34 protein-coding genes and 1 CRISPR repeat array are annotated in these 57,144 nt (G+C 38.3%); of the genes, 31 read left to right on the forward strand and 3 right to left on the reverse strand.

The features are described 5' to 3' along the window. Positions 1-260: 260 nt before the first annotated feature. The 4 genes from EV203_RS07895 to rlmH all read left to right on the forward strand — a co-directional run bounded on the left by EV203_RS07895 (position 261) and on the right by rlmH (position 3,373). Positions 261-1,514 carry a UDP-N-acetylglucosamine 1-carboxyvinyltransferase gene (locus EV203_RS07895; RefSeq protein ID WP_011026676.1) on the forward strand — a complete coding sequence of 418 codons (1,254 nt, stop codon included), beginning with the start codon at positions 261-263 and terminating at the stop codon, positions 1,512-1,514. Between the two features lie 60 nt (positions 1,515-1,574). Beyond that, entirely contained in the window at positions 1,575-2,678 is a 1,104-nt protein-coding gene (locus EV203_RS07900; RefSeq protein WP_132039934.1) for a S1C family serine protease, read from the forward strand. A 66-nt stretch (positions 2,679-2,744) separates the two neighbouring features. Continuing rightward, positions 2,745-2,912: a CxxH/CxxC protein gene (locus EV203_RS07905; RefSeq protein WP_011026674.1), complete on the forward strand. Its 168-nt coding sequence runs from the start codon at positions 2,745-2,747 to the stop codon at positions 2,910-2,912. A gap of 14 nt (positions 2,913-2,926) precedes the next feature. After that, entirely contained in the window at positions 2,927-3,373 is a 447-nt protein-coding gene (rlmH, locus tag EV203_RS07910) for a 23S rRNA (pseudouridine(1915)-N(3))-methyltransferase RlmH (protein ID WP_132039936.1), read from the forward strand. A 1-nt stretch (position 3,374) separates the two neighbouring features. On the opposite strand, the gene EV203_RS07915 is transcribed toward rlmH, so the two are convergent. Continuing rightward, the gene (locus tag EV203_RS07915; RefSeq protein WP_132039938.1) at positions 3,375-3,776 is read right to left on the reverse strand and encodes a 23S rRNA (pseudouridine(1915)-N(3))-methyltransferase RlmH; all 402 of its coding nucleotides are present in this window, start codon (positions 3,774-3,776) and stop codon (positions 3,375-3,377) included. 107 nt (positions 3,777-3,883) lie between these two features. Here EV203_RS07915 and tyrS point away from each other — a divergent pair, with 107 nt between their 5' ends. Genes tyrS through EV203_RS07930 form a run of 3 tightly spaced genes read left to right on the forward strand, consistent with a single transcriptional unit; the run spans position 3,884 to position 6,903 of the window. Continuing rightward, positions 3,884-5,104 carry a tyrosine--tRNA ligase gene (gene tyrS / locus EV203_RS07920; RefSeq protein ID WP_132039940.1) on the forward strand — a complete coding sequence of 407 codons (1,221 nt, stop codon included), beginning with the start codon at positions 3,884-3,886 and terminating at the stop codon, positions 5,102-5,104. 7 nt (positions 5,105-5,111) lie between these two features. After that, positions 5,112-5,927, forward strand: coding sequence for a 5'-methylthioadenosine/S-adenosylhomocysteine nucleosidase family protein (locus EV203_RS07925; RefSeq protein ID WP_132039942.1), 816 nt, complete (start codon positions 5,112-5,114; stop codon positions 5,925-5,927). Then, positions 5,899-6,903 (forward strand): SPL family radical SAM protein, encoded by a 1,005-nt coding sequence (locus EV203_RS07930; protein ID WP_132039944.1) that lies wholly within the window; start codon positions 5,899-5,901, stop codon positions 6,901-6,903. Before EV203_RS07925 ends, EV203_RS07930 begins: the two co-directional genes overlap by 29 nt. Here the strand turns inward: EV203_RS07930 and EV203_RS14300 are convergent. Next, positions 6,872-6,997, reverse strand: coding sequence for an early set domain-containing protein (locus tag EV203_RS14300; RefSeq protein ID WP_353738702.1), 126 nt, complete (start codon positions 6,995-6,997; stop codon positions 6,872-6,874). The two genes, EV203_RS07930 and EV203_RS14300, sit on opposite strands and share 32 nt — an antisense overlap. Before the next feature lie 166 nt (positions 6,998-7,163). Here EV203_RS14300 and EV203_RS07940 point away from each other — a divergent pair, with 166 nt between their 5' ends. The 7 genes from EV203_RS07940 to sufU all read left to right on the forward strand — a co-directional run bounded on the left by EV203_RS07940 (position 7,164) and on the right by sufU (position 13,128). Continuing rightward, on the forward strand, positions 7,164-7,751 hold the full coding sequence (locus tag EV203_RS07940) for a glutaredoxin domain-containing protein (RefSeq protein ID WP_022587862.1): 588 nt from the start codon (positions 7,164-7,166) through the stop codon (positions 7,749-7,751). Positions 7,752-7,805: 54 nt separating this feature from the next. After that, positions 7,806-8,087: a co-chaperone GroES gene (locus EV203_RS07945; RefSeq protein WP_011026666.1), complete on the forward strand. Its 282-nt coding sequence runs from the start codon at positions 7,806-7,808 to the stop codon at positions 8,085-8,087. Positions 8,088-8,273: 186 nt separating this feature from the next. Then, positions 8,274-9,020, forward strand: a complete 747-nt coding sequence (sufC, locus tag EV203_RS07950) for a Fe-S cluster assembly ATPase SufC (protein ID WP_132039946.1) — start codon at positions 8,274-8,276, stop codon at positions 9,018-9,020. A 19-nt stretch (positions 9,021-9,039) separates the two neighbouring features. Continuing rightward, positions 9,040-10,443 carry a Fe-S cluster assembly protein SufB gene (gene sufB, locus EV203_RS07955; RefSeq protein WP_132039948.1) on the forward strand — a complete coding sequence of 468 codons (1,404 nt, stop codon included), beginning with the start codon at positions 9,040-9,042 and terminating at the stop codon, positions 10,441-10,443. Between the two features lie 11 nt (positions 10,444-10,454). Then, entirely contained in the window at positions 10,455-11,492 is a 1,038-nt protein-coding gene (sufD, locus tag EV203_RS07960) for a Fe-S cluster assembly protein SufD (RefSeq protein ID WP_009609697.1), read from the forward strand. Then, positions 11,492-12,715 (forward strand): cysteine desulfurase, encoded by a 1,224-nt coding sequence (locus EV203_RS07965; protein WP_009609706.1) that lies wholly within the window; start codon positions 11,492-11,494, stop codon positions 12,713-12,715. The genes sufD and EV203_RS07965 overlap by 1 nt, the downstream gene beginning before the upstream one ends. After that, entirely contained in the window at positions 12,712-13,128 is a 417-nt protein-coding gene (gene sufU, locus EV203_RS07970; protein ID WP_011026661.1) for a Fe-S cluster assembly sulfur transfer protein SufU, read from the forward strand. The genes EV203_RS07965 and sufU overlap by 4 nt, the downstream gene beginning before the upstream one ends. Before the next feature lie 72 nt (positions 13,129-13,200). Here sufU and EV203_RS07975 read toward each other — a convergent pair whose 3' ends face one another. Continuing rightward, positions 13,201-14,469 carry a stalk domain-containing protein gene (locus EV203_RS07975; protein WP_165911592.1) on the reverse strand — a complete coding sequence of 423 codons (1,269 nt, stop codon included), beginning with the start codon at positions 14,467-14,469 and terminating at the stop codon, positions 13,201-13,203. A 162-nt stretch (positions 14,470-14,631) separates the two neighbouring features. Here EV203_RS07975 and cas6 point away from each other — a divergent pair, with 162 nt between their 5' ends. From cas6 to cas2, 17 genes are all read left to right on the forward strand, one after another. Then, positions 14,632-15,387, forward strand: coding sequence for a CRISPR-associated endoribonuclease Cas6 (cas6, locus tag EV203_RS07980; RefSeq protein WP_031314064.1), 756 nt, complete (start codon positions 14,632-14,634; stop codon positions 15,385-15,387). Between the two features lie 42 nt (positions 15,388-15,429). Then, positions 15,430-16,377: a CRISPR-associated protein Csx14 gene (locus EV203_RS07985; RefSeq protein WP_243700625.1), complete on the forward strand. Its 948-nt coding sequence runs from the start codon at positions 15,430-15,432 to the stop codon at positions 16,375-16,377. Between the two features lie 22 nt (positions 16,378-16,399). After that, positions 16,400-16,786, forward strand: coding sequence for a CRISPR-associated protein Csx15 (gene csx15, locus EV203_RS07990; protein ID WP_132039952.1), 387 nt, complete (start codon positions 16,400-16,402; stop codon positions 16,784-16,786). Positions 16,787-16,817: 31 nt separating this feature from the next. Continuing rightward, on the forward strand, positions 16,818-18,095 hold the full coding sequence (gene csx2, locus EV203_RS07995; RefSeq protein WP_132039954.1) for a TIGR02221 family CRISPR-associated protein: 1,278 nt from the start codon (positions 16,818-16,820) through the stop codon (positions 18,093-18,095). 112 nt (positions 18,096-18,207) lie between these two features. Then, entirely contained in the window at positions 18,208-19,350 is a 1,143-nt protein-coding gene (gene cmr1 / locus EV203_RS08000) for a type III-B CRISPR module RAMP protein Cmr1 (protein WP_043883754.1), read from the forward strand. Beyond that, entirely contained in the window at positions 19,343-21,286 is a 1,944-nt protein-coding gene (gene cas10, locus EV203_RS08005) for a type III-B CRISPR-associated protein Cas10/Cmr2 (RefSeq protein ID WP_009609713.1), read from the forward strand. The genes cmr1 and cas10 overlap by 8 nt, the downstream gene beginning before the upstream one ends. Then, positions 21,283-22,395 (forward strand): type III-B CRISPR module-associated Cmr3 family protein, encoded by a 1,113-nt coding sequence (locus tag EV203_RS08010; RefSeq protein WP_009609710.1) that lies wholly within the window; start codon positions 21,283-21,285, stop codon positions 22,393-22,395. The genes cas10 and EV203_RS08010 overlap by 4 nt, the downstream gene beginning before the upstream one ends. Next, positions 22,392-23,222, forward strand: a complete 831-nt coding sequence (gene cmr4 / locus EV203_RS08015; RefSeq protein WP_043883753.1) for a type III-B CRISPR module RAMP protein Cmr4 — start codon at positions 22,392-22,394, stop codon at positions 23,220-23,222. The genes EV203_RS08010 and cmr4 overlap by 4 nt, the downstream gene beginning before the upstream one ends. Further along, positions 23,219-23,647, forward strand: a complete 429-nt coding sequence (gene cmr5, locus EV203_RS08020) for a type III-B CRISPR module-associated protein Cmr5 (RefSeq protein WP_043883752.1) — start codon at positions 23,219-23,221, stop codon at positions 23,645-23,647. The genes cmr4 and cmr5 overlap by 4 nt, the downstream gene beginning before the upstream one ends. Next, a complete protein-coding gene (cmr6, locus tag EV203_RS08025) occupies positions 23,644-24,468 on the forward strand; it encodes a type III-B CRISPR module RAMP protein Cmr6 (protein ID WP_009609695.1) in 825 nt (274 codons plus the stop codon). The genes cmr5 and cmr6 overlap by 4 nt, the downstream gene beginning before the upstream one ends. A gap of 2 nt (positions 24,469-24,470) precedes the next feature. After that, entirely contained in the window at positions 24,471-26,585 is a 2,115-nt protein-coding gene (locus EV203_RS08030; RefSeq protein ID WP_043883751.1) for a TIGR02556 family CRISPR-associated protein, read from the forward strand. A gap of 4 nt (positions 26,586-26,589) precedes the next feature. Continuing rightward, positions 26,590-27,582 (forward strand): type I-B CRISPR-associated protein Cas7/Csh2, encoded by a 993-nt coding sequence (gene cas7b / locus EV203_RS08035; protein ID WP_043883750.1) that lies wholly within the window; start codon positions 26,590-26,592, stop codon positions 27,580-27,582. A gap of 16 nt (positions 27,583-27,598) precedes the next feature. Then, positions 27,599-28,399, forward strand: coding sequence for a type I-B CRISPR-associated protein Cas5b (gene cas5b, locus EV203_RS08040; protein ID WP_009609715.1), 801 nt, complete (start codon positions 27,599-27,601; stop codon positions 28,397-28,399). Beyond that, on the forward strand, positions 28,354-30,822 hold the full coding sequence (locus tag EV203_RS08045) for a CRISPR-associated helicase/endonuclease Cas3 (RefSeq protein ID WP_009609694.1): 2,469 nt from the start codon (positions 28,354-28,356) through the stop codon (positions 30,820-30,822). The genes cas5b and EV203_RS08045 overlap by 46 nt, the downstream gene beginning before the upstream one ends. Then, positions 30,810-31,343, forward strand: a complete 534-nt coding sequence (gene cas4 / locus EV203_RS08050) for a CRISPR-associated protein Cas4 (protein WP_100525991.1) — start codon at positions 30,810-30,812, stop codon at positions 31,341-31,343. Before EV203_RS08045 ends, cas4 begins: the two co-directional genes overlap by 13 nt. A 42-nt stretch (positions 31,344-31,385) precedes the next feature. Continuing rightward, positions 31,386-32,378, forward strand: coding sequence for a type I-B CRISPR-associated endonuclease Cas1b (gene cas1b / locus EV203_RS08055; protein ID WP_009609690.1), 993 nt, complete (start codon positions 31,386-31,388; stop codon positions 32,376-32,378). Between the two features lie 35 nt (positions 32,379-32,413). Beyond that, positions 32,414-32,677 carry a CRISPR-associated endonuclease Cas2 gene (gene cas2, locus EV203_RS08060; protein WP_132039956.1) on the forward strand — a complete coding sequence of 88 codons (264 nt, stop codon included), beginning with the start codon at positions 32,414-32,416 and terminating at the stop codon, positions 32,675-32,677. 489 nt (positions 32,678-33,166) lie between these two features. Further along, positions 33,167-57,078: direct repeats of the CRISPR family, unit length 30 nt; unit sequence GTTTTTAGCCTACCTAAGAGGGATTGAAAC. The last annotated feature ends 66 nt before the right edge of the window (positions 57,079-57,144 follow it).

Consider the following 57,144-nt stretch of genomic DNA (forward strand, 5'->3'; position numbering starts at 1 on the left):
AGCATGAGAAAGTAATGTAGTGACAAATTTCACGCCCATTTTTTGTCAATACCTGTATTCCCAAGCCTTTTGGGTTTCAAACTGACAAAGTCAAGTACAGGCAATTTGGAAAGAGGGGAATAATCCCCTTTTTTATTTTGAAGATTTTTCTATGGGCTTTTATCACACAAACACTTGTAAAATATTATGAATTGTATTAAAGTATATAGTGTGGCAGTATCTGATTTTTAGATGATTTTTTGGTTGAAAGGAAGATGTGTATGGAAAAGTTTGTTATAAGAGGAGGGAAGCCTCTTCGTGGCACTGTCCAGATAAGCGGTGCTAAAAATTCTGCTGTTGCGGTTTTACCTGCGGCTCTACTGGCAGATAGTCCAAGTGTCATAGACAATCTGCCTGATATAAAGGACATAGAAACTTTGGCAGAAATAATAAAAAGATTAGGGGGCAAGGTAGAAAAAGGCAAACACGAAATAAAAATAGACCCCACAGGGCTTAATTCTTTCCATCCTCCCAGGGAATTGGCGAGCAGAATGAGGGCCTCATATTATCTCATAGGTGCGCTTTTGAGTAAATTTAACGAAGCGATAATACCGATGCCGGGAGGGTGTAACATAGGAGTAAGGCCAATTGACCAGCACATCAAAGGTTTTGAGGCATTAGGGGCTGAGACTACTATAGAGCACGGTTTTATAAGGATTAAGGCAGAGAAATTAAGAGGAGCTCACATATATTTTGACGTTGTAAGTGTGGGGGCAACAATAAATTTGATGCTGGCAGCTGTCAAAGCAGAAGGGGTTACTATTTTAGAAAACTGTGCGAAAGAGCCTCATGTAGTTGATGTAGCAAACTTTTTAAATGCAATGGGAGCAAATATAAAAGGTGCTGGGACTGACACTATAAAGATTACAGGAGTGGACAAACTAGAGGGCTGCCATTACACAATCATCCCTGACCAGATTGAGGCTGGAACCTATATGGTGGCAGCGGCGGCAACGGGAGGAGACGTATATGTAAAAGGCGTAATTCCGACCCACTTAGAGTCGATAATTGCAAAGCTTGTGGAAATGGGAGTAATTGTGGAAGAGTATGACGATGTCATAAGAGTTAGAAGAGAAGGGCCTTTAAAAAGGGTTGATATAAAGACTTTGCCGTATCCAGGCTTCCCGACGGACATGCAGCAGCCTTTTGCGGTGCTTTTAGCCTTAGCTGATGGGATAAGTGTCATTACAGAAAATATATATGAGAACAGGTTTAGATATTTAGAAGAATTAAAGAAAATGGGAATGAAAGTGAGAGTGGAGGGAAGAAGCGCTATCATAGAAGGAGTGGGCAAACTGACAGGTGCTCCAGTTTACGCGACAGATCTAAGAGGTGGAGCTGCAATGGTGATAGCAGGACTTGCAGCAGAGGGCATTACAGAAGTTTTGGACATTTACCACATTGACAGGGGATACGAAGCAATGGAAGTAAAGCTTCAGGCTTTAGGAGCTGACATAATAAGAATAAGAGAATGAGAGTAAAAATTCGTGTATAATGAACTGCATAACATCTAATCCTATTAATGGGGTGATGTTATGCAGTATAATTTTAATAAGTTAGTTGCTACTGCAATAATTTCGTCTTTTATCACTTCTTTAATTTTTATATACATTGCACCTAATTTTTTATGGGGAAAAATTATTCCTATACCATATCCCCCTGAGTCAAATTTGAAAAAAGAAATAATCATTCCAAAAAGAGAGCCTCCTACTGTAGCAGAAGCGGTGGCAAAAAAAGCGACACCGGCTGTAGTTGGCATAACAACGCTGGAATTTGAGAGAAAGTATTATTTTTTAGAAAGGGCTGTTGAAGGAGTCGGTTCGGGATTTATAGTGCACCCCGACGGTTACATAATAACAAATAATCATGTGGTTAACGAAAATTCCAGAAATATAAAGGTTTATTTGAGCAATGGAAATATATTGCCGGGGAAAGTAATGTGGACTGACCCGGTTTTAGACCTCACTATACTTAAGGTAGATGCGAAGAATCTGCCAGTGATTGAGCTGGGGGACTCTGATAGGCTTTCTGTAGGTCAAACGGCTATCGCTATAGGAAATCCTTTGGGGTTAAGATTTCAGAGAACGGTGACTTTAGGAATAATAAGTGCACTCAACAGAAGCCTTCCCATAACTGAAGACAGTAAGCCCAAAATCATGGAAGACCTCATACAGACAGACGCTTCTATAAATCCGGGTAATAGCGGCGGACCTCTGATGGACTCTCAAGGGTACGCCATTGGGATAAATACTGCTAAAGTCACTACTGCAGAGGGTTTAGGCTTTGCAATTCCTATAAACATTGTAAAGCCTATTCTTAAAAAGGTCATTGAAACAGGGACTTTCAAACCGCCTTACTTAGGAATAGTGGCGTATGACAGAGAGATTGCGAGTTACATAACTGCAGATGTGTATATTTACGAAGGGATATACGTGGCGGATATAGACCCTACAGGGCCCGCCTATAAAGCTGGAATAAGGAAAGGTTATATCATACTGGAGGTAGATGGGAAACCAGTAAATACGATGACAGGTCTAAAGTGCATCATATACGAAAAAAAGCCGGGAGAAAGCATAAAAGTTAAGTATAAGACGTTGACTGGGAAGGAAGGTTATGTTACTATTGTCCTTGGAAAGTAAAAAGCTTCTTGTAATCTTAAGGTCAAAGTTGGCGCTACCATGTTTTTTGGAACAGGAGAGAGTTTGATGTATGTAGTGTGTGAAAAGCATTTGGAGGACGCTATTGAGGAGTTTGTGGAAGTGTACGAGCAGCCTCCTGACATCTACAAACTAGATGAGGTTTCTTTTACCGATTGGCTTGCTCCCCACAAATGTGATTTTTGCGATGAACCTCCTAAATATCTGGTGGTCTAAAGTGGGGCAAGAGGATGAAAATACAAATAATAGCTGTTGGAACTATTAAAGAAAATTATATAAAAGAGGGGATAAAATTTTATCTGGACAAGCTGAAGAAAATATATGATATTGAAATTGTTGAAGTAAAAGAAGAAGAGGACCCTGGTACTCCAGCAAGTAGAGAAAAGGTGCTAAAGACAGAAGGAGAAAGGATTTTATACAAAATTGACAGGGAAAGCTTTGTGATAGCTCTTGCCATAGAAGGGAAAGAAGTTTCAACCGAAGAATTTGCAAGCCTTATAAAGAAGGCTTTTGGTATGGGATACAAAAAAGTAGTCTTTGTAATAGGCGGTTCACTGGGCATATGGGGAAAAGTCAAAGAAAGGGCTGATGTAAACATCTCTTTTTCTAAGATGACTTTTCCTCATCAGCTCACAAGGCTTTTGCTTTTAGAGCAAATTTATTATGCTCTTTTGTAGTTTATTTGTGGTATGGTTCATTCCTCAATATTTTATAAGCGCGGTAGAGCTGTTCTGCGAGGAGCGTAGCAGTTAATCCCTTTGACATTTTCATTTGCGAAATTGTAAGTATTTCATCAAAAATCTCGATTCCTTCTCCTATTAAAAAAGTTATATCTGTTATGGATTTCATTTCTAGGTCCTTTATCTTTAAAGCAAATTTTTCAGAAGAGATGGTTTTCCCTTGAGGTGTAATCAATATTTTATAAGATTTTTCCAAATCTTTTACAGGAAGTTTTTTTGAATTTTTACAGATTGAAAGAGAAATGCTGCAAAACCTCTGCAATCTCTTAAAATATTCCTCTATGGCTTCTTGGAAAAAGGGTTCTATTTTTTTGGCTATGATAAAAAACTTGTAGTTCATTTTTTCACCTGCTTTTTCATTATATCCTTATTATATCAAAAAAACATTTGAAAATATTTTTTCACTTTGATACAATAATACAAAAACCAACTGATGGGGGTATAAACGTGTCGGTGCTAGAGGTTTTAAAAGAAAGAGGATATATCGCTCAAATGACCCATGAAGAAGAGATAGAGAAGCTTTTAGAAAAAGAAAAGATAACTTTTTACATAGGTTTTGACCCCACTGCTGACAGCTTACACGTAGGGCATTTGATTCAGATAATGACAATGGCTCACATGCAGAGAGCCGGCCACAGGCCAATTGTGCTTTTGGGAGGCGGGACTGCCCTTATAGGAGACCCGAGCGGTAGAACTGACATGAGAAAAATGCTCACTAAAGAGGAAATAGATAGAAATGCTGAAGCCTTCAAAAAGCAGATGGAGAGATTCATCGATTTTTCTGAGGGCAAAGCTATAATGGAAAACAATGCTAAATGGCTCCTTGGCTTGAATTACATAGAATTTTTGAGAGATATAGGTGTTCACTTTACTGTAAATCGCATGCTTGAGGCGGAAGCTTTTAAGACTCGCATGGAAAGAGGCCTTACTTTCCTTGAGTTTAATTACATGCTAATGCAGGCTTATGACTTTTTAGAGCTTTACAGGCGCTACGGCTGTGTAATGCAGATGGGAGGAAATGACCAGTGGTCTAATATAATCGCTGGAGTAGAGCTTATACGCAAAAAAGAAGGCAAGCAGGCCTATGGAATGACTTTTGTGCTCCTTACAACAAGCGAAGGAAAGAAGATGGGCAAAACTGAAAAAGGCGCTATATGGCTGGATCCTAAAAAGACTTCTCCTTATGAATTTTATCAGTACTGGAGAAATATAGGAGATAATGATGTGGAAAAGGCTTTGGCCCTTTTGACTTTCCTTCCTATGGACGAAGTGAGAAGGCTTGGGAGACTAAGGGATAAGGAGATAAACGAAGCTAAAAAGGTGCTGGCTTTTGAGGTTACAAAGCTTGTACACGGTGAAGAAGAAGCCCTAAAGGCTCAGAAGGCGGCCGAAGCTCTGTTTGAAGGCGGCGGTGAAATAGAACACGTGCCCAGCATTGAAGTCTCTCAGGACATAATCGGAAGGAAAATAGTTGATGTGCTTTTTGAAGCTAAAGTCATACCTTCAAAGAGCGAGGGAAGAAGGCTTATTCAGCAGGGAGGCCTTTACATCAACGACAAGAGGGTAGAAAACGTGGATGAATGCATAAAAGAAGAGATGATAAAAGAAAATGCCATTCTTGTGAGAAAAGGGAAAAAGGAATATCACAGGTTATTGGTAAAGGAATGAATGCAATATGATTTTCCTTTTTACTGCTCTTTATGCTGAAGCTTACCCTTTTATAAACTATTTTAAACTAAAAAGAGACCTTCAAAACAATTATTTTCAAGTTTTTTCAAATGACGAGGCCCTGCTAACTGTGACAGGAGTTGGCAAGATAAATAGTGCTATAGCAGTAGCCTACACTTTAGGAAGATATGGGATTTACAGGGATAGCTTTGCATTAAATTTTGGAATTGCCGGATCGAAGTTTCCACAAATGAAAGGGCATCTTTATTTAATCAACAAAGTGATAGACAGTGAAACTAAAAAGGTTTTTGTACCTGATGTTTTAGTTGACCATTCCTTTGAGGAAAGCGACCTTGAGACTTTTAACCATCCTGTAAAGGATGCTTATAGAATGGAAGCAAATTTGTGTGATATGGAAGGAAGCGGTTTTTACCAAGCCGCTTCAAAGTTTTTTGATGCCCATCAGATTTACCTTTTGAAGCTGGTGTCTGATTCCTTGGATTTTGAAGGGATTTCTCGAGACTTTGTGATTCAGCTTGTTGAAGAGAAATTAAAAGAAATAGATGAATTCATCAAAATGATAAAAGAAAGTTTTAAAACCGAGGAAGTTTTTTCAGAAGAAGAAAAGAATATTATTAAGACTTTGTCAGACAAGTTGAAGTTGACAGCAAGTCAGAGGCAGATTTTATACAAAGCTTGCCTTCACTATAAAGTGCGGGAAAATAAAGGCGTTGATTTTTTAAAAGGTTTTTTTGGGATGGAGGTTACAAACAAAAAAGAGAGGGAGAAGGCCTTTGAAGAAGTTCTCTCACATTTACGTTGAAGAGGATGTAAAAAACCATCCTTTGACGATAAAAATATTGAGTAAGTTTCCTAAGAGCAAAATTGTATATATTAACAGATACAGTGAAGTTTTTAACAGGCCCAATCAAAATTATTTGGTTCAGAAAAAGGGGCAGAACCTGATAATTGCTAAGAAAAGGCATGATTTTCTGTATAAAGGGTCAGAACTTTGTGAAGATTTTGGAAATATACATTTTTTCCATACATCGAATATATACAATTGCGTCTATGAGTGTGAATACTGCTATCTGCAAGGGTTGTACCCTTCTGCTCACTTGGTGATATTTGTAAATATGGAAGATTATTTCAGAGAAATAGACAAGCTCATAGAAAGAAAAAAGATATATTTGAGCATTTCCTATGAGACGGATTTGCTGGCATTAGAATATTTAACGGGTTTTACCAGAGAGTGGATTGAATACGCTTCTTCTAGGGACCTCCTTTTGGAGATTAAGACGAAGAGCGCTAACTTTCCTGCTTTGGAAGATTTGGAGATTCCACCAAATGTCATTTTTGCTTGGACTTTGTTGCCGCAACCTGTAATTGATAGATATGAGAAATTTACTCCTTCTCTTGAGATGAGATTAAAAAGCATCAAAAAAGCCATTTCAAGAGGGCTTAGAATCAGAATATCTATTGAGCCTGTAATGTACTTGGAAAACTTTGAAGAAGTGTACAGCCAATTTGTTAAAGAAGTTTTCTCCTGCATTCCTGAAAAGAGCGTAAGAGATGTGAATATTGGCGCTTTTAGGCTGCCAAAAGAACAGGCAAAAAGGATAGAAAAGTTAAACGAGGCCTCCCTTATATTTTGCTATGACACTGTTGTGAAAGATGAGGTTTTTACGTACAGGAACGCTTCAGATTATGAGAATTTTGTTGCAGAAGAAGTAAAGAAATATGTCCCTTCAGAGAAAGTGTATGTATTCAATAAAAAAGAAAAAAGCTCCCTTTTTTGAGGTTTTCCTTTACATCAATAAACCAAGTGCCTCCTTCGCTTTTTTCCATCTTTATTTCCTGCTTTTTATTATCTTTTAAGAGGCACAAATACACTTTCTCTGCGGAGGGGGCCCAGAGACGGAATTTTGAAGAAGAAAAGGTTCTTGTATGGGCAATTGGGGAAGATTGTTAAAAAATATCTTGATTTCTGCCCTTCTTTTACTTATAATATAAATCGGACCCAATACTTATGGGGGGTAGGAGTAAGAGAGGTGATTCGATGCTGGAATATGTAAAAAGTTTGGAGCATTTCGAGGAAATAAGAAGTAAAGAAGATGACATTTTTATGCTTATGTTTTACTCAAATTCTTCTCAGAAAAGTTTGGAAGCTTTAGAAGTGATGAAGAAGTTTAGTGAGGACAATCCCAAAGTACCAGTGTACGTTGTCAATGCTTCAGAAGTAAAGGACATTCACCCGCAGTTTGGTATAAAAGTGGTGCCTTCTGTGATTTTGTTTAAAGAAAAAGAGCCGTGGCAGTTTGTGTTTGGACTTCAGAGCAAGGAATATTACGAAAAATTATTGGTAGTATCTCCAACAAAGTCATCAGATGGGAAAGAGCGAAAGCCCCTTAGAGTGACGGTTTATGTAAGTCCTTCTTGCCCGTGGTGCAATGCCACAAAGGCTTACTTGAGGCAGCACAATATACCTTTCAGAGAAATAGACGTGACCAAAAATCCGGCTGCAGCCGCTGAACTGGTAAGGCGAACAGGTCAGAGAGGTGTGCCCCAGACGGATATCAACGGTACCATAGTGGTAGGTTTTGACAAAGCAAAATTAAATCAATTGTTGGGAATTACAGAGCAATAAATTTTGGTATAATAAATATGGCGTTTCAAAAAATATATAGAAAGGGGAAGGTGTATGACAAAGATACAGCCGGTAAACGGGCATGCTCTCATCAAACTTGAAAAAGAGCCGGAGAAAAAAGTGGGCGGAGTTATAATACCCAAGTCTGCAGAAGAAAAATTGAATCAAGGGGTAATTGAAGCTATTGCAGCCGGCGCAACTGAAGAGCTGGCAGTGGGAGACAGAGTGATTTACAAGGAATTTTCTGGGACAAAGATAAAGCATGAGGGAGAGGAATATCTCATAATTCCTGTGGACGATATATTGGCAAAGTTTGTAGAGGTGGATGAGATATAAGAAGTCGGGGAAATTCGTTCCCGGCTTCTTATATTTTTACGTACAGTTTTTGACATATGTTTATTAAAAGAAAATAATTATCAACTTTATCCCTTCTTTTATTGATTTAAGAATTTTTGTGGTGTATAATAATATTGTTCAAGTATTCCTATAAAAATAGTCGGAATTAAAAAGGAGTTGTAAGAGATGAGAGAGGCTTTGCTTGAAATAAAGGATTTACATGTAGAAGTAGAGGATAAGCACATTTTAAAAGGGCTTAATTTGACCATAAAAAAGGGAGAGATACATGCAATCATGGGGCCTAATGGCAGTGGCAAGAGCACATTGTGCCATGCCATAATGGGCAACCCTAAATATAGAATCACTGGCGGAGAAATTTTGTTTGAAGGAGAAAATATTACAAATTTAAAAGTAAATGAAAGGGCAAAGAAAGGTATATTTTTATCTTTTCAGTCGCCAGAAGAGATTCCCGGTATTACGGTTGATAACTTTATAAGGACTTCTTCAACTATTGTCACAGGACAGAACATGACAATGCTTCAGTTTGCGAAGGAAATGCAAAAAATGCTGGAACTTTTGGATATGAGTGCTGAATACAGGACGAGATATCTCAATGTAGGATTTTCTGGCGGGGAAAAGAAAAAGACAGAAGTGCTTCAGATGGCTTTTTTAAAGCCAAAGCTTGTGATGCTGGATGAAATAGATTCAGGGCTTGATATAGATGCGCTGAAAGTTGTTGCTGAAACTATAAAAAAATTAAAAACCGAGGATATGGCGATTCTGGTAGTCACTCACTATAACAGAATATTAAATTATTTAGAACCTGATGTTATATCTGTCTTGATGGATGGAAAGATTGTCAAAGAGGGAGATAAAGAGCTTGCTAGAGTATTAGAAGAAAAGGGCTATGACTTTGTGAGAAATGGCGCATAGCCCTTGAGGAGGTATAAACATGAGAAAGGAAGAGATTAGGGAGATAGATTTTAGCATATACAATATAAAGGACGAGGTTGAATACGAGTTTCAGACAGGTAAAGGGCTTTCCAAAGAAGTAGTGCTGGAGATATCTGAACAAAAGGGCGAACCTTCATGGATGAGAGAATTTAGGCTTAAAGCCTTAGAAATATATGAAAAAATGCCAATGCCTACATGGGGTGTAGATTTGAGTCAATTGGATATAAATTCTATTGTAGCTTATATAAGGCCAAGTGCAAGGAAAAAGACCTCATGGGAGGAAGTACCGGAAGAGATAAGGCGAACTTTTGAAAGATTGGGTATTCCTGAGGCAGAAAAAAAAGCTCTGGCTGGAGTAGGGGCCCAATACGATTCTGAAGTGATATACCACAACATGAAGGAAAGCCTTGCAAGACAGGGCGTAATCTTTGAAGATATGGACACAGCCTTAAAAAAATACCCTGACATCATAAGGGAATATTTTATGACAAAAAATGTACTTCCGACAGACCACAAATTTGCCGCTCTTCATGCGGCAGTGTGGAGCGGCGGAACATTTGTGTATGTGCCTGAAGGTGTAAAAGTGGAAGTTCCTTTGCAGGCGTATTTCAGGATGAATGCACCTGGTAGCGGCCAGTTTGAACACACCCTAATAATTGCCGACAGAGGAAGCGAAGTTCACTTCATAGAAGGTTGTTCAGCACCTCTTTACTCTGTCTCTAATTTGCATGCCGGATGTGTAGAGCTTTTTATAAAAGAAGGTGCTAGGATTATATACTCCACCATAGAAAACTGGAGTAAAAACACTTATAATTTAAACACAAAAAGAGCAATAGTAGAAAAAGACGGAATGGTAGAGTGGATTTCCGGTTCTTTTGGCAGTAAAAAGACAATGTTATATCCTGCTTCTGTCCTTGTGGGGAAAGGAGCAAAAGCGGAGTATACCAGTATCACTTTTGCAGCAAAAGGCCAGCATTTGGATACAGGGGCAAAAATGATACATTTAGCTCCTTATACTTCCTCAAAAATTTTGGCCAAGAGCATTTCAAAGGATGGAGGAATATCAACCTATAGGGGACTTTTAAAGGTAGGACCTGAGGCAGAAGGGGTAAAAGCTGCTGTCACCTGTGAAGGATTGATGCTGGACGACATTTCTAAATCTGATACTATACCGGTCATTGATATAGAAAATGACAATGTAGACATCGGCCACGAGGCAAAAGTTGGGAGAATAAGCGAAGAGCAGATATACTATCTCATGTCAAGGGGCCTTAATGAGGAAGACGCAAGGGCTATGATTGTGAGAGGTTTTGTAGAGCCCATCGCTAAAGCTCTGCCTTTAGAGTACGCAGTGGAAATGAACAGGTTGATAAAACTTGAGCTGGAAGGTGCAATTGGATAGGAGTGAAGCAAATGTTAAAAAGAATACCATGGGAGGAAATACAAAAACCAGCATACAAAGAGTACAATGCTGTTGAGATAAAAGATGTAGAACAGGAAGGAATATCTGTAGAGAGAATAGATGCGAATATTTTAAAAAATTTTACGACGGATAAAGCTTATGGGATAGATCCAAAGCTTACAGAAGAGGTGGAAAAGCATTATAATGCTGGATTTTACATTAAAATTTCCTCTGGCAAAGAAATTAAAAAGCCAGTGGTCTTTGATTACATTGCAAATTTACAAAATGACCTTTTGCTTGATTACAATGTAATTGAAGTTGAGCCATACTCTAAAGTTACGGTTGTCTTTGATTACAATTCAGGGGAGAAAGGTTTTAAAAATGGCATAACCAGGTTGATTGCAAAAGAGGGTTCAACTGTAAATATTGTAAAGATACAGAGATTGGGAGATGACTTTAGCGATTTTGATAACTGCTTGGTAGAGGTTGGGGAAAAAGCTACAGTCAACTGGTCAAATGTGGTCATAGGAGCTCATATTAGCGCTTTTGACGTATCAGTTTACCTCAGTGAAGAAGGCGGAAGTTTCACGGCAAAGTCTGTTTTTTTGGGTGTGGACAGTCAGAAGTACGACATGTCTTATAAAGTGTATCACTATGCTCCTAAGACTACTAGCAGTGTGGATTTAAAAGGTGCTTTAAAGGGGAGTGCAAAAGCTACTTTTATAGGAAATATTGATATTAAAAAAGGCGCTAAGAAAGCAAAAGCTGAAGAAAATGAGACAGTGCTCTTGCTTGACAAAACTGTCAGGTCAATTGCTATTCCTGCTCTTTACTGTGCAGAAGAGGATGTACAGGCAAATCACTCTGCCAGTGCAGGTCAGCTGGATGAAAACAAGCTCTATTATGTGATGAGCAGAGGTTTTAGCCTTGAAGAAGCAAGACTTTTGATGGTACAGGCAGTGTTAAATCCTGTCATAGATTTGATTCCGTATGACCCCATAAGAGAGATAATATTAAGGGGTCATATAGGGAGGAGGATTATAAAATAATGATGGATGTGAAGAAAATAAGAGAAGATTTTCCGATATTTAATGTAAAGCCTCATGGAAAGAGGCTTGTATACCTTGATAATGCTGCTACCACCCAGAAGCCTGAGTCGGTTATAAAAGCCATGGAAGAATATTATGAGAAACTAAATGCAAATGTGTACAGAAGCCCTCATTATTTAAGCGTTCTATCTACAGAGGCTTATGAAAAGGCGAGAGACAAAGTGAAAAAGTTTGTAAATGCAAAGAGTGAGGAGTCCATTATTTTTACAAGAAATACTACAGAATCAATAAATTTTATCGCCTACACATGGGGAATGAAGCACATAAAAGAGGGGGACGAGATAGTTCTGACAATAGCGGAACATCACAGCAACATTCTTCCATGGCAGATGGTAGCAGAAGCAAAAGGAGCAAAATTAAAATATGTGTATCTTGATGAAAATTTCAGACTTTCAATGAAAGATTTTGAAGAAAAAATGTCTGATAGAGTAAAATTGGTGGCTGTACAGCACATGTCAAATGTCTTAGGGATAATAAATCCTGTGGAAGAAATTACACAAATTGCTCATAAGTATGGGGCAAAAGTGCTGGTGGATGGGGCTCAGAGCGTACCTCATATGAAAGTGGACCTTAAGAAAATAAATTGCGACTTTTTTGCTTTTTCTGGCCACAAGATGTTGGGCCCTATGGGAATTGGAGTTTTGTATATAAAAGAAGACTTATTAGATGAAGTGCCTCCTTTTTTGAGGGGAGGAGAAATGATAGACGAAGTTTATGAAGAATATTCCACCTTTGCACCTCCTCCTTTAAAATTTGAAGCAGGGACTCCCAATGTAGAGGGAGCTTATGTGCTAATTTCTGCGATAGATTATCTTGAAAGGATTGGACTTGAGAATATATATGAACATGAAGCTAAACTTTTGGAGTATGGACTTGAAAAAATTAATACCCTCGAATATGTAAAAACTTATGGGCCTATGGATTCAAAAGACAGAGGAGGGATAATTTCTTTCAATGTGGAAGGAGTTCACCCACACGATGTTGCGACAATACTGGATGAAGAAGGAATTGCAGTAAGAAGCGGTCACCACTGCTGTCAGCCTCTGATGAGATATTTAGGGGTTCCTGCTACCGTGAGAGCCAGCTTTTACCTTTACAATGACTTTGATGACATAGATGCCCTTGTGGAAGCACTTAAAAAAGTCAGGAAGTGGTTTAAATGAGCGATTTAAATCAACTTTATTCAGAGATAATAATGGAACATTATGAAAATTCTCCTCACAGAAGAGAGTTGAAGGAAGCAACCCTCAAGGAAAGGGGACACAATCCCCTTTGTGGAGATGATATTACAATATACCTTAAAATAAATGGGGATGTAATAGAAGATGCCTCTTTTACAGGTCACGGCTGTGCCATAAGTCAGGCTTCTACTTCCATGATGATTGACCTCATAAAAGGGAAGGATAAAAAGGAGGCTTTAAGGCTTGTACAGAAATTTATAGACATGATACACAAAAAAGACGTGGATTTAGAAGAATTGGGAGATGCTCAAGTACTGCAGGGTGTTTCAGACTTTCCTGCCCGTGTAAAATGCGCTTTACTGGCATGGAAAACTCTTCAAGACACACTTAAGTAAACATTCAGACAGAGGGGACGGTTCCTTTTGTCCGGATTTTCAGACACAGGGAACCGTCCCTTTTGTCTGGTTTTATGTTTTTGCTGGAATAATCGAAGTTTTCAGTACTTCCCACATCTCGTCATTTATCAAACCCAGTCTCCAGAGCGCTATTCCATTTAAGCCGTATCTTTTCGCAAGACCTACCTTTATTGCAAAACTTTCAGGAGTTTCGCTGGGTATAGAAATTCCTAAAATCACTTTTTCTTTTGGTACTTCCTTTAAAGTTTCTTCAATTGCCTGTATCACTAGTTTTTCAGGTTCGGGTTTTTGACCGTAATCATAAGCCATCACAATGATTTTATCAGCTACCTGCCCCAGCAGTTTATAGTCATACCCTTTGTAAGCGCTATTTGGAGCATGAAGAGTTAAAGTAATTGTCTTAGATGAGCCTATTTTTTCACGGAGTAGTTCCACAAACTCTGTAAATTTTTCTTTTATTTTAGCTATATCTTCTTCTTTTTCGGTAAGTCCCAGACCTTCAAAGTCTAGATTTATTCCATCGTATAGCTTTGCCTCTTCAGAAATGGCAGAAATAGCTTTCCTTACGGCTTCATCTGAAAAAAGTAAATTAGAAAGAGTGCCGTCCCCATCTGTTACATGTAGTACCATTTCTGATTTTAATTTGTACTTTGATAAAGCTTCTAAAACTTTTTCCCACCCCTCTGGCCTTTGCCATCCTGTAGAACTTTTTGTCAAGAGATTGCCCGAACTGTCTAAGCTGTACCATCCAAGAGCTATGGAGGTAAAATACTGCGTATTGCCAGTATCGTATTCGGGATATTTCTTCCCAAATAAATTTGTCCAGCTGCTGGTTTTTTCATCGCCTAAGGCGTAAAAGCCTATTACTGACATTTCTCTAGCTGGAGAATTTATTTTTACTGTATAAGTTTCCTGTTCCCACTTAACGTCAAAACCGAAAGCTTCACTGAAAAAGCGAAGAGGTATGAGAACTCTATTGTTCACAATTTTAGGTGCTACAAGGAGTTTAAAAGGAGTGTTGTTTTTATAGGCAATTTTATTCCCTACCTGAAGTTTGACGATGGAGTTTTTATAGGTAGCTGTTACTGTCTGTGAAGCCTCATTCCAGTCTACGTTTACATTTAAAGCTTCAGCAATAGCGCGGAAAGGAACTAATGTGGTTCCTTCTTCTAATACAGGCTTTGTGTCAAATTCTATTGGGTATCCATCTAGGATTACAGTTATTTCTTTTTCCTGACCATACCCTTCAATAGGGGGTGTAAGTAGAACAAAGAGGATAAAAGAAAAGAAAAATATGAAAAACCTTTTTACATTTTCCATCATTTTCCCTCCCTTAATACTGATTATACGACAAAAAGGATTTAGAGACAAATAAAAAATTTTTAAAAATTAAGAAGGAAAATGGAAATTGGTGTAGAATATTATACATACAAAACCAATACAACCATATCTTCACTGGAAATATTACATGAGGTGTTGAAGATGAGAATAACTTTAGAATTTACAGGAGAAAAAAATTTAATACTGCCCATTCATTACAATTACATAGTACAAGGACTTTTGTACGATTTGATGGGCGATACAGATTTTGCTGCTTTTCTCCACGATGTAGGTTTTCAATATGAGAAAAGAAAGTTTAAATTGTTTACATTTTCTAGAATTGAAGGGGAATTTCAAATTGTGGAGAAGCCAAAGGGTTATAAAAAGATAATAATAAAACCGCCTTTTAAATTCACAGTAGCTTCGCCTCTGGAGGAGGTAATAATTGATATTTCGAAAAACGTTTTAAAGAGAGAATACTGCCATTTTAACGGTCAAAAGTTTACTTTAAATTCTTTGAACATAGAAAACCCTCCGGTTTTCAAGGAGAAAGCCCGAATAAAATTTATTTCGCCGGTGGTAATGTATACCACTCTGAGGGATGGAGACAAAAAATATACGTATTATTATTCTCCCTGGGACGAAAAATTTTCTACATTGCTTTTGAACAACCTCATAAAAAAGTATGAGCTGGTATACAAGATAAGGCCACAAAATCCCCATTTTAAGCTCATACCCCTTGTAGAAAAAGAAGACAGAAGGTATTCTAAGATGATTAAATACAAAAATGTCTATGTAAAAGGCTGGATGGGCATATACGATGTAGAAACAACACCTGAACTTCTGGAACTTGCCTATTACACGGGATTAGGAGCTAAAAATTCCCAAGGGTTCGGGTGTTTTGAGATAATAGGGTGAAGTAATTACTATTTAAAATAGTAACACATTACATAGAAAAATTTGAGCAATTTGGATAAAATAATTGACAAGGTGGAAGAGGGCGGAATTATCATGAAAAATCCAAACAAAAAGGAAAGGCTAAAAAAACAAAAAGAAGTTTTAATAGCGACTTTAGGAACTGAACCGCAAGTAATAACCATTGCTTTAGATGAATTGTTAAAAAAAGGGTATTCGGTTAGCAAGGTGGTTGCAATACATACCAATAATCCTAAAGTACTTGATGCATTAAAAATTTTAGATGACGAGTTTTTGAAAGGCTCCTACAACACAGAATTTATTAAAGTACCTGTAAAGGGTTATTCCCATGATGAGGTGATAGAGGATTTTCTTACAGAAGGAAGTGTAAAAGCTTTGCTAAGCACTATTTATAAAGAGATTCGAGAACTTAAGGAAAATGGTTTCACAATCCATTTTCTTATTTCAGGCGGACGAAAAATAATGGGCGTAATAGGGATGCTGGTAGCTCAGCTTTTATTTGGGGATGAAGATCGTTTATGGTATCTTATTACAGAAGGTTGGGAACCGGGGAATGAGCGCAAACTTCATCTTTCAAGTGAGGAAAAAGTCTGGTTAGTGCAAATACCTGTAATACGTTGGTCAGAAGCTTCTACTTTAATGCGTACAGTAGCGGAGATAGGGGATCCTAGTGAAGTTGAGGCTTGGTATAAAAAATTGACTAAAAAAGCGGAGTTTAAGAGAAAAAAGGAATTTTTAAATCATTGGCTTACTCTAGCAGAAAGAGAGATTGTTGAGCTTGTATGTAAAGGTTACGACAATGCATCTATATCTAAGATTCTTCATAAAAAAGAGCAGACTATAGCTAATCAATTGCAAGTCATTTATGAAAAATTAAAGGAGTGGAAGGATTATCCTTCTATGAAAGTAGACCGCAATCTTCTCATTGCAGAATTTGCACCCTATTTTGCCTTAAAAGATCTAGAAGAATAACTACATATGGAGGGTTTTTGCAATGTTTCTCATAAATTTTTCACATCCTCTAACAGAGGACCAAATTCAAAAACTAGAAGAAAAATTGGGGCAAAAAATAGAACGCGTTATGGAAATAGATGCTTATATAGACCAGCAGAAACCCTTAATTCCTCAAATTGCTGAATTAGTAGATAGAGTAGGGTTTACATCTCATGAATGGCAAACAGTACCTTTTATACTAAATCCACCATCTCTCAGCATAAGCGCAGTAACTCTTTTAGCAGAAGTACATGGAAGATGTGGCTATTTCCCTCCTGTATTGCGTCTTCGACCAATAGAAGGAAGCCTTCCCCTCCAGTTTGAAGTAGCAGAGATTATTAGCTTACACCAAGTGAGGGAGGAGGCGAGGAGAAAAAGAGGAAGTTAAGAAAAAAGTTAAATTTGAAAGGGGATAAGTGATGAAAAAAGCAATAAGTTTTCTAGGCAAAGGACAATATAAAGAAGTTATTTATGTCTGGAAAGATAAACAAATAAAAACCTATCTTTTTCCAGAAGCAGTTGCTGAAATTTTTCAACCTGAGGAAGTTATAGTATTACTGACTCCATCGGCTAAAAATTATAGACCTCCCAAAGGAGAGCAGTGCCCCGAATGCAACCAAGCGCTTCCAGAACCTTTAGAAGAAGAGACTTATTGGGAAACTTTACAAAAACGGTTAAAAAATAAAGTTAAATTAGAGGAAAGAGAAATTCCGGAAGGAAAATCAGAAGAGGAACTTTGGGAAATCTTTGATATATGTACTCAAGTTGTAGAAAAAGGAGACGAAGTTATTCTGGATATTACCCATGCTTTTCGCTCTTTGCCTTTAATAGTATTTGCGGCAGCTGTCTACTTAAAAAGGGTCAAAGGAGTAAAAATTGAAGCTATTTTATACGGCGCTTATGAAGCAAAAGAGGAAGATAGGGTTCCTATTTTTGACTTAACAAAATTGATAGATTTGTTTGATTGGATGATTGGAGTAGAGTTTTTGCGACAAAGAAGTGATGCTGCTTTTTTGGCAGAGCAAATTGCTGAAACACAAAATAGGCTTTGGAAAGAAAATCAGCAAGGGGAGAGACCAACTAAATTAAAGAAATTAGGAGAAGGGCTCAAAAAAATATCACAGGCTTTGCAGTTGCTCCGTCCTTTAAAAGTTATGGAATTTTCTCAAGAATTATTGCCTTTGTTTGAACAGGCTTCAGACGAAGTAAAGACTTGGGCTAAACCTTTTGGGGTAGTTTTAGACGAAATAAAAAGGGAAATAAAGGAATTGGCTTATGAATGCGATTCACAGAAGTTAACTGGGGAGAATCTACGACGCCAATTAGCGATTATTCGACATTATATAGATAAGGGACGATACACAGAGGGAATTTTATTAACTAGAGAATGGATAGTGGATTTGGTAGCTTACAAAAATCTGAAAGAAGAATGGTTGGATAGGGATTACAGGACGAATACAATAGAGTTAGCCCTAAACAGTAGTTTGAAAAAGAAAAAAGGGGAGGAAGCTTTAGTACCAGAATGGTTTGAGCAATTGGCTGAGAGCGAAAAATTAGTTAAACTGTGGGGACAAATCAGAGATTTACGGAATAGCATTGCCCACTGCGGTAAAACAAAGGGCGCTCAAGAAATACCAACCAGCATTGAAAAACAATTAAAAGAAATTTATTCAATGTTGGAAAAACTTTTAGATTAGGGAAAGAACTAAAAAGTAAAAATTTGTTTTAGCAAATACAGACAATAAAGTAAGGGCGAGAAAGCGGGGGTAAATTTATTTTTAAGATTGGCAAAAGAAAAGGGGTGGGAAAGTGCGAATTGAAGCTACATATCATATAAGCACACCTATGTTCATGGGTGGGGCTGATAATAGAACTGATACAGAGCTTAGGCCTTCCAGCCTGAAAGGGCTCTTGCGATTTTGGTTCCGGGCTGTTGCCTGGCCCCAGCTGGGTTCTCTAAAAAAAGTTTTTGAGGTAGAAAATAGTATTTTTGGCAGTACTGAGGGGCAAGCTAAGTTTCTTATAAAAATTGATGATAATACGCTTATGCCTAATAAGAAACAGATTTTCAATAAATATACTTATGGATTAAATTACTTAGGGTATGGTTTGACAGAAAAAGGAGAATTAATTAGGTCATATATTGAAAACGGCAGGAGTTTTACTCTCACTTTATTCTTAAAAAAATCTGTATCAGAAGAAGAATTAAAATTTGTGAAACAATCTTTACAGGCTCTGGGGCTTTTTGGCGGAGCAGGAGCCAGGTCCAGGAGAGGCTTTGGCTCTCTTTCTCTGGTTTCTCTGCGAATTGAAAATAATGAAGAGTGGAATGAGCCTTGTAATGTAGAAGAGTTACAAAATATCATCCGAGAATTTCTAAACATAGTAAGCAAAAGCAGTGATCTGCCTCCATATACAGCTTTTAGTACTAAAACTCAAATATTTATAAAAAAGGGAAATAGTGATCCCATTGCACTTTTAAATGAGATCGGTATGGAATTACTGAGATATCGGAGTTACGGTCGAGCTTCAAAAGATAAACATATGTTACCTTGGAATGAGAAGGCGGAGCAAAATTTTACTGATGACCATGACTTAATGCTGGATTTCTTAAATGGAAAGAAAATTAACAGAATTCCACGGCGAGTGGTTTTTGGTTTACCTCATAATTACTTTTTTAGCGGTAAAGGAAAAGTTTCTATAGAACCACATTCAAAAGGACAAAAGAGAAGAGCGAGCCCTTTGTTTATTCACATTCATAAATTATCCGACGGTAGTTATGTAGCAGTGCTAAGCTTGATTCCATCTCAATTTTTACCTTCTAATGTAAATGTGGAAATCAAAACAGGAAGACAAACGACGATTATACCTCCTCAAGTAGACTACAATGTGATTTCTATCTTTCTTGAGCGCCCTACTTTAAAAGCCGAGGTGGTGTGGCCAAATGAGTAAAGTGAGTTTACATTTTTCAATAGGTCCTGTTCAAGAGTTTGTTGCTCAAGCCAGAAAAACCAGGGACTTCTGGGTTGGCTCTTTCCTCCTTTCATATCTTTCGGGCCTTGCAATTATAGAAGTTCTAGAGGGTAATGGAGAAATTGTATTTCCTGCAGTAACTGATCAGGGTAAAATAGTTGATCCGCTACTAAAAACTATAGAGGCGCTAAAAAAAGGAGTAAAAATCCAAAAAGGACCCAGTATTGCTACTCTGCCCAATCGCTTTATGGCAATAGTACCAGAAGATTTTGAGCCTCAAAGATGCGCAGATGCTGTAAGAAGCGGATGGGGAAAGATAGCTCAAGCTGTTTGGGAGAGGTTTGTAAAACCCATAGCTCATGAGGGGAAAGATACGGAAAACATATGGAGGCGTCAGGTCGAAAATTTTTGGGAGATAAACTGGGCTTTGGGGGATGAAAAAGAAATAGATCTTTTAGATCGAAAGAAAAACTGGAGAAGACGTATCTTGCCACCTGAACCTGGTGATAAATGCACCCTGATGGGACATTTTCAGGAACTTTCAGGGTATTTGCGCATAAGAGAAAGAGAAAAACAGGATGCTTTTTGGGAATCTTTAAGAAAACAAGTAGGCGGGTACGAGCTGGATGAAAGGGAGAGACTTTCTGCTATAGGGTTAATCAAAAGGCTTTTTCCTTTGGTAGCTCGTGAATCTATAGGATGGGATCCTGAGCAGAAAAATTATCCTTCTACTCCGTATTTGTCAGCTTTGCCGTGGATAATAAAGGCAGTAAAAAATCTTCCAGAAATAGTGAGACAATACGCAGAATGTGCTTCTTCTCTTCCTGGAGCTACATATAAGGAAGATTTAGAGCTTTTCCCTTCGCTGAGAGAAATCGCAAACCGCGATACCCAGACGAGAGAATTTCTCTCTCTGAATGGCAATTGTTTTCACCAAGCTGCTTTGAGTAATCCCAATCTCTGGGTGCAAGAAGGTGGGGAAGATCCCAAAGATGAGAGAGAAAAATGTCAAAAAGCTTTAAAGGAGCTTACGGGCAAGGTAGGAGAAAAGCCTTCTTCCTTCTATGCTCTTCTTTTGATGGATGGAGATAGAATGGGTGCTCTTTTGCGAAGGTACAATGCCAAAAAGATTAGTTCTGCCTTGAATAGTTTTTCTAAAAACGTAAAAGATGTTGTACAACTTCATAATGGAGTTTTGGTCTATGCCGGAGGAGATGACGTCTTAGCAATGGTTTCTCTGGAAAAAGCGCTATCTCTGGCTCTTAAGTTGCGGGAAGCATACGTCAATGCTTTTAGGGAAACCTTTGGAGATGATTACAAAGTTTTGGAGGAAGATGGTGAAGGCACTATTTCAGCAGCTTTAGTATATGCCCACTACAATGTTCCATTAACAGGAGTTATAAAGGAGGCTCATGACATACTGGATAGAGTAGCTAAAGATGAAACTGGAAGAGATAGCTTAGCTGTAACTGTTTGGAAAGGATCGGGGCGAGTTTTAACTTGGTCTGCTCCTTGGGAGTTCATCAAAACCCATAACAGCAATATCTTTGATGAGTTTTTAAATGCTTTGTCCAAAGGAGACAAGCCTAAAGAATACAATTTTGCTTTCTTTTACAATTTGCGGGAGAGAATAGAACCTTTGTTTTCTCAGGAGGGGAAGCTACCGGAACAATGGATATCTGAAGAGCATTTAGTAGACCTTTTGGCTGCAGAATACAGGAAAAATAGGGAGCGCCAAGTGGACTGGCCTACAGCAAGAGAAAAAGCAAAGAATATTTTAAAGCTTTGCCAGAGGGTTAAAAGAAAAGAAAAGGAAGATGGGAAGGGGTACTTGATGGATGTAGACAAAGCCAGTTTTCAGACCGATGGTCTTATGCTGGTGAAATTTCTAAGCCAGAAAGGGGTGGGGGTATGAACTGGAGCAGGTGGTCCTTTGAAGCTTTGGACACTTTCTTTTTCCGGGGCGGAGTCTCATTTCATGCGGGCGAAGGAGGATACAGTAGCGTACAGAGCCTTTTTCCACCCTTTATAACCACCCTACAGGGGGCAGTAAGATATAGTTTAGCCATAAAGAGAGGGTGGTCTCCTGAAAAGCCTAATTTATGGCCTAAAGAGCTGGGCGATTCAGATAATTTAGGTGAAATTCAGTTTAGAGGTCCTCATCTCTTGTACAAAAATCAGCCTTATTTTCCTGCACCTCTTTTACTTCTGAAAAAAGGCAAGGATTTTTTGAGGTTGGTGCCCGGTTCCAGGGTTCGTTGCGATTTAGGGGAAGTTCGCCTTCCTGTTATAGCAGGTGAAGGTGGAGAAAGGTATAAGGTAATAGAAGGGGAGTATATATCTCGAGAAGGTCTTCAGAAGGTGATACAAGGCGGCCTTCCCAATGAGGAAGATATATTGCCCAGGGACAAGATATATTTGAATGAAGCCCGCATAGGTTTGGAGCGGTCCGATAAAACCCGCACCGCCAAGGAGGGCCATCTTTACTATGTAGTTCATGTAAGACCTCAAAAAGAAACATCTTTGGCCATATATGTAGGAGGCATTCCTGATGATTGGGACATTTCTGGCATCAAAGCAATACCTTTAGGTGGAGAAGGGCGCCTGGCCAGGGTTGAGATAAACGAAGAACTGCCTGAAAAAGTTTTACCTTCATTTCCAGAAATTCATCCTGATAAAGATGGCAAATTGCGCTTTTTTGCTTTACTTATTACGCCTGGATGGTTTGAAAAATTAGATACCGTTATACTTCAAGGTCCTCCAGAGATTACTAATGAAATCCCTAGCAAAGTGGTATCGGCATGCATAGGTAAAACTCTATATATAGGAGGATGGGACTTAAAAAAACAGGAACCTAGGCCTTTAGTACCTGTTCTTCCTCCTGGTAGCCTATGGTTTTATGAAGCGGAAAATAGAGAGGGCATAAAAGAGAAACTGAGACAACTTCATGGGCAATGCTTAGGAGAAAAAAGAAATTATGGCTTTAGCCAGATAATTATAGGTAGATGGGAGGAGATAAGATGAAGGGTAGTATTTTATCTCTTTTTGCGGAGACCAGTTTGCATCCTGGGGTGGGACAAGTGGTAGGAGCAGTGGACTTACCTGTAGCTCGGGAAAAAACCACAGGTTATCCAGTTATAGTGGGTTCTAGCTTAAAAGGTGCTTTGAGAGATAAGGCAGAGCAGGTATGGGGAGAAAAAGAAGAAAAATTAAAGCGGATTTTTGGCGAATCAAACCAAGCGGGATCTTTGCTTATAACCGATGCTCGTCTTCTTCTTTTACCTGTGAGGTCTCTACCAGGCCCCTTTAAGTGGGTTACTTGCCCCTATATTTTAGAGCGTCTAAAAAGAGATGGAGAGCTGATGGGGCTGTCTTGGGATTTCGATATACCTGACCCGGGGGATAAAGCCTTAGTTCAAGAAGAAATGGGAGAACTTTTTCTGGAAGAAATAGTTTTTTCCACAAGCAAAGGTAAAGATCTCAATAAAATAGTAGAAACTTTAAAAGAGTTCATTCCCCATGATTCAGTAAAAAAGCGTCTAGAAACTCAGTTAGTGATCATCGATGATAAAGAATTTCAATATTTCGCTCAGTACGGACTACCTGTTAATGCCCGGAATGTACTGAATAAAAACAAGACCAGTGACAACCTATGGTATGAAGAAGTAATTCCCCCTGATACATTATTCTATTCTCTTATTTTTGAAAGAAAACTTACAGAGGATCAAAATGACTTATATGAGGTTGAGTCTTTGTTTAAAGATAGTCCATATCTCCAAGTGGGAGGAAACGAAACCATAGGTCAGGGTTGGTGCAGGATACAGTGGTTTTCTGGAGGTGAATCCAGATGAGGCCCTCTATTGCTCAAGAAAGGGCTAAACATGCCTTGAACGAAATTAGAAAAATAAATAACGACAATGGTAGGTACTCTTCTGATGATAAGAATAAATACGCTTCATATGTAGAAAGTTTGCCTGCAGCAATTTTGGCAAATGGCTTAGGACAAGCCATGGCTACTCTTTTAGCCCAGGCCAAAGGTGATAAGGAAGACCTCCACTATGTCCTGTACAATTCCATACAGAGCTGGCTCTGCAGAGATCATTCCCAAGCTCCTTATCGCAATGCAGAAGATTTGATGGAGGCCATTGTCAACAGTAACAGGGAGACATATATTCAAGCCCAAATGGAAGTTTTAGCTTATCTGGAGTGGCTTAAAAAATTTGCTGTGGCTTTTTTTAAGAAAGAGACTGTTGTTGAGAAGGAGGAAACATCATGATTCCTCTTTATCAAGAAGTGCACAACATTAAGCTGTGGGGAAAATATCAAAAAAATTTCAACACTGGCCTCTGGTATGATAAATTTTTCCATCAATGGAAAGACGGTTGGACTATAGCGGAAGATGGGAAAAAAGCATGGATTCAATCGGTGACTAATGGTGACATAGGCGACCCATCACTTATACAAGAAGCTCTTACTCGCCTTTTATCTCTTGTAACGACTTTGGGTGGAAGTTATATGTGTTACAAAACCCAGTGGCGGTTTGTTACCGGCTTGGGAAGAAAACACCCCATAGAAAATGGTTTTGTTTGGCACCATACTTTGGGAGTGCCTTATCTTCCGGGAAGTTCTTTCAAAGGATTAATCCGTTCTTGGGCAGATGAATGGGGAGAGATAGATTCGGAAGAAATAGAGAAAATCTTTGGACCCAAAGGCAAGGGCAAATCCGATAAAGTAGGGAGTATTATTTTCTTTGATGTGTTACCAATAAAAGCTATTAAATTAGAAGCTGATGTAATGACACCCCATTACAGCCCCTATTATTTGCAAGAGAAAAGTAAAATCGAAAAAACGCCGGGAGATTGGTATGACCCTGTGCCCATACCTTTTTTAACAGTAGCTTCAGACCAAACTTTTGTTTTTGCCATAGCTCCTCGTGGTAAAGAAGGGAAAGAAGATATAGTCAAATTGCAGGAATGGATAAAAGAAGCTCTTAGCTGGGCTGGAGCCGGAGCTAAAACTGCTGTAGGTTATGGTCGATTTGAGCCAGACGAAAGAGCTCAGAGAGAATTGATACAATCATTAAAGAGAGAGGGATAAAAATGTTAGAGGCAGTAACTTTTATTGGCAAAAACTTAGGCGTTGATGAAGAAATGCTTCTCTACCTTATAGAAGATTTGACTTCACCTAAGAAGGATGAAAAACAATATTTAGTCAAACTTCAATTCTTTGAAAAAGGGGGAAAATTAGAATTTAATTTTGATTTTGAGGAGATTCCAGAGGAAGATAAATCTAGAAAAGATTTTTTGCTTCGCTGGCGCTTTGTAGGCAATGCCAAAGGGAATATACCTCAGATATTCCTTACGGTGACTAATTTAAATTATCTTGTGGGCTCTACACTCTATAACCTTTATCAGACACTTTTACGCCGGGGCAGGCAAAATTCAGAATTGGCCCTTTCAATAGATAAAGTATTAAAAGAATATTTTGTTTTGCTGCCAAATGGTGAGAGCTTGTTTAATATTAGAAAAATTGGTTTTCCTCTAAAGAATGAAAAGCTGAAAGAAGGTCTTAGTGAACTGGATAAACTTTTATATCAGTTAAAACAGTATCAGCAAAGAGGGCAAACTGATAAAGAGGCGCAAAAAGAAGTTAAAGATATTATTAAAAAAGCTAAAGAGCTAATTAAGAAAAAAGATTTAGCCAAATTAGTAGCGCAAGAGTTGTCAGAAGAGATTGCTAGAAAAACTGGAGTAAAAAAGAGGCAAATAGTTCTGTGGACAATAGTTTTAAATGATAGACCATTAGTAGATTTGTCACCTTATGACAAAGTAATCATCGAGCATCGCACAGAAGGATTTGAAGAAGAGGTGCTGGAAGGATATTGCTCCATTTGTGGAGAGAAGAAGGAAAGAGTTAGTCCTACTGCTTTTAAAAGACTCCAATTTTTTAAGCCTTATATAACTGATAAAATTGGTTTTGCTTCTGAATTAGATATGAAAGGTTTTTCTCGCAATTTTCTCATTTGTGAGGAGTGTTTTAATTCCCTTTTGGTAGCTGAAAGATATATGCTCAGCAATTTGGGATTTAGAATAGGAAATATAAATTTCTTGCTTTTGCCTTCATTCCTTTTAACACATGATTTAGAAGAATGGAGGGTAGATTTCTCAGCCATAGTAGAAAAATTAAAAAGAAAAACACAAAATATTGTAGACTTTACCGGTCAGGTAAGAAGTATAACGGATGAAACAGAATTTGAAAGAAAGCTTAGAGAAATGCTTCAAGAAATGGGAGAAGGAGGGATAGAAGATAAGGCTCTTTTAACTTTCCTTTTTTATCAAAAAGCGCAAAGTGAATTTAGAGTCTTAGGTTTAATTGAAGATGTAGCCCCAAGCAGATTATACCAAATCTTTAGAAAAAGTAACCAACTCTCAAATACAGCTGTTGAATTATTAGGTGGTGTTTCAAAAAGAGATTGGTGGCTTGACCTTACAAAACTATATTATCTTTTGCCTTTGAAAGAGGGTGATAAAACAGAGCATAAGAAGTTACTTTATCTTTATAACGGCCTACTTAAAAGGAATCCTTTAGACTATAATTTTCTTATAACTCAATTTGTAATATTGGCGCGTATCTATTTAACAGATTCATTAGCTGGTACTAATCAAGAGAGGAGAAGAATTACTCAAGAAAATAGGGATTGGGTTTTAAGCCAGGAAATTTTAAGGGCTGGACTATTAATAAAACTTTTGAAGGAAGAAAATTTATTGAAAGGAGTGAGGAACTTGCCAGAAATATCAGAAATGCCGGATTTAAAGCCGGAGATAAAGAGCTATTTATTAGAGATGAAATATAATGAACCTCAGGCTGCTCTCTTTTTGATGGGCTATCTCATAAGCGAAGTAGGTAAGGGACAATACTCTTCAGGGCATAAGAGCAAACCTATTTTAGACAAAATCAACTATCAAGGTATGAGCTGGCAAAAAGTTCAGCAATTGTCCAACTTGATTTTTGAAAAACTAAGACAGTATGATAAACTTCGCTTCAATGAGCAGGTTTACAGTGAGATGAAAAAGCTCATGGACAAATACCGCGGTGAAAAAGATTGGCCTTTGACATCTGAGGAAAACGTCTTTTATATACTGTCAGGGTATGCTTTTGGTTCCAGAATGTCAGGTAAAAAAGAAAATTTAGAAGAAAAAGAAGAGGAGGAATGATTTTATGAGGAATCTTGTTGATAAAAATGGTGAAATATTGTTTATTTACGATGCGACAATGTGCAATCCCAACGGAGACCCCGATGACGAAAATAGACCAAGAATGGATTTAGAACAAGAGCGTAATTTAGTTTCCGATGTGAGGCTTAAACGCTACATAAGAGACTATTTGTACGATTATTTCCAAGCCAAGGGAGAGGACCAGACTATTTATGTGACTAAAGCTGAAGGTGTAGTGCAAGCCGAGGATAGGATAAAAAAGGTCCTGGGTAGGGATAGTGAAGATAGCGTTAGTAGTGCCGATCTGCCAATTTTACTTACAAAACTAATTGATGTACGCCTTTTCGGAGCTACCATGCCTATAAAAGGTGGGAAAAAAGGAGAAGGAGAAGGGATAACTCTTACTGGGCCAGTACAGTTTAATTGGGGATATTCTCTCAATAGAGTTCAATTAGTAGAATCTAATACTATTTCTTCCCAATTTTCTTCAAGGCAGCAGGCTGGGCAAGGCACTTTTGGAAAAGATTATAGACTTTATTATTCTTTGATTGCCTTCCACGGGATTATCAGTGCACGCCGGGTAAGGGAGATGTACAAAAAAGCGGGAGAAAATCCATTGGGGGCTACTACTTATGAGGATTTAGAACTTTTAGATCAAGCTATGCTTAAAGCTATTCCTTTATTGGCTACTCGTTCCAAAATTGGGCAATATCCTCGACTCTATGTCCGATTTGAATATATAGATGATGAGACCTTCATAGGAGATTTAAGACAATATCTCCGACTTTCTGAAGAGGAAGGATTGCGCTCTATTCAAGATGTAAAATTAGAAATTGGAGGAATTACAAGATATTTGGAAGGTATGAAAGAAAAGATTAACAGGGTATTCGTATGGCAAGATCTAGATTTGAGGACACTTGTAAATGGAGAAGAACGAACTTTTTCTGAGATGTTGGAAAATATATTAGGATCTTCGAAAGTAATATCTCTGGTTTAAGAAGGGAGAAGAAGATATGAAGATAGCTGTATTTGATTTGCGGGGGCCTTTCGCCCATTTCCGCAAATATTATACTAATACTTCTTCTTTGTCTTATCCTTTTCCTCCGAGAACAGTATTGATGGGGATAATAGCAGCTATTTTGGGGTGGGAAAGGGATAGTTATTATGAAAAATTAAATCCCGACAACGCGAGATTTGGAGTAGTTATAAAAGTTCCAGTGCGGAGTCTTTTTCAGACGGTAAATTATATTAGAACTAAGGAAGAGGATTTAAATGTGATGAAAAAATTAGGTTTCATGAAAGGAACCCAGGTACCTCTGGAGCTTCTCCTCCCCGGGGGAGGAGCTCCTATGCTGAATTACCGCATTTATTTTGGACATCGAGAAGAAAAAATAACAGAGGAAGTTGCCAAAAGGCTAAAGCAAAATAAACCGTATTTTCCTCTTTACCTGGGTTTGACAGAATTTATTGCCCAAGCTCAATTAGTATATTTTGGTGAACCTTCAAAAGTAATTTCTGCAGGAAAAGAGGTCATGCTTCATTCTATTTTAACGGTTGATTTTCTGAAACAGCCTTTTCTAACTAATGGAATTACATTAAACAGAGAAAAAGCTCCTGAAGCTTTTTCTGAGGGGAGAAATCTTTTGCCCCCTAAAAGTTATATCTACGAAACTCAGGGGCGACCTTGGAAAGCTATACTCTCAGTTGATGCGTATAGTTTTGCTCTGCCTTCAGGGGAAGAAAATGTAGCTTTTATGGAGGGAGAATTATGGTTTACTATGCCCACAGAGAACAAAAAGCCCTCTATCGCTTAGGTGCTCATTTAGTTTTCGTTGCACTCAAATCTGCAGAAGACATAATCAAACTACCCAATGAGAAGGAACTGCTTTTTCCTGGTATTATTGCTGGGTTTGGTCATGATTTTGGTAAATATACTACTTATTTTCAAGATTATTTACTTAAAGAGCAAACTAATCCCTATAAAGATCATGCTTTTATTTCAGCCATATGGAGTGCATTTTTAACAGGCAAAGAAGGATTAAAAGATTGGGATGAATTAATGGTTTTTATGTCAGTTCTCTGGCATCACAGAGATTTGGGAAATATAGAAGAATACCTAATATCTCCTTTAGAGATGGAAGATTATTATGAAAAAGCTCTGGATCCCAATAAAGCCAGACGGTTAGAAATTATAGAACAGCAAATAAAAGACTTAAAAAAACATGCAAAAGCTGTTTCTTTTTCTTTAAATAAAGCCAGGCAGTGGTTAATAAAAATGTTAAGTGCGAAAGACCTTCCTGTCCCTTCTGTTTTGAAGCAAAACTGGGAAGAGCTTTTAAATGAATTTTTTCACGATTGGAAGGATGTTTATCTTTCACTTTATAAAAAATGGAGAAAATTTTATCGAGAAAAAACCACAAAAAACCAGGAGTTAAATGAATATTTCAAAATGGTTTCTCTCTTTTCTGTACTAATAAATAATGATAAACTTCACAGCGGACGGGTCAGAGAAGTTAAACCAGTAGATTTTCCTTCTAATTTGGTAGTCATATATAAAGAAAAACATTTTACTCCTAGTGGAGAACCTAAAATTGTTAACATACGGGAAAAAGTCTTTGAACAAGCAGCTGAACGAATAAGAAACGCACCTCTTGATCATCGCTTTTTTACTCTTACGGCTCCTACTGGCAGTGGCAAGACTCTGGCTGTTATAAATGCAGCATTCATTTTAAGAGAGCGCTTAAAAGAAATCTATGGCACGGCTCCTAAAATTATATATGCACTGCCTTTTACAAGCATAATAGATCAAACTTATGAAGTAATGCATCAGATTTTTTCTAAAACTGTAGATCAGTTTTCCTCCACTCCTTCGCCTTATTTACTTAAACACCATCACTTGAGTGAAATTTTTTATCAAGATAGAGAGGAAGAAGATATGCGAGCTTTTGACGAAGCTATGCTCCTTATAGAAAGCTGGAAAAGTGAGGTGGTAGTTACTACTTTTGTACAGTTACTTCATACTTTGATAGGGAATAGAAATAGAATGCTTAAAAAATTTTCCCAGCTTAACCGTTCCATTTTAATAATGGACGAGGTACAAAATATACCAGTTGAGTATTGGCCTCTTGTGATAAAAGTATTGAAAGAAGCAGCAGAATATTTTGATTTAAGGTTGATTCTTATGACTGCTACCAGACCAGAGTGGTTTGGTCCTGGGGAAGCTATAGAGTTAGCAGGGGAAGCCCAAGATATTATCGGATACTTTAATGAACTTTCTCGAGTTCGATTAAAAATTGAAGGTGGAGAAAAAAGTATAGAAGATGCGGTTAAAATTTTTGTCAATAATTATAAGAAAGACAAGTCTTATCTCGTGATATCTAATACTATCAGAAGTTCAATAGAATTTTATGAAAAACTAACTAAGCTTATGCCTGAAGCTGATGTTTATTATTTATCTACTAATATAATACCTTTGCAAAGAGAGGAGAGGATAAAGAAAATCAAGGAGATACTGAGAAAAGGAGAGAAACCCATTGTAATATCTACCCAAGTGGTAGAAGCAGGAGTAGACTTGGATTTTGATGAGGTTTGGAGAGATATTGGACCTATCGATTCGGTCATACAGGCAGCGGGAAGATGTAATCGTAATTTTAAACATGATAAGGGTACAGTAAAACTTATTGAATTGATAAATGAAAAAGGCGAAATTATGGCTCCATCAGTTTATGGAGGAGTTCATATTCATTGCGCCAAGCAAGTTTTTTCAGAAAGGCGAGAATTTGATGAAAAAGAATTCCCTGTTTTAGTGGAACAATTTTTTGAAATGGTCAGGGAGAAAAAAGACCAGAGTAAAAGTATGGGGCTATTGGAGGCTATGTCTTACTGCCGGTTTACTAAAGCACAGAATGATACTTATGGTGTTAACGATTTTCAATTAATAAAAAATCGGTGGGACCTTGTAAGTATCTATGTAGCTTTAGATGATAAAGCAGAGGAAGTTTGGGATTTTTATCAAAGAGAAGTAATTAAAGCCTCTAATCGGAAAGCGCGATGGGAAGCCTTTTACAAAATAAAAAAGGATTTTGGACGATACATTATTTCTGTACCAGCTAAAGTCTTGATAAACAAAGTAGATATAGGCAAAACCATACCCTATCTTTCCAGAGATTTAGTAGATGAATTTTATGACCCCAATACTGGATTTAAGCTTAAGGAGGAAGGGGCGTGGATCTATTGAGTACTTTATTTCCTTTGGAAGAAGAACTATTTAAGGTTATAGGCAGTTATGTACAGGCCTTTTTTATATGTCCACGTCAGGTATGGTTTATGTCTCGACAGGTATGTCCAGACGAAGATAATATATTTTTACAGATAGGTAGATTAATTCAAAAACAAGCCTATAGTAGGGAAAGAAAAGAAGTGCACATAGAACATTTGGCTTTAGACATGATTAAAAGGGGCGAAAAAACTTTAGTGATAGCTGAAGTTAAGAAAACTTCTAAAGCTATAGAGGCTGCACGAATGCAGTTAGCTTTTTATCTTTATGAATTAAAAAATATGGGGATAGAGGCTGAAGGAGAACTTTTATTTCCAGAGGAGAGAAAAAAAGAGATTTTGATTTTAACCCCAGAATGGGAAGGAAAAGTAGAAAAGGTAAAGCAGGAAATTTTAGAATTGGTAAACCAACCGCTTCCTCCATCTCCTCACAGAGGACGTTATTGTTCCAAATGTGCCTATGCCGAATTTTGCTGGGCATAGGTATGATTAATGAAATAGTAATAAAAGTGAGGTGAAAAGTATTTGCAGAAAACACTTTACCTTTTTGCCAATGGCAGATTGTATAGAAAAGATAATACCATTTGCGTGGAAGGTGAAAAGGAGAAAAAATATTTTCCCGTAGAAAGTGTAAGGGATATATATGTTTTTGGAGAAGTTGATTTGAACAAAAAGTTTATAGAATTCGCCGAAGATAAAGAAATAATTTTGCATTTTTTTGGTTACTATGGTAACTATGTAGGAACTTTTTATCCTAGGGAACATTACAATTCAGGCTATATAATTTTGAAGCAAGCAGAACATTACTTAGACTCTACTAAACGTTTAGACTTAGCAAAAAGATTTGTTCAAGGTGCAGTAGCCAATATTGTACAGGTATTAAAGTATTATCAGAATCGTGGTAAAGATTTAGAAAGCTATTTGTATGCCATTTCCTCATTAGAAGAGAGTTTATCTTCGGTTTCTTCAGTGGAAGAACTAATGGCTTTAGAAGGAAATATTCGACGTTATTACTATGAAAGTTTTAACACAATACTTGATGACACCCCTTTTATTTTGAAAAACAGAAATAAGCGTCCACCTACTGATCCTCTGAATGCCCTTATTAGCTTTGGAAATTCACTGGTTTATACTAAAATTTTGACAGAAATTTATAAGACACATTTAGATCCAAGGATTGGTTATCTCCACACTACTAATTTCAGGCGTTTTACACTGAATTTAGATGTAGCAGAAATTTTTAAACCTATTTATGCCGATAGAGTACTTTTTACCCTCTTAAATAAGAATGTCATAAAAGAAGACGATTTTGAAAATCAAGGAGAAGTGTTTTTACTAAAAGAAAGAGGCAGGCGTCTTTATGTGCAAGAATTTGAAGATAAACTACAAACCACATTTTATCATCGCCGTCTTAAACGCAATGTAAGTTATCAGACTTTGATTCGATTGGAACTATATAAGATAGAAAAACATCTTATTGGAGAAGAATTATATGAACCTTTTGTGAGTAGATGGTGAGATTAAACTATTTTTTCTGCAGGAGTGGAGAAGTTATGTATGTGATTTTGGTATATGATGTAAATGTAAATAGAGTAAATAAAGTTCTAAAAACCGCTCGGCGTTATCTCACTTGGGTGCAGAATTCTGTATTGGAAGGAGAACTCACAGAAGCTACCTATCGAGCTTTAAGAAATGACCTTACTCGCATTATTGACCCTGAAGAAGATTCTGTTCTATTTTATATTTTAGGCAATACTAAATATACTAAAAGAGAACTTTTAGGGATAAAAAAAGGAGGAGAGGAATGGATATATTAAACCCTTCAAGTTTTTTTGATAAACTATGAAGAATTCTGAGACGAACGGTAATTTCAAATTTGTGATTTTCTCTTGGAGTTGTTTTTACAAAAGTTTAGGAGTTTCATCAGGAATATTTTCCAAAAATGAATTCTAAAAGTTTTTAGAAATTCACTATTATCAATAAATTCTGGTACTTTCCCATAGTCATTTTTAAACAATTCTATTTTTTCATAGGGGTAACTTTGATTTGAGTGATTTTTCTATTTTACTGTGTTTTTTGTAAATAATTTGTTGATACCAATTTTATTAAACGTATTTGAATAACAAAATATTTGTCGTCGATCCCTAATAATGCAAAAATCACTGGAGATCGACGACATTTTTATTTTTTGTTTTCATCAAGGTAATTGATTTTATTTAATAATGTGATATAATAAAAGCAAGATACTTGACAAAGTCATTATTAGAGACAAAATTTTCATCCGCTTTTTATGAGGCCTTGAACGTGTTTTTAGCCTACCTAAGAGGGATTGAAACTGAATGGTTACGTACGTATTGATTACACAGACCCTGAGTTTTTAGCCTACCTAAGAGGGATTGAAACAAGCATAAAAGCAAAACAAGATATAGCACAAAGACGTTTTTAGCCTACCTAAGAGGGATTGAAACAAAAAACGATGCTTCAAAGCCTTGATACAACTGCATTGTTTTTAGCCTACCTAAGAGGGATTGAAACCAGGGTTTGGGAGGGAGAGAAGATGGGCAGCCCTTAAGTTTTTAGCCTACCTAAGAGGGATTGAAACTATGCGACCCCAATGGCGTCCTCGTCGCCCTTATACGTTTTTAGCCTACCTAAGAGGGATTGAAACATTTAGAAGGTTTAGAAAGCTTTGTTGCTCCTTCAACGTTTTTAGCCTACCTAAGAGGGATTGAAACTAATCACATTCTAAAAGCATAGAGAGGTCTTCAGATAGTTTTTAGCCTACCTAAGAGGGATTGAAACTCTAATTATATCGCATTAAAGCGTAAAAGCAAAACAAGTTTTTAGCCTACCTAAGAGGGATTGAAACTATGACGTCCCTTGTATGGGGATTGAAAATGGCTCCGTTTTTAGCCTACCTAAGAGGGATTGAAACCAAAAGCGGGGTACCAGTTCGGAGAGTTTGGTATCCCGGTTTTTAGCCTACCTAAGAGGGATTGAAACCTTATCCACAGACTTATCCACAGTTTATGTGTACTTGTTTTTAGCCTACCTAAGAGGGATTGAAACAAAATAGGTATAAGCATTCTACCACCTCTAAAAAGGTTTTTAGCCTACCTAAGAGGGATTGAAACGGAGGAGGAGGACTAATCCTCCTGCCCCCTTTCCTGGTTTTTAGCCTACCTAAGAGGGATTGAAACTCTGTTTATATCCATAGCCATTGTATTAGCCATACCTGTTTTTAGCCTACCTAAGAGGGATTGAAACTTTTTCGGCACGTGCCAACCTTTCGCTGATGATTCTGTGTTTTTAGCCTACCTAAGAGGGATTGAAACCATTTCTACAGTACTTACGCTTTCTTGGCAGTGATGTTTTTAGCCTACCTAAGAGGGATTGAAACGGACGATTTCACCATTTGGTTTAAACACTTTTGGTGGTTTTTAGCCTACCTAAGAGGGATTGAAACCAAATATAACACTACATTAAATCCTGTTTCTAAATAGTTTTTAGCCTACCTAAGAGGGATTGAAACCTTCCCACAAAAGGGAGGCAAGGTCTGGAGCAACCTTGTTTTTAGCCTACCTAAGAGGGATTGAAACTCCATATGGTACATATGGCAAGCATGAACAAAAAGAAGTTTTTAGCCTACCTAAGAGGGATTGAAACATATGGTTGTACAAGGGTTGAATCCAGCTAAAAAGCAGTTTTTAGCCTACCTAAGAGGGATTGAAACCTTCGAGCCCATACAAAAAACTCTGTCTCTTCTGCGGTTTTTAGCCTACCTAAGAGGGATTGAAACTAAGCACCTACTACCTCGTCCTTCCAATCCTCCTCTTGTTTTTAGCCTACCTAAGAGGGATTGAAACGAACCACCAAAAGATAAATGAATACAGGGGCGATGAGGTTTTTAGCCTACCTAAGAGGGATTGAAACTCCAATCCTAATGCGTGGAGATATAACTGTACTTGTGTGTTTTTAGCCTACCTAAGAGGGATTGAAACTGGAGGTGGAGATATGACAGCAATTCCTGAAAAATGCCGTTTTTAGCCTACCTAAGAGGGATTGAAACACAGTGGAGTATGGACTAATACTGGCAAGTCTATTAGTTTTTAGCCTACCTAAGAGGGATTGAAACTCTTCAAAGCAGCTTCTACAGCTGCTTCGAAGGCGTGTTTTTAGCCTACCTAAGAGGGATTGAAACTCGCCAGACAGCCCAAAAGCGTTCAGAGCCTGCCCGTTTTTAGCCTACCTAAGAGGGATTGAAACTGCTCCACCTGCTTTGTTGACGGCTTGGCTCATTTGAGTTTTTAGCCTACCTAAGAGGGATTGAAACAAATATTTTTCTAAAACTTCCATCCCTTTCATTCCTGTTTTTAGCCTACCTAAGAGGGATTGAAACATGAGAGAGCTAAAGGACAGCTTCATACATGTGAAAAGTTTTTAGCCTACCTAAGAGGGATTGAAACTATAGATGTACATGATAGAGCAAATGCATACTTTTTGTGTTTTTAGCCTACCTAAGAGGGATTGAAACAAAAAACGTTACAAATCTAGCTTTATCCCATCCAAGTTTTTAGCCTACCTAAGAGGGATTGAAACCAGGGGAGGAGGAGTAATGATATGAATGCATATCTTTAGTTTTTAGCCTACCTAAGAGGGATTGAAACACGACTGGTGACGCCTCCAGCAATAGAGCCAGTGACGTTTTTAGCCTACCTAAGAGGGATTGAAACTCTCTCTTTTCTTCCTATGCCATCTATATGTCCAACCGTTTTTAGCCTACCTAAGAGGGATTGAAACCTAGCCCTCACAATCCCAAAACATCTACTTGCCTAGTTTTTAGCCTACCTAAGAGGGATTGAAACAAATATTTTTAGCAGCAAACAATGAGTGATACTAATGTTTTTAGCCTACCTAAGAGGGATTGAAACAGTACCAAGAATTGCGGAATGCCGTTAGAGACCACGTTTTTAGCCTACCTAAGAGGGATTGAAACAGTATCAGGCTTATGTGCAGGAATTTCCCTTCCTGGTTTTTAGCCTACCTAAGAGGGATTGAAACCAAGATGGTCAGTATTTACAATAGTTTCTTCATCAGTGTTTTTAGCCTACCTAAGAGGGATTGAAACCGCCCCACCTGCTTTATTAACTGCTTCGCTCATTTGTTTTTAGCCTACCTAAGAGGGATTGAAACTACATTTCTACCACTTTCCCTGCAACGTATTCTTCATATGTTTTTAGCCTACCTAAGAGGGATTGAAACAAAAGCTATAGAAGATTTTACAGCCGAGATGAAGAAGTTTTTAGCCTACCTAAGAGGGATTGAAACAGGAAACCGAAGAAGACTACTCTCTTGTTGCGGAAGTTTTTAGCCTACCTAAGAGGGATTGAAACTTTGTAACATTGTGGGTTTTAGCAATATGTTCTGCGGTTTTTAGCCTACCTAAGAGGGATTGAAACTCACCGGTGCTCGGTATGTTAGGTTAAAATCCAGTGGTTTTTAGCCTACCTAAGAGGGATTGAAACTAGATTGGATATCCTGCAAATGTTGCTGGAGTACCTGGTTTTTAGCCTACCTAAGAGGGATTGAAACATAACCGCTTCTATTTCGAACGTTCTGCCTTTGTATGTTTTTAGCCTACCTAAGAGGGATTGAAACAACATTCAATCACCGCCCTTATAAAGCTCTAATCCGGTTTTTAGCCTACCTAAGAGGGATTGAAACGACTACAGTAGCAGGGCAGCGAAATGCTACTCTAAATGTTTTTAGCCTACCTAAGAGGGATTGAAACATTTCAACTAAAGGAAATCCCTTTTCAGTATCCCTGGTTTTTAGCCTACCTAAGAGGGATTGAAACCTACTAGCCAGCTCTCTCTATTTTTCCGCCAAAACACGTTTTTAGCCTACCTAAGAGGGATTGAAACCCGTTTTAGAGGATGCTGGTCTAAAGCCGGAAGAGTGTTTTTAGCCTACCTAAGAGGGATTGAAACGGCGTCTTGGAAATATACAGTCCAGACGCCAATATGGGTTTTTAGCCTACCTAAGAGGGATTGAAACGCCTACCTATTTCCCTCTGAAGAAGCAGAAAAGAAAAGTTTTTAGCCTACCTAAGAGGGATTGAAACACTTTTTGCCAGGTGCTATTTTGCCGTCCATTGTTGTTTTTAGCCTACCTAAGAGGGATTGAAACAACTGATGAAGAAAACATTTTGAACGCCTTCGAAGCGTTTTTAGCCTACCTAAGAGGGATTGAAACTTGAATTGATAGAGGTATTAGAGTATGTGATAGCAGGTTTTTAGCCTACCTAAGAGGGATTGAAACCTACACTACTATATCTTGTCTTGCCAGCCTGAAAGAAGTTTTTAGCCTACCTAAGAGGGATTGAAACTTTATGAAATGGATAGCGCCTCTCTAAAGGATAGGCGTTTTTAGCCTACCTAAGAGGGATTGAAACTGCCTCTGCAGAGGCTTTGAGAGTAGACTCTGGCGGTTTTTAGCCTACCTAAGAGGGATTGAAACCCCATTTTCGTTTTTCAAACACTTTTGGCATTTTTGTTTTTAGCCTACCTAAGAGGGATTGAAACCTTTTAACAATGCTTTTTTTAGTTCCTCGTTTTCTGCGTTTTTAGCCTACCTAAGAGGGATTGAAACCTGCTCCAGGTCTGCGATTTCAAGCTGGATGCGCTGTGTTTTTAGCCTACCTAAGAGGGATTGAAACGAAAGATTCCGTGGAGGTGAAGAAAGATGGAAGGATTGTTTTTAGCCTACCTAAGAGGGATTGAAACAATTCTAGTGTTCTTTCCATTGCTTTAATCTCATTTGTTTTTAGCCTACCTAAGAGGGATTGAAACTGTATTCCTTTAAAATTTCTAAGCTTCAGTTTTAAGTTTTTAGCCTACCTAAGAGGGATTGAAACCACAAATGACATTCTTCCTCTAAGCCTTCTTCAATGTTTTTAGCCTACCTAAGAGGGATTGAAACAACAAAGCGAATACAAAGCGTATATAAACGAACTTATAGTTTTTAGCCTACCTAAGAGGGATTGAAACAGTTCTTCTATTCTTGCTTTTGCTCTCTCATTATGTGTTTTTAGCCTACCTAAGAGGGATTGAAACGCCTTGTGTCCATACGGCCATAGTCATCACAAACCAGTTTTTAGCCTACCTAAGAGGGATTGAAACGAGGTATAAAACTATTACTTCACACTTTAGAAACGATGTTTTTAGCCTACCTAAGAGGGATTGAAACTGCAAGGACAAAATAAAAACACAATATATTGTGTTGGTTTTTAGCCTACCTAAGAGGGATTGAAACTACCTCCGAGAAAAATAAAACGCTTTTAGAGGCGATTGTTTTTAGCCTACCTAAGAGGGATTGAAACATAGTGAAAAGAAGGAGGATAGTTAATATGAATGAAGTTTTTAGCCTACCTAAGAGGGATTGAAACTGATTGATTTTGAGCACAAAAGCAAAAAATAAAAAAGGGTTTTTAGCCTACCTAAGAGGGATTGAAACGCCTCTTTTGCCTTTTTTATTTTTTGCTTTTGTGCGTTTTTAGCCTACCTAAGAGGGATTGAAACAAAACTACTTGGCATCATAAAATTATGATGTTATAATGTTTTTAGCCTACCTAAGAGGGATTGAAACACCATAACAATTTAGGAAGCAAAAGGCAAATTTAAGTTTTTAGCCTACCTAAGAGGGATTGAAACTTTTTAAAACACAAGGCATAGAAATATATCTCTGCACGTTTTTAGCCTACCTAAGAGGGATTGAAACGGATAAAAAGAAAAAACAAATGTATATGCCTAATGGGTTTTTAGCCTACCTAAGAGGGATTGAAACTTTTTAAAACACAAGGCATAGAAATATATCTCTGCGTTTTTAGCCTACCTAAGAGGGATTGAAACTGCCTCTTTTGCCTTTTTTATTTTTTGCTTTTGTGCTGTTTTTAGCCTACCTAAGAGGGATTGAAACTGTAGGTGACAAGGCATAAAAATACACACGCAAAAGGTTTTTAGCCTACCTAAGAGGGATTGAAACTAGTTTCCCCAATAAATATCCGGGTCTTCGGAGAGGTGTTTTTAGCCTACCTAAGAGGGATTGAAACTGGTCAAAGCATAACAATTGTCTTGGTACGGGTATAAGTTTTTAGCCTACCTAAGAGGGATTGAAACTTTCTACACATCGCATTTGTTTATTTTTCTTCAAAGTTTTTAGCCTACCTAAGAGGGATTGAAACCAAAAGCGGGGTACCAGTTCGGAGAGTTTGGTATCCCGGTTTTTAGCCTACCTAAGAGGGATTGAAACGCAGGGATATGAGCTCCTTTGTGATAGACAATTTTCGTTTTTAGCCTACCTAAGAGGGATTGAAACGGTTTTGGTCGTCCGGGACTTGGCGGGTCTATAACTGGTTTTTAGCCTACCTAAGAGGGATTGAAACAGGAGGTGAAATAAATGCTTAAGTTAGAACTTGAACTGTTTTTAGCCTACCTAAGAGGGATTGAAACATTTTAACAACCGCATTTTCATGCTTCTCTGCCTCCTGTTTTTAGCCTACCTAAGAGGGATTGAAACAAAATTTTAAGGGTATAAAAGAATTTGTATTAGACAGTTTTTAGCCTACCTAAGAGGGATTGAAACACCTTATCTCCAACTTTAAACATTATTTATCCCTCCGTTTTTAGCCTACCTAAGAGGGATTGAAACCCTCCTGCTTCATGTGTGCTTTTGTGAGCAAAATCTGGTTTTTAGCCTACCTAAGAGGGATTGAAACTACTTCTGATAATGCTGCTAATGTTGCAACTTGATGTTTTTAGCCTACCTAAGAGGGATTGAAACATTTCTCAGATGGTGATGTTATTATCACAATTGGTTTGTTTTTAGCCTACCTAAGAGGGATTGAAACTTTACAGATTTTAACGAGGCAAAACAATTTATAAAGTTTTTAGCCTACCTAAGAGGGATTGAAACAAGAGTACCCTGAATGATATAGAAACTGGGAAAAGGTTTTTAGCCTACCTAAGAGGGATTGAAACCTGGCGGGTATAAAGAAACATGAAATACGTTTTGGGTTTTTAGCCTACCTAAGAGGGATTGAAACAAACAATATACGCCGTGGTAGAAAAAATAGACTACTACTAGTTTTTAGCCTACCTAAGAGGGATTGAAACAGCAATTTATAACAAATATAAAACCACAGCATAAAGTTTTTAGCCTACCTAAGAGGGATTGAAACATATTTTGAAACGCAAAAGTGAGAGTGAGATAAATGGTTTTTAGCCTACCTAAGAGGGATTGAAACTATGATGTATAGTCGCTTATGTAAATTTTTCTTACCGTTTTTAGCCTACCTAAGAGGGATTGAAACAAAACTTCATTTTCATTTCCCTCCATTAATTTTTTGTGTTTTTAGCCTACCTAAGAGGGATTGAAACGTTCCTGTCGTTGCTTGGTGTAGGGGTTGGTCTGCGGTTTTTAGCCTACCTAAGAGGGATTGAAACTCGCTTACAGGAGAACAGCCTGTAACCGGGTTCCATGGTTTTTAGCCTACCTAAGAGGGATTGAAACGGAGCTATCCGAGGAACTTATCAAGGTAGCTCGTGCCTTGTTTTTAGCCTACCTAAGAGGGATTGAAACAATAGAGGTAGGAGGAAATGCAAGAGTTAAAGATAAGGGTTTTTAGCCTACCTAAGAGGGATTGAAACGCAATACCGGTTCCATCTACGCCACCTCCTTTATAAGGTTTTTAGCCTACCTAAGAGGGATTGAAACTCCTTTTCACCTTCCATTTTGTCTAGTTCTTTAATGTGTTTTTAGCCTACCTAAGAGGGATTGAAACAGTTGAACTACTTCCCGATAGTTATGCGGAATGGCAAGAGTTTTTAGCCTACCTAAGAGGGATTGAAACGGGGCAGCTTCTAAAAGACATAAACGAAATAGAAATAGTTTTTAGCCTACCTAAGAGGGATTGAAACTCTCGCGGTGGCGATTGGGACAGTGGGTCCTTCGCTGTTTTTAGCCTACCTAAGAGGGATTGAAACCGTTTCAGGAAGCACATAAACTATAACTTTTCGTGGGTTTTTAGCCTACCTAAGAGGGATTGAAACTTTTTACTATTCCTTCATCGCCATTTACAATGACGACGTTTTTAGCCTACCTAAGAGGGATTGAAACGGTATGAAGCTGGTGATATAGATGCTTAAAGTTGTAGGTTTTTAGCCTACCTAAGAGGGATTGAAACCCATCGAGAAGTTCTGCTTCCGTCATAAGTGGCACAGTTTTTAGCCTACCTAAGAGGGATTGAAACTATTGATATGTTTTATTGGTTGTTGCATCAATAAATCTAGTTTTTAGCCTACCTAAGAGGGATTGAAACATTCGTTTCTGGATTGAATGGTGGGTCTATTTCTTCGTTTTTAGCCTACCTAAGAGGGATTGAAACCCTATAATAATGCTTCCCTCGCATCACGGGGGAGCGGCGTTTTTAGCCTACCTAAGAGGGATTGAAACGGGAATGGGTGGAAAGTAGGATATTCTTCCCCTATAGTTGTTTTTAGCCTACCTAAGAGGGATTGAAACCTTCCCATCCTGCCAGCAGCCCCTTGGGCAATAATGCGTTTTTAGCCTACCTAAGAGGGATTGAAACCGAGACCCCTCCGTTGCAGGCTATATATTATAGCCTTGTTTTTAGCCTACCTAAGAGGGATTGAAACTTCTATATAAAACGCTGCTTTTCCCTCATCATAATAAGTTTTTAGCCTACCTAAGAGGGATTGAAACGATGCATTCATAAAGATGACTGAGGCTGCTGTTTAGTAGTTTTTAGCCTACCTAAGAGGGATTGAAACTTACCGAGAGCTGAACAGGAGGCGGATGCAATTGCCAGTTTTTAGCCTACCTAAGAGGGATTGAAACTAGTATACTTAATACCTAGTCTTGCACTGGTATCAATGCGTTTTTAGCCTACCTAAGAGGGATTGAAACCCACTTATAGAACTCCTAGGATCTATTTCAAGAAAAGTTTTTAGCCTACCTAAGAGGGATTGAAACTTCTACTAACAGACACGAGAGTATAACGAGTTGTGATGTTTTTAGCCTACCTAAGAGGGATTGAAACTCTTCATCAAATATCAACCCTTCTGCTGTGCTTGAGTTGTTTTTAGCCTACCTAAGAGGGATTGAAACCAAAGCATGATAGCTTTTACCACTACCAACAGCACCAGGTTTTTAGCCTACCTAAGAGGGATTGAAACAGTCCGACTCCTTCTCCTTTACCTACTCCTACTTTGCCTGTTTTTAGCCTACCTAAGAGGGATTGAAACTCTGATAGGATAGATTTTAATCCTCTGAAGAAGGTTGTTTTTAGCCTACCTAAGAGGGATTGAAACGTAGGTGTGTCAGCGGTGCTTTCGGTCTTTTGTATAGGGTTTTTAGCCTACCTAAGAGGGATTGAAACCGTCAATTCTCTTTTTTGTTGTGATTATATCCATTACGTTTTTAGCCTACCTAAGAGGGATTGAAACGCGGGGGTGACCGGGCTAAACAGATAAAATTTTATAGTTTTTAGCCTACCTAAGAGGGATTGAAACTATTGTAATCTTCTTGTATCTTCTGGGTCACGAGAGTTTTTAGCCTACCTAAGAGGGATTGAAACTTCAAAGCGTCTGCAATAATCTTTATAATGTTATCCGTTTTTAGCCTACCTAAGAGGGATTGAAACACTGTTGAAAGTCTTTCTGCTCAAGCTCGCTTGCTTCCGTTTTTAGCCTACCTAAGAGGGATTGAAACCGCCCCATGCCTCTAATTGAATCCTGCGAGGGCAACGTTTTTAGCCTACCTAAGAGGGATTGAAACCGCCCCATGCCTCTAATTGAATCCTGCGAGGGCAACGTTTTTAGCCTACCTAAGAGGGATTGAAACAGGCCGAATTTGAGGAATTCGAAGCAAAAATAAACGTTTTTAGCCTACCTAAGAGGGATTGAAACACATTAGCTGTAATTGGTGAACGTGGGCCTGAAGTAGGTTTTTAGCCTACCTAAGAGGGATTGAAACCCGTTCTTTTTTACCAACGCTTCCAGTTATAAATTTTTGTTTTTAGCCTACCTAAGAGGGATTGAAACTGTATTTGCCTTTTGTGCTCTGTCAGATAAGTCCAGGTTTTTAGCCTACCTAAGAGGGATTGAAACACTTAACAACATTTGCTATTTCGATGGATGGTACATCGTTTTTAGCCTACCTAAGAGGGATTGAAACTATAATTTTGCTGCTAATAATTTTTTGTTGTGCCTGTTTTTAGCCTACCTAAGAGGGATTGAAACTATCCAGCCAAATACGGTTGTTTGAAGGATTCACCACGTTTTTAGCCTACCTAAGAGGGATTGAAACGTCTACATCTTTCCTATTCTGCTCTGGATTGTCTTTGTTTTTAGCCTACCTAAGAGGGATTGAAACTGTTCACTATTATGGCACTCTACACACAGCAGCATTGTTTTTAGCCTACCTAAGAGGGATTGAAACTCTACAACAATGTATTTATCGTTTTGTTCATCATAGTTTTTAGCCTACCTAAGAGGGATTGAAACCTTACTAACTTACGATAAAAATCCCGTTTTATATCGAGTTTTTAGCCTACCTAAGAGGGATTGAAACGGAATTATGAGAGTTATTTTATTCATTCTGCCTTCAGTTTTTAGCCTACCTAAGAGGGATTGAAACCATTACAACACTGGTGGGACGAGCAACTACAGAAGTGTTTTTAGCCTACCTAAGAGGGATTGAAACGTTCTTTGAGCAGCTTTACAATTTCGTCTCTCTTCTGTTTTTAGCCTACCTAAGAGGGATTGAAACTCTATAATAAACCCTTCAAGCTCCTTACCTTCGAACGTTTTTAGCCTACCTAAGAGGGATTGAAACTTGTAAACACTGACAACATAATAAAAATAAAAATAATGTTTTTAGCCTACCTAAGAGGGATTGAAACGTTACATGTAAAACTTGTATCAATTTCGCACATACACGTTTTTAGCCTACCTAAGAGGGATTGAAACCCTAACATGTCTGATTTGACAAAGACGATAGAGGAAGTTTTTAGCCTACCTAAGAGGGATTGAAACAGTATAGCAGCTATAGCAGCCTCAAGGTCTGCTATGCGCGTTTTTAGCCTACCTAAGAGGGATTGAAACTTTATTTCTGTGTCTGTAAACTCCAAACCCAATTTTTGTTTTTAGCCTACCTAAGAGGGATTGAAACTGCAGGACGGCAGGTAAAAATCCTTGGATTCTTCACGTTTTTAGCCTACCTAAGAGGGATTGAAACTTATTTCGATTCTTTCTAAAATATCAATTACATTGTGGTTTTTAGCCTACCTAAGAGGGATTGAAACTCTTAATATATCTGCTTCGTGTAAATTTCCCTCTGCAAAGTTTTTAGCCTACCTAAGAGGGATTGAAACCCCACCTTCTCCCGTTCCTCCGTCGCCTACAAAAGTGGTTTTTAGCCTACCTAAGAGGGATTGAAACTAAGTCCCGCTGCAATAACAGGCCCGATTCCTGGTAGTTTTTAGCCTACCTAAGAGGGATTGAAACATACCTGCTTCGTGACATCTAAAACAGGTGAAGGCAGTTTTTAGCCTACCTAAGAGGGATTGAAACCATTACACCTCCTTCCCATCAATTAAACAGAAATGGCGTTTTTAGCCTACCTAAGAGGGATTGAAACTTATATTCAACTTCAAACTCTTCTTTGCATATAGGAGTTTTTAGCCTACCTAAGAGGGATTGAAACCCATACCCGACACTCACAGTCACTCATTTTGCAAGGCCGTTTTTAGCCTACCTAAGAGGGATTGAAACAAGCTAACAACAATGCACAGTTGGTAACGACAGCTAGTTTTTAGCCTACCTAAGAGGGATTGAAACCAAAAAAAACACCTCCTTAGAAATTTGGAGCCCACATTGTTTTTAGCCTACCTAAGAGGGATTGAAACTATTGATTCCCCATAAAGTTTATTACTAATGCGAACAGTTTTTAGCCTACCTAAGAGGGATTGAAACATCAAATCAGCTTGCATATAATCTCTTATGTAATTCGTTTTTAGCCTACCTAAGAGGGATTGAAACTTTAGTATGTGATGTATTTCATGCAAAAGCACTTTAACGTTTTTAGCCTACCTAAGAGGGATTGAAACTTGAGCCTTATGTCTATTTCATTCGCCGATATGTTCCCGTTTTTAGCCTACCTAAGAGGGATTGAAACTCGAGGAGATACCGCTTGATGATGACAGATACAATGGTTTTTAGCCTACCTAAGAGGGATTGAAACTTTTTGTAAAGTTTGCATTTAACCTGATACTGGAAGGTTTTTAGCCTACCTAAGAGGGATTGAAACAGCGCAAGCTCATGAGCATGTCCTCTAAGGCGTTGAGAGTTTTTAGCCTACCTAAGAGGGATTGAAACCACTTCTATGTTTGCGTAGTTGTCTAAAAGATACTGCGTTTTTAGCCTACCTAAGAGGGATTGAAACATTGTTACGCTTGCAGCAGCTTATTTGGTAGCATTTGTTTTTAGCCTACCTAAGAGGGATTGAAACATTGGCCTTCTTGTGCTGTCATTTTAATACCTTGCGTTTTTAGCCTACCTAAGAGGGATTGAAACTACAACTGCTGTTGCTGCTGATTATATATATCAGCAGCGTTTTTAGCCTACCTAAGAGGGATTGAAACTGATATCTATATAATTCTTTGCAGTATATCCATTTCGTTTTTAGCCTACCTAAGAGGGATTGAAACTGCTGTATGTGCTCTTTCGCAAAAGCTCCAACCTGTTTTTAGCCTACCTAAGAGGGATTGAAACAAAAGTGTGACATAGTTTTACACCTCCTCAAATTCTGTTTTTAGCCTACCTAAGAGGGATTGAAACCTATTTTTTTCTGCCATCCTGCAAAAGATTTATCCTGGTTTTTAGCCTACCTAAGAGGGATTGAAACTGGCATACTCGGAATGGAGTGAGGTATTGGGAGAACGGTTTTTAGCCTACCTAAGAGGGATTGAAACGTACCTTTTCGGCACCGGTGATAGCAAGGGAAAAAGTTTTTAGCCTACCTAAGAGGGATTAAAACTTTTTCCTTCTTTTTTCGCCAGCGCTCTCTCATAGATGTTTTTAGCCTACCTAAGAGGGATTGAAACCAAACAGGGCAGTGGTACCACTCTTGTTCTTCCATGTTTTTAGCCTACCTAAGAGGGATTGAAACAAATATGTAGCTTCGTCAGGATAGCTTCGCAAATAGCGTTTTTAGCCTACCTAAGAGGGATTGAAACTGTCTTTTTCCCTGTAGCTTCTTCAAAACGTTTTACAGTTTTTAGCCTACCTAAGAGGGATTGAAACCTACTTCTTTAATTTCATCAGTTGTAACATACATTTCGTTTTTAGCCTACCTAAGAGGGATTGAAACGTATTCGTATATGCGGTACCAAGGACGGCTGTCTGGTTTTTAGCCTACCTAAGAGGGATTGAAACCCTTTTGCAGGCACTTTTTTATATTTCACCAAAAAAGTTTTTAGCCTACCTAAGAGGGATTGAAACTTGAGCCTTATGTCTATTTCATTCGCCGATATGTTCCGTTTTTAGCCTACCTAAGAGGGATTGAAACAGTTGTTCTACGATAGTGGGGTCTTCTATTTTGACCGTTTTTAGCCTACCTAAGAGGGATTGAAACTACAAATACACTGACGAATGCAACGACCCAGACGAGTTTTTAGCCTACCTAAGAGGGATTGAAACCACTACAGCCTCTAGCACATGGAATAACATCAAAAAGTTTTTAGCCTACCTAAGAGGGATTGAAACCAATTGAAAGCTAAGCTAATTAAATCAGCGTAAAGGTTTTTAGCCTACCTAAGAGGGATTGAAACGCTATTTCGAGAGCCCGCCGGGTATTGGCCTCCGAGTTTTTAGCCTACCTAAGAGGGATTGAAACGTCGTACTGCTGGTGCTGGAATGTATGTGCTTAGATGTTTTTAGCCTACCTAAGAGGGATTGAAACCATATAGGACATTCTACTTCCAAAAGAAACATTATAAGTTTTTAGCCTACCTAAGAGGGATTGAAACTGAAGTAGCTCCGGATGTTACTTCGTATGCAACAGTGTTTTTAGCCTACCTAAGAGGGATTGAAACACAGAAAATGGTTTTATTGACAATATAAACGATGTAAGTTTTTAGCCTACCTAAGAGGGATTGAAACTGATATTACTAAACACTCTTTTTACAGCAGCTACTTTGGTTTTTAGCCTACCTAAGAGGGATTGAAACCCACTCCAAAACGTGCCCAAAGGAACCCATTCTTCGGTTTTTAGCCTACCTAAGAGGGATTGAAACGAATGTATGACGGCTGGATTAAATTATATAGAAAAGTTTTTAGCCTACCTAAGAGGGATTGAAACCAGCTTTGCAGGCAGCTATAAAGCTGCCGGAAAACAGTTTTTAGCCTACCTAAGAGGGATTGAAACATAGTTGTTAGCTCTTTGTTAGCTCTTTGTTGATTCGTTTTTAGCCTACCTAAGAGGGATTGAAACATATTTTTTTAAAAAATTTTTTTATAAAAAAGAGGGGTTTTTAGCCTACCTAAGAGGGATTGAAACAGAGTAATAGATTATATAAGATGTTATACCAAATCTGTTTTTAGCCTACCTAAGAGGGATTGAAACATAATGCCTTTTTCAGCTCTTCATTTTCTGCCCTAAGTTTTTAGCCTACCTAAGAGGGATTGAAACTTTTTTACACCTCCTCTATCCAGTCTTCTAATTCGGTTTTTAGCCTACCTAAGAGGGATTGAAACCCTGTACCATAGCTTCCCACAAAAAGCAGTCCCAAGCCGTTTTTAGCCTACCTAAGAGGGATTGAAACAGCTGATTGGACACAGCTTACAAACGGCGGAAAGCGTTTTTAGCCTACCTAAGAGGGATTGAAACTTTTCTGCCCTAAAATTCTCAAATGTCCTCTTCATAGTTTTTAGCCTACCTAAGAGGGATTGAAACCTCAGACTAGACACTGGTAGGCTTTTCGGTTCCCTTGTTTTTAGCCTACCTAAGAGGGATTGAAACTTAATTAAATTCATAACAATCCTCCTTTATAATATTTGTTTTTAGCCTACCTAAGAGGGATTGAAACCATGATGAATAGAAAAGAGAAACAAGCTGCCGAAATGTTTTTAGCCTACCTAAGAGGGATTGAAACGAAGCATATGCATATGCACATGCCATTTTCTATCATGTTTTTAGCCTACCTAAGAGGGATTGAAACTATATAGCTCCGATAAGCGTAGTATCATAATCTTGCAGTTTTTAGCCTACCTAAGAGGGATTGAAACAGTAGAAATAAACGACCTTGAAGCCTTGCGTGCAGGTTTTTAGCCTACCTAAGAGGGATTGAAACTTTTTCTTATGCTGCGAATCTTTCCAATCCCGCAAGTTTTTAGCCTACCTAAGAGGGATTGAAACACTGGAGCTAAAAATATATATGCCCAAGTTGTTTACGTTTTTAGCCTACCTAAGAGGGATTGAAACTCTCTTTCGATTTCAAATACATGAAAGGCTTTATTGGTTTTTAGCCTACCTAAGAGGGATTGAAACAATTTTTAATAATGAAGAATTTGGTAAATTAAGAGTGTTTTTAGCCTACCTAAGAGGGATTGAAACTTGAAGTTATCAAGTATATAACGAATATAGAAAAAGTGTTTTTAGCCTACCTAAGAGGGATTGAAACCGGCTTTCGTTGCTATAAAGCTTGGAATCAAAGTTTAGTTTTTAGCCTACCTAAGAGGGATTGAAACAGGAGTATGATGGCACTAAACCTTATATTTCTTTTGTGTTTTTAGCCTACCTAAGAGGGATTGAAACACGAAATATTTATTTTGCTTAATTAGATTTTTAATTTGTTTTTAGCCTACCTAAGAGGGATTGAAACTCCTGGTTGACCCTAGTCCAGGTTCTACTCCAGATCCTGGTTTTTAGCCTACCTAAGAGGGATTGAAACAATAGAATACGTGTTCCTAGTCTGACGTGCGGAATGTTTTTAGCCTACCTAAGAGGGATTGAAACTAAGAAGACAACCAGATGTTGAAAATGGTGAAATTGCGTTTTTAGCCTACCTAAGAGGGATTGAAACTTCCAAGCGGTAAACATACCGCTGACGACGGCTTCTTGTTTTTAGCCTACCTAAGAGGGATTGAAACAAAATTCGATGCAGGCAACAAGCAAAGCCCATTATAGTTTTTAGCCTACCTAAGAGGGATTGAAACAGCTCTAAAATATTACCTTCTATTCTATTTAAGTCCGGTTTTTAGCCTACCTAAGAGGGATTGAAACATATTGCAGGCATTTTTGAAAGTCGTAACACTGCAAAAGTTTTTAGCCTACCTAAGAGGGATTGAAACATATTCTTCAGGTGAAATTTCTTTAATAGTTTCGTGTTTTTAGCCTACCTAAGAGGGATTGAAACTTTTTTGCTGTGCTTGCTACTTTGCCTATCATGCTTGTTTTTAGCCTACCTAAGAGGGATTGAAACCCTCCTACCTGCAAAGCTGATATAGTTCTGCCAATGCAGTTTTTAGCCTACCTAAGAGGGATTGAAACGCTGTGGCCACTACAAAGACTGGGGCCTTTTTTTCTGTTTTTAGCCTACCTAAGAGGGATTGAAACCCCACCCGGCACCACGTGGAGGTGGGAGCTCGCCGGGTTTTTAGCCTACCTAAGAGGGATTGAAACGGTCTTAGCGGCTGTGTCTCTACCTCGATATAGTTGTTTTTAGCCTACCTAAGAGGGATTGAAACCTGTTGGTTTAAACCATATATCTATTTGCCAATTTCCTGTTTTTAGCCTACCTAAGAGGGATTGAAACCTAAACTTAATAGGAAAATTAGCCACAACAAACCTATGTTTTTAGCCTACCTAAGAGGGATTGAAACAACAAAATCCCACGTAAAAGGACTGTTAGGAAGAACGGTTTTTAGCCTACCTAAGAGGGATTGAAACATTTATGCTTACTCCGCTTATGAATGATAGTATTAAGTTTTTAGCCTACCTAAGAGGGATTGAAACCTGATTATCCTGCTTTACTTTCTATAGTTCCTTTTGGTTTTTAGCCTACCTAAGAGGGATTGAAACACTAAAACAATAGTATCAGTATCGCTATCAACCTTAGTTTTTAGCCTACCTAAGAGGGATTGAAACATTAAGAGAGAGTGACAGAGTAGGCAGGGTTCCTCCGTTTTTAGCCTACCTAAGAGGGATTGAAACCTCTTTCCCATTATTTTCCCTATGCTCGAATATAAAGTTTTTAGCCTACCTAAGAGGGATTGAAACGTTTATAAATCCTCGTCAGAGAGCTGAGTGGATAAAGTTTTTAGCCTACCTAAGAGGGATTGAAACTTAACATCTAAATTAGAAACTTCCAAAACCTTCTTTAGTTTTTAGCCTACCTAAGAGGGATTGAAACCTAGTTTTAGTAAACTGGAAAGTTATTTCATAAACGTTTTTAGCCTACCTAAGAGGGATTGAAACATGAATATTTTAAGTTGAATTCTTGTGGTTATTTTGGTTTTTAGCCTACCTAAGAGGGATTGAAACTTGGTCGTGTTTTTAGCTTTTTTAGAGATTTGATTGTTTTTAGCCTACCTAAGAGGGATTGAAACATACTTCTTCAACATTTTTAATGCCGCTTGAGCTTGTTTTTAGCCTACCTAAGAGGGATTGAAACTCAAAAAATTTACCTGGCTATTTTGCCGGTATTGGGTTTTTAGCCTACCTAAGAGGGATTGAAACTCTTGATTCTCCATATAAGCCCCTCCCTTCAGACTTGTTTTTAGCCTACCTAAGAGGGATTGAAACATTTCTGGTAAACTCATTCTCCACTTCGCTGAGCAAGGTTTTTAGCCTACCTAAGAGGGATTGAAACTTTGGTCATACGCTCGGAGCACTGGCTTGGACTTCGAGTTTTTAGCCTACCTAAGAGGGATTGAAACCGGAACGGTTTAGTAAAGTATGACGAAACCGCTCATGGTTTTTAGCCTACCTAAGAGGGATTGAAACCTTCATTTTCCCTTTGACTGCTAGCTGTTTCAATGCCTCGTTTTTAGCCTACCTAAGAGGGATTGAAACTAAAATTTCTCTGCCCAAGGTTTCATAGTATCACCCGTTTTTAGCCTACCTAAGAGGGATTGAAACTGCGGCAAAAGCCACTATTCATCGCTATTAGAACAGTGTTTTTAGCCTACCTAAGAGGGATTGAAACTACAGATTTTAGGTGTATTAGGTGCTGCATACCCTAAGTTTTTAGCCTACCTAAGAGGGATTGAAACCTCATACTCGCAAGAGCTTCAGCTTCACGATAGTACGTTTTTAGCCTACCTAAGAGGGATTGAAACATGTTTTAGGCACTTGCTACCACCTCGCTACATAGAAGTTTTTAGCCTACCTAAGAGGGATTGAAACAGTACAGTACATTTTCACCAATTTTCTCTCACAAAGTTTTTAGCCTACCTAAGAGGGATTGAAACACACTGCCAATGTTCTTCGGGGTCAAATGGTGGATGTTTTTAGCCTACCTAAGAGGGATTGAAACTTCGTGTGGAGGAACGAAGGCAAGAGAGGTTCGACACGTTTTTAGCCTACCTAAGAGGGATTGAAACTCTAATTCGTTTATGTCATCTACTGAATGCCAATTTAGTTTTTAGCCTACCTAAGAGGGATTGAAACTTTAGAGCGATTCTACCAGTGACATTAGGACAGCCAGTTTTTAGCCTACCTAAGAGGGATTGAAACAACATTATTTTTTCAACTATTATCAGGTTTTATTCAAGTTTTTAGCCTACCTAAGAGGGATTGAAACTAAGAAATTTCCTCATAGTAGTGGTCCCATAAACGGGTGTTTTTAGCCTACCTAAGAGGGATTGAAACGCTCCAAAGTAAAATACTCATCATCATCTCCATCCGTTTTTAGCCTACCTAAGAGGGATTGAAACTCGATAAAGCCATTCTCTGTTAGTATAGCGGGCATGTTTTTAGCCTACCTAAGAGGGATTGAAACTCTAGAAGATATTGACGTATCATTCTAGAAATTTCTAGGTTTTTAGCCTACCTAAGAGGGATTGAAACGAACGATCAACTAACTAGAGGAGCATTTGTTGCGTTACGTTTTTAGCCTACCTAAGAGGGATTGAAACTTATCCATTTGCCTACTCCTAGTTTTTTTGCTTGCTCCGTTTTTAGCCTACCTAAGAGGGATTGAAACCGCAATATATCATTCGGTATTAGCGTAAAATTTCCTGTTTTTAGCCTACCTAAGAGGGATTGAAACCTCATTCAACTCGACTAATTCATAAGTCCTTTCAAGTTTTTAGCCTACCTAAGAGGGATTGAAACCTACCAAAATTATCTTTGCTGTAATTACAATACCTAGTTTTTAGCCTACCTAAGAGGGATTGAAACAGTAATACAAATCCATGAAATTTAGGGGGTAAAACAGTTTTTAGCCTACCTAAGAGGGATTGAAACATTAGTATACTCCCGTTCTTGATAACAACAAATCTTTGGTGTTTTTAGCCTACCTAAGAGGGATTGAAACAGAAAGCCGAACAATTAGCAGTATCATTCCAACCGGTTTTTAGCCTACCTAAGAGGGATTGAAACTAATCAGGTGTTCCAAACCTTACATATGCCTGAAACGTTTTTAGCCTACCTAAGAGGGATTGAAACACCCATTTCTCGGGAGGCTATCATTTCGTCCTTTCCCGTTTTTAGCCTACCTAAGAGGGATTGAAACGAGTAAGTTCTGCAGTTAATCTGCTCCCTCTCTTCCGTTTTTAGCCTACCTAAGAGGGATTGAAACCCGTAGATGGAAGCGACATAGAGGAAAATTCCAATCGTTTTTAGCCTACCTAAGAGGGATTGAAACTATATGGGAAGGAGAACGAATGGAGTAAATATCCAGCACGTTTTTAGCCTACCTAAGAGGGATTGAAACTTTGTTTTCTGGAAGGTAGTTATATCATCCGGTATGGTTTTTAGCCTACCTAAGAGGGATTGAAACCTTAATAAATTCTATATACTTTTGTATGTCTATTTCTAGTTTTTAGCCTACCTAAGAGGGATTGAAACACTAATCGGTACCATTCCTCTCTCTCTTTCTTACTCAGTTTTTAGCCTACCTAAGAGGGATTGAAACCGAATAAACGAGATAGTCGTTCGTGAAGGAGATTTCTGTTTTTAGCCTACCTAAGAGGGATTGAAACCTTCAAGACTACGGAATACCTTACGTAACAGAATCGTTTTTAGCCTACCTAAGAGGGATTGAAACAGCTCCGGGACGACCACGGACTTCATCAAGCTGAAAGTTTTTAGCCTACCTAAGAGGGATTGAAACACTCATCGTATGGTTTTTCCCTCTCAATGAAGTCAATCGTTTTTAGCCTACCTAAGAGGGATTGAAACTCCAAAATCCATCACAAGTTCTTCATCGTATACGAGTTTTTAGCCTACCTAAGAGGGATTGAAACGTTTGTTCTTCGTATGTTAAGTAGAAACCTCCATCCTCGTTTTTAGCCTACCTAAGAGGGATTGAAACATGGCATTCCGGTTACCTTGACGCCCGTGGATGATAGTTTTTAGCCTACCTAAGAGGGATTGAAACTATTTGGCCAACACATAGGTTGGTTAGGAAGTCCAGGTTTTTAGCCTACCTAAGAGGGATTGAAACACGGCCTTCAACATCGTAGCCGGTTCCAACATGGCGAGTTTTTAGCCTACCTAAGAGGGATTGAAACCAGAAATGCTGGCTCAGAAACACGGCCTGGTCCCGCAAGTTTTTAGCCTACCTAAGAGGGATTGAAACGTTATAGCAACACCGTTAGCTCCTTTACCCCGTAAAGTTTTTAGCCTACCTAAGAGGGATTGAAACCGTCCCAGGTGTTATGCTCCATGTTTAACCTCCGCAGTTTTTAGCCTACCTAAGAGGGATTGAAACGGTACATCCCTAAACACGCTGCCCATGGAAAGCACCTCGTTTTTAGCCTACCTAAGAGGGATTGAAACCTGGTGGAGGTTGCAGTATTTGGCCGCAAACTCTATTGTTTTTAGCCTACCTAAGAGGGATTGAAACTTTATCATGAGCTTCAAGCAGAAAAAGCGAGATTGGTTTTTAGCCTACCTAAGAGGGATTGAAACCCTCCTACAAGTTTAAAACCTTTTGCTGACTATTTAGCGTTTTTAGCCTACCTAAGAGGGATTGAAACTGTAGGTATTACCTCAGACCCAGCGTCATATATTTCAGTTTTTAGCCTACCTAAGAGGGATTGAAACTAATTACGACAGGTACTCCCCAATCTACAAGAATTTCAGTTTTTAGCCTACCTAAGAGGGATTGAAACATGTCCAGAACAAATTCTCGCTCCTGTACAGTGCTAGTTTTTAGCCTACCTAAGAGGGATTGAAACCTAGGCGCCTGCAACTATTCATGTCCGTGGTGCAAGCGTTTTTAGCCTACCTAAGAGGGATTGAAACGTGTTCTGTTATTTGCCTGTATAATTTAATCCAACCGGTTTTTAGCCTACCTAAGAGGGATTGAAACCCTTTCATACTTAGTAGCTTTTCTTTTGTGGGCAAGGTTTTTAGCCTACCTAAGAGGGATTGAAACGCAGTTGTAATCATAAATAGAATTGGTTGTTCTCTTGCGTTTTTAGCCTACCTAAGAGGGATTGAAACTCTATCCCCTTTTTAAAAGGGGAAATAACATACGTACAGTTTTTAGCCTACCTAAGAGGGATTGAAACACTTTTCAATATCGCTTCAATATAATTCATTGCTCTGTTTTTAGCCTACCTAAGAGGGATTGAAACCTGCATTTTCTAGTTGGGAAGATATGCTTAGCAAAGGTTTTTAGCCTACCTAAGAGGGATTGAAACTGATACAAGCGGGTTTGAGGGTGATAAAAATTTTTTAAGTTTTTAGCCTACCTAAGAGGGATTGAAACAGTTTCGCTACCATTGTTTTTCTCTTGTGTAGCCTTGTTTTTAGCCTACCTAAGAGGGATTGAAACTAGACTGGTAGCATTGGCTTTAAAGAAGGCAGGAGTGTTTTTAGCCTACCTAAGAGGGATTGAAACATCATCGGCACTGTCAGGGCAGGTAAAGACGGTACAAGTTTTTAGCCTACCTAAGAGGGATTGAAACCATTTTCTCCTACCACCCAGCGGTCTATGTTTGCTAAGTTTTTAGCCTACCTAAGAGGGATTGAAACCTTTTCACTTGTTCCAAAACCTGAGGCCCAAAGTTGTTTTTAGCCTACCTAAGAGGGATTGAAACTTTTGGGTATTGCTATTTTAGCTGCTTCATCAATTAAGTTTTTAGCCTACCTAAGAGGGATTGAAACCGTTCTCTTCATCTGTATATCCGCTAAGCTTTTCGATGTTTTTAGCCTACCTAAGAGGGATTGAAACTACTCCTTCAAGTAATATTGACTATATTGAAAGAGTTGTTTTTAGCCTACCTAAGAGGGATTGAAACGTCTATAAACAGTGCTGGGTACAGGCTGTCCAATATGTTTTTAGCCTACCTAAGAGGGATTGAAACGAAGCTTGTCAATCTCGCCGGCAATCTGTTCTTTTGGTTTTTAGCCTACCTAAGAGGGATTGAAACGCATTTCGATATCGGACAATCGCTTCTCAACAGCTTGTTTTTAGCCTACCTAAGAGGGATTGAAACGAGCGTAATTTCTACTATACCAGTTTAATTATAACAGTTTTTAGCCTACCTAAGAGGGATTGAAACGTTTAATTATAACACCCTTTAAAATACCTGTCAAGGTTTTTAGCCTACCTAAGAGGGATTGAAACGTTCGGGTTCACTATCTGGATTGTCCTTCCACCGCTTCGTTTTTAGCCTACCTAAGAGGGATTGAAACGTTTAATTATAACACCCTTTAAAATACCTGTCAAGTGTTTTTAGCCTACCTAAGAGGGATTGAAACGCGGGGGTGACCGGGCTGAAATTAAAAGCTCTGGCAAAGTTTTTAGCCTACCTAAGAGGGATTGAAACCCATTCAATCCAGAAACGAATTGGCAATGTCGCAGAGTTTTTAGCCTACCTAAGAGGGATTGAAACGGTGAAATGAAGGTAGAAGATGTACCGCTTGCTCCTGTTTTTAGCCTACCTAAGAGGGATTGAAACATTTTTTCTTTAATTCATCTTTTTCGGTGTTTATATATGTTTTTAGCCTACCTAAGAGGGATTGAAACCCTGTTGATGCCTTGTAGTAACAAATTCTTCCCCACAGTTTTTAGCCTACCTAAGAGGGATTGAAACCTTATTTTGCAACATACCTTCATGCAGAGCTTCTTTTGGTTTTTAGCCTACCTAAGAGGGATTGAAACCAGCTACTAAATGCTTACAAAAAAGCTTATGAGTTTGTTTTTAGCCTACCTAAGAGGGATTGAAACATATTAAGAACAACAATTGTTTGGTTAGGAATAGGGTTTTTAGCCTACCTAAGAGGGATTGAAACTTCTTTTATTATCATCCTTATAAATCTGATACCCTGTGTTTTTAGCCTACCTAAGAGGGATTGAAACTTCAGGGCAAGTGATTAAGATGATGAGGAAATTTTTAGTTTTTAGCCTACCTAAGAGGGATTGAAACTTTTGGTAGCTAATTGCCTATTTGGTAGGTTCAATCATAGTTTTTAGCCTACCTAAGAGGGATTGAAACACAATTGCAATGTCGCCTTTACGGCTTTGAATGTAGTTTTTAGCCTACCTAAGAGGGATTGAAACTACTTTCATTATTTCTTTCGTCCACTCTTCCGCATCTGTTTTTAGCCTACCTAAGAGGGATTGAAACCTATATAGAAACCGGGAAAAGAGGCATAAAAGCCGAGTTTTTAGCCTACCTAAGAGGGATTGAAACTCCTTTACACAGTCTCGGTTTGGCGTTCTTCATCACGTTTTTAGCCTACCTAAGAGGGATTGAAACTTGCTCAAATATTATTGAAATAGGAGGGATAGTATGGTTTTTAGCCTACCTAAGAGGGATTGAAACCTTTTTTAGTCATTCTGAATTCATCTCCTTCTCAAGGTTTTTAGCCTACCTAAGAGGGATTGAAACTCGTTTAAATTCTTTAGCTTCTTGCTTTCTGCTACCTAGTTTTTAGCCTACCTAAGAGGGATTGAAACTCGTTTAAATTCTTTAGCTTCTTGCTTTCTGCTACCTAGTTTTTAGCCTACCTAAGAGGGATTGAA

It is taken from the genome of Caldanaerobacter subterraneus (genome assembly GCF_004345675.1).
Taxonomy (GTDB): Bacteria; Bacillota; Thermoanaerobacteria; order Thermoanaerobacterales; family Thermoanaerobacteraceae; genus Thermoanaerobacter; species Thermoanaerobacter subterraneus.

What these genes read in the sequence shown, in the direction of transcription:
- EV203_RS08010 (WP_009609710.1), top strand. Translation starts at nt 21,283, where the DNA reads ATGAACTGGAGCAGGTGGTCCTTTGAAGCTTTGGACACTTTCTTTTTC.
- EV203_RS08045 (WP_009609694.1), top strand. Translation starts at nt 28,354, where the DNA reads ATGGTTTACTATGCCCACAGAGAACAAAAAGCCCTCTATCGCTTAGGT.
- EV203_RS07900 (WP_132039934.1), top strand. Translation starts at nt 1,575, where the DNA reads ATGCAGTATAATTTTAATAAGTTAGTTGCTACTGCAATAATTTCGTCT.
- EV203_RS07945 (WP_011026666.1), top strand. Translation starts at nt 7,806, where the DNA reads ATGACAAAGATACAGCCGGTAAACGGGCATGCTCTCATCAAACTTGAA.
- cas10 (WP_009609713.1), top strand. Translation starts at nt 19,343, where the DNA reads ATGAGTAAAGTGAGTTTACATTTTTCAATAGGTCCTGTTCAAGAGTTT.
- cmr6 (WP_009609695.1), top strand. Translation starts at nt 23,644, where the DNA reads ATGATTCCTCTTTATCAAGAAGTGCACAACATTAAGCTGTGGGGAAAA.
- sufD (WP_009609697.1), top strand. Translation starts at nt 10,455, where the DNA reads ATGTTAAAAAGAATACCATGGGAGGAAATACAAAAACCAGCATACAAA.
- csx2 (WP_132039954.1), top strand. Translation starts at nt 16,818, where the DNA reads ATGAAAAAAGCAATAAGTTTTCTAGGCAAAGGACAATATAAAGAAGTT.
- sufB (WP_132039948.1), top strand. Translation starts at nt 9,040, where the DNA reads ATGAGAAAGGAAGAGATTAGGGAGATAGATTTTAGCATATACAATATA.
- EV203_RS07965 (WP_009609706.1), top strand. Translation starts at nt 11,492, where the DNA reads ATGATGGATGTGAAGAAAATAAGAGAAGATTTTCCGATATTTAATGTA.
- sufU (WP_011026661.1), top strand. Translation starts at nt 12,712, where the DNA reads ATGAGCGATTTAAATCAACTTTATTCAGAGATAATAATGGAACATTAT.
- cmr5 (WP_043883752.1), top strand. Translation starts at nt 23,219, where the DNA reads ATGAGGCCCTCTATTGCTCAAGAAAGGGCTAAACATGCCTTGAACGAA.
- cas5b (WP_009609715.1), top strand. Translation starts at nt 27,599, where the DNA reads ATGAAGATAGCTGTATTTGATTTGCGGGGGCCTTTCGCCCATTTCCGC.
- EV203_RS08030 (WP_043883751.1), top strand. Translation starts at nt 24,471, where the DNA reads ATGTTAGAGGCAGTAACTTTTATTGGCAAAAACTTAGGCGTTGATGAA.
- sufC (WP_132039946.1), top strand. Translation starts at nt 8,274, where the DNA reads ATGAGAGAGGCTTTGCTTGAAATAAAGGATTTACATGTAGAAGTAGAG.
- cas7b (WP_043883750.1), top strand. Translation starts at nt 26,590, where the DNA reads ATGAGGAATCTTGTTGATAAAAATGGTGAAATATTGTTTATTTACGAT.
- EV203_RS07895 (WP_011026676.1), top strand. Translation starts at nt 261, where the DNA reads ATGGAAAAGTTTGTTATAAGAGGAGGGAAGCCTCTTCGTGGCACTGTC.
- EV203_RS07940 (WP_022587862.1), top strand. Translation starts at nt 7,164, where the DNA reads ATGCTGGAATATGTAAAAAGTTTGGAGCATTTCGAGGAAATAAGAAGT.
- EV203_RS07905 (WP_011026674.1), top strand. Translation starts at nt 2,745, where the DNA reads ATGTATGTAGTGTGTGAAAAGCATTTGGAGGACGCTATTGAGGAGTTT.
- rlmH (WP_132039936.1), top strand. Translation starts at nt 2,927, where the DNA reads ATGAAAATACAAATAATAGCTGTTGGAACTATTAAAGAAAATTATATA.
- EV203_RS07915 (WP_132039938.1), bottom strand. Translation starts at nt 3,776, where the DNA reads ATGAACTACAAGTTTTTTATCATAGCCAAAAAAATAGAACCCTTTTTC.
- EV203_RS07975 (WP_165911592.1), bottom strand. Translation starts at nt 14,469, where the DNA reads ATGGAAAATGTAAAAAGGTTTTTCATATTTTTCTTTTCTTTTATCCTC.
- cas2 (WP_132039956.1), top strand. Translation starts at nt 32,414, where the DNA reads ATGTATGTGATTTTGGTATATGATGTAAATGTAAATAGAGTAAATAAA.
- csx15 (WP_132039952.1), top strand. Translation starts at nt 16,400, where the DNA reads ATGTTTCTCATAAATTTTTCACATCCTCTAACAGAGGACCAAATTCAA.
- cas6 (WP_031314064.1), top strand. Translation starts at nt 14,632, where the DNA reads ATGAGAATAACTTTAGAATTTACAGGAGAAAAAAATTTAATACTGCCC.
- cmr4 (WP_043883753.1), top strand. Translation starts at nt 22,392, where the DNA reads ATGAAGGGTAGTATTTTATCTCTTTTTGCGGAGACCAGTTTGCATCCT.
- EV203_RS07925 (WP_132039942.1), top strand. Translation starts at nt 5,112, where the DNA reads ATGATTTTCCTTTTTACTGCTCTTTATGCTGAAGCTTACCCTTTTATA.